We start from the raw sequence: 54,854 nt of genomic DNA, 5'->3' as shown, positions 1-54,854 counted from the left end.
GGAAGCCGCACTTGGTGCCTGGTCGCTAGTGCATGGCCTGTCCCACCTGGTCGTCGACAATCAACTTAGCCGAGACCTGCAGGAGGACGCATTGAGCGGCCGCCTTCTTGAGCGGATCTCAAAGGTATTCGGCCTTCTCGACGTGCCCGGCCATCCTCCCAGATAAGCCATGTGCTGAGCGCAGTGACGGCACCACTGCAGCAGGACGGTAGCAATACAGCATTGAGCATCAGATTCATCCGATCCACGGCTTCAAGGCTCGGGCTTCTCCTCTACTCGCTCCTTCCACCTGATCTCGAACGCACGCCGCGCTCCAGCCTCTTCGCCCATGTAGCCGCACTGGTCTGGAGCTACTATGATGGCGCAGTGTCCCAAGGTCGCTGGACCGCCTCCCTGATCGAGGGAGCTGTACTGTTCGTGCTCGGATTTCAGTTCTGTGGGCTTCTGATCAGGCTCTTCAGCCCGCTGGCTACTGTCTAAGCCCCCTTTTAGGGGTAGCGAGGTGGATAACAGGCCCCTTGCGTCCGATGCTCCCGCCGGACGCAAGCGTCACTAGCGCTCCGAGCGCCCCGCCCCGGAGACGAAGCCGGTCAGGACCGAAGGTGGCGCCTCGATCACGTCGGCCGGACCACCAGCCCGCCGTCCGGGCATGAAGAGCAGCAACCCGAGGGCAACGCCGCCGACGGCGGGGCGATGAGAATGATGGGCCAAGCAACGCTCTGCGCTGCGCCGACCACGCACTCCGACATGGTGCCGAGCCACAGGAGCTGAAACGCATTGATCGCAAGCCGGAAGGCAACCGCGGCGCAAGCGGACAGCAGACCGACTACATGCGCAAGGGCCTAGGTTCGCAGGTGCCCTTTGCCCACGAAGATCGAAAAGATCGGCCTGACGAGGTCGGCGAGAAGACTGGTAATTGCCGTGAGAAACGTTGTAGCAAGGCGGTGACCCATCGTGAGGGCTCTACCCGCGCCAAAACTGGGGCAGGAACAGGATCAGGACTGAGAAGAGCTCCAGCCGCCCCAGCAGCATGCCGAAGCAGAGAAGCCACTTCGAGGCATCCGGGAGCGTGGCGAAGTTGCCGGCCGGCCCGATAGTCGGCCCCAGGCCCGGTCCCACATTCGACAACACGGCCACCGCGGCACTGGCGCTGGTCAGAAAATCCAGATTGAACGCCATCATGGCAACTGTCAGGGCGCTGTAGCAGATGAAATACAGCGAGAAGAACACCACCACGGAGCCGATCACATCGTCCGGCAGTACGCGGCCCGCATAGACGCGGGGAAATACGCCCCGGGGATAGAGCAGACGCAAGAAGTGGCTGTGGAGCATGCGGATCATCACTTGAAAGCGGAAGATCTTCATCCCGCCGGTGGTCGATCCCGTGCAGCCGCCGACGAACATCAGGCCGAAGAACAAGCCGACCATGACGTTGCCCCACAACGTGTAGTCCGCCGTGGCGTAGCCGGTAGTGGTCACCACCGACACCACGTTGAAGGCGGCCAGGCGGAGTGCGTCAGCAACCCCGTGGCCTCCCGCCAGGGTCAGCCATGTTGCGACAGCCACGATCACCACGGCCAGCAGGCCCGCCAGAAACCAGACCTGGCTGTCACGCAGGGCATCATGTTGCCCCTGGGTTAGGCGGAGATAAAGAACGAACGGCACAGCCCCCGAGAGCATGAACAGGGTCGCAATCCAGTGGAGGGCGGCACTGTCCCAATGCCCCAGCGAGGCGTCAGAGGTGGAGAACCCGGCGGTCGAGACGGTCGTCAGCGCATGTGCGAGGGCTTCGAATGGCGTCATCGCGACCAGCCAGTAGGCCAGCCCGCACAGCACCGTCAGCCCCAGGTAGATCAGGAAGATGCCGGCAGCGATCTCGCGCACGCGCGGCATGACCTTTTCCGAACGGTCGGACGACTCCGTCCGGAACAGCTGCATGCCACCAACCCCAAGGGCCGGCAGGATGGCAATGGCCACCCCGATGATGCCGATACCGCCCAGCCATTGCAGCAGCGCCCGCCAGAGAAGGATGCCCTGCGGCGCGGTATCCAGCCCGACGATCACCGTCGCACCGGTTGTCGTCAGACCTGACATGGCTTCGAAGAAGGCGTTGGTGAAGCTGTCCCTCAGCTGGGCATAATCCGAAATGTAGAGCGGGATCGCGCCGAACAGAGCGACGGTCGTCCACGCCACTGGCGTCAGTAGAAAGGCCTGGCGCACCGTCAGCCCTCCGGACAGCCGGCACCGGGTGGTGCGCATCAGCACTGCCCCGCAGGCGAAGGTGATGATACTGGCGATGAGAAAGGCCTTCCAGTCCGGATCGCCATCGATCAGATCGACAGCCACGGGCAGGAGCATGGCGGCCGAGAGGGCAATGAGCATACCGCCGGTGATGTAGAACACCGGACGGGCATAGGGCGGTGCCCACGAGCCTGGAAAGGGAGTCTCACGCATCGGTTCGCCTAGCCTGTCGCCTCGCGCGATTGGCCGGCCAGGATCGCCTCGGCCTTGCGCAGGGCCCGATAGGCGACCACCGCGATGACGTTGTCTCCCGGATGGACCGAGGTCGAGCTGGTTGGAATGATCACCTCCCCGTTACGGACGATGGCGCCAACCAGCATCCCGTCGGGCAGCCCGGCGTCGCGGAGGGTGCCCCTGACCAGCCGTGAGCCCTCCTGAGCGGTCGCCTGGATCACCTCGCCGAAATCCTCCCGGAGGGTGTAGAGAGCCGAGATCGAGCGGTGGCGCACATGGCGCAGAATGGTCGAGATCGTAATCGCGCTCGGGCTGACAACCGCGTCGATGCCCAGGGCCGGCAGCACATGCTCGTAGGAGGTCTTATTCACCAAGGTGATGGCCCGGGAACAGCCCTCGCGCTTTGCCAGAACCGAGGCGAAGATATTCGTCTCGTCGTCGTTAGTAACGGCGATGATTGTCTCGGCGCTTTGGACATTGGCCTCAAGCAGGACGTCCTTGTCGAGCGCGTCGCCCTGGATCACCACGGCGGCACCCCGAAGCTCGCGGGAGATGAACTCGGCCCGCTCGCGGGAATGCTCGACCACCTTGAGCGAAACATAAGGCGCATTGCGGGCAATCCGGCTGGCAAGGTTTAGGCCGACATTGCCGCCGCCCACAATCACGATGCGGCGGGCAATCTGCTCTTCATGACCTAGAAAGGTCATGACGCGGTCCACGTGAGCCGTTTCGGTGATGACGTACACGTCGTCACCTCGCTGGACCCGATCCTCTCCTCGGGGGACGAAGGCCTGCCCGTTGCGCACGATGGCCCCGATCACGATGCCGGAGCCCCCTGAGGATGCCAGCTCCCTCATCTTCCGCCCGACCAGGGAGCAGCCTCCGGTATTGCAGTGAACGCCAAGAAGTTGAACCCGCCCATTAGCCAGAGCGACGGTATCGAAGGCGCCGGGGGTCCGCAGGCGGCGCACAATGCCGTTCGCGACCTCGACCTCCGGGGAGATGATCACGTCGATGGGCAGCTGGTCGGAGGCGTAGAGGCCGCGCCAGATCGGCGCCAGATAGCCGTGGTGCCGGACACGGGCGATGCGGCGGGAAACATTGAATAGGGAATAGGCCACCTGGCAGGCGACCATGTTGACCTCGTCCGAGCGGGTCACCGCGATGAGCATGTCGGCATCCCGCGCACCGGCGCGCTCCAGGACCTCGGGGTGGGAGGCGTGACCAATCATGCCGCGGACGTCATAGCTCTCGTCGGCCCTGCGCGCGTGTTCCGGAGAGATGTCGACAACCGTGACATGAATTCCCTCGGTCGCGAGATGGCGGGCAATGGTCGTGCCGACCTGTCCCGCACCGCACACAATCACTCTCATGCTGGCCTCGCCCTTCGAGAAAACTTGGCTCCGATGTTATGTAGGGCAGCCTCCGCAAGGACGCGCAGATCTATCCCACAACACGAGGATCTTCCTCACTCACCCGGATGAGCATGTAGCCCCATCCTGCGACTGCTCGCTCTTAACGCTCAATCTCCACGACGACCCTGCGGCCGTACGGCTGAGCTCTATCAGCTCGGATGAGCGGCCGTAGAACACGAGGGTGTCGCCGACCCGGATCACCGTATGCCCCGGGTGCCTCCTTATAGATGCGAGGAGCCATACAGCCGTAGCACCGGCTATCAGGACCAGCAGCCGGCCCCACCCCTCGCCCTTTCGTCAACACTAACGAAGGACAGAATCAGGGTCGAAGAGGCCGTTAGAAGGGCGGCACTGCGCAGGAACGTCAGGGTGCTGATGATCTGCCGTCGAACGGGATGGCTGAACGGGAAAATGGCAGATATGCGCAGCAAGGTTCCCAGACAAGTCTCAGGTAAGCGGCTGGGCCAGCTAATTAGGCGTGGCCGCACAGCCTGGGTCGTCCAGAATGCCACGTAGCTGATTGATCGGGAACAAACCCGAACAAGCGACAGCTTGAGGCAACCGTCACATTGGAATGTCTTCTGTGGGTCATGCAATGACGATCCCCTGCCCTCCGGGAACGTCCGCTGTTCCTTGCTAGAGCAGACCCTCGGCCTACTTCCGAGAAGTGCCAGGAGCCGACCTTAAGCCATCGTCTACCCTTCGAGAGCTGCCGAAGACCTCGCAGGGAGCAAAAGCGGTGCCACCTCCCAGCCAGAACGACAAAGCCAATTGCGAATGCTTCTTCGTGTTCCATCCGTGTTGCATGGAGCCAAATGGGCCTGATTGTAACCCATTGAAAAATAACGGCTCTCGTTGCAGACCGTTGCAACACGCCGCCGCGGGTTTTCGGGCAATGAAAAACCCGCCAAGCCTTTGACCTAGCGAGCTTTTTTGATGGTAGCGGAGGAGGGATTTGAACCCCTGACACAAGGATTATGATTTGATGCCTTACAAGGCTAAGCTACTGTACAAGTTGGTATTTTATTTAGTTGTACTAGCTCTACGCTAGGTTTTAACCGTAACAGTAATGTCAGTTCTCCGGTGCATTGCAGAAATTCAGCGGCACCATTCGGGTCGGACTGCATCAGGATGACGACTTGGTCCTCTTCATCGAAGACAACGGCGTTGGACTTGCGGCCACGCGGCGGAAAGGATCAATGGGTACAGCCTGATCGAGGGCATGGCCCGAAGCGTTAACGGTGCCCTCACGGTAGAGGGCCAACGCTGAACCGTTCGATTTCCACGCTGCATCTAGGAGCTTCGCATTGTAGGACCGTTGGACATCGGTGGGATGCGCAACTCCCCGCTGAGCTGCCTTATGAATAGTGTTACAAGGCCTGCAAGGAACTGTACCCAGAGGAATAGCCTTGTTGCCGTCCCTAGTTTTGTCCATTAGTGGAAGATAGAGGCATGTTTAACCTCAGCAGATTGATGCCCTTTCCAGCATGGGCGTTCCCTGCCGCCGCGCTCCTCTTCTTCGCACTTGCCTCTGCCTTCAGCTTCAGCACTGACACCATCAAATCACCATTAGGCATCCTTCTCGCCACAGCGCTGTTTCCTATCCTGGTTGGCACTGTATTCGCGGCAGTCCATCATGCCGAGGTGATCGCGCGCCGCACGGGAGAGCCCTATGGCACCCTCATTCTCACCATCGCCGTGACGGTAATCGAGGTTGCGCTCATCACCTCCGTGATGCTGGATGGCGAGAGCAACCCGGCGCTTGCCCGTGACACAGTATTCTCAATTATCATGATTGTCGGCAACGGGCTCGTCGGACTGTGTATCCTGCTCGGCGGAATGCGCTACCGCGAGCAAGGCTTTCGCGTGACGGGCGCAAATGCATACCTCGTCGTTCTCATCGTGCTCGCAACCCTCACCCTCATTCTGCCGAACTACACTCAGGCCCGCCTCGGGCCGTTCTATTCGCCGAGCCAGCTCGTCTTCGTGACACTAATCACCCTGGCTCTCTATGGGGTGTTCCTCTACATCCAGACGGTCCGCAATAGGGATTACTTCCTTGTCCTTGAGACAGAGGGCAGCGATGAATACTCGGACATACCGCAAAACCGCGCCGTTACGGTCAGCGCGGCTCTTCTCACTCTGTCGCTCAGCGCCGTCATCCTGCTCTCGAAACTGTTTGCTGCTGTCGTTGCGGTTGGCACGACGCTCGTAGGCGCTCCTGAGGCCGTCATAGGGGTCGTAGTGGCCTTGCTGGTCCTGTTACCGGAAAGCGTGGCGGCGGTTCGGGCGGCCCGAGGAAATCAGCTGCAGAAGAGCCTCAATCTGGCGCTCGGTTCCTCGCTTGCCACGATCAGCCTGACTATTCCTGCGGTTGCAGCGGTCAACCTCATGCTCAAGAGGGACCTCGTGTTGGGGCTCGATGGCGAAGACACCGTCATGCTCATGCTCACGGCAGTCGCGAGCCTCCTCACATTCGGCACTGGGCGAACCAACATTCTCTACGGTTTTGTCCACCTCGTGCTTTTTGCAACATTCCTGTTTCTCGTGTTTGTCCCTTGAAGATGTCTCTTCTGACCACTGCTGGTCGGGCGAGGGAAACCCGTCGTCTCCATAGCCCCGTCGTCCCTTGAGCTTTGCCTTCGGTGCTACCGCAGGCTGCCCTTCCAAAGCTCTTTGCTGCTTTCCAGAACGCGTCGAGAGCCTCCTGCTGGTCCCTGCTGCTTGGAGGAAACCTTTGCTCATCAGGCTCACTCTGCTGCGCGGTGGCCGCGAGGCCATTCAGCTTGATGGTCCGTTTTGGGTTGAAGCGCTTCCGAAAACATGACGGTCAGGACAGGTTGATTGGCCCGGTCCATGATCTCGACGCGCCAGCTTCGCCGGTCCTCGCCCTTCTGATCGCCTTCCGCAATCATGTCACCGGCTTGGGCGAGTGCCGCCTTGCGCGCAGTCTGGAGGTCAGGATAGGTCTCGCCCTCCGGGTCTTCCACAAGGCCGCTCCCGGTCTGGATATTGAAGTAATAGAGCGTCGTTCCCGTTCCGCGCTCTGGCGCAAATGGGGGCTCGCGGGAAGGGTGGCCTGAACGGGGCGCACCCCCCTCATCATCCCACCGTTTGAGATCCTGACGCTGACTCGGCTTCTTCGGACTCGGCTTCTTAGGATCGTTCCTCATTTGGAAAACATAGGACAGCCATCCGGCTTTTTGATGTCTGCGGCACATTCCACTTTGTGCCGGATCCGACCAGCGCCTGAGCTCGACCTGAGCGGACTACCCTCCTAAATCGGCCACTATTCCGGCCGACATTGGCGCTGGGCTCCAACTCAGAGACAGGTTTCGCGATGCGATCAATGGCTATCGTCCTTCTCGCCACGTGCGGCTTGTTCGGTGTGGCTCATGCCCAGAGTACCCCGGCAGCCTCCAGTGCGCCCAAGTTCATCACGATCAGCAACAATGCCATCCTGAGTTCAAGGCTCATGGGATTGAACGTCCAAAGCGCCAGTGGCAAGAGCATGGGCAAGATTGAGGATGTTGTCTTCGAGGGCGGTCAGATCATTGGAGTCGTTCTGTCTGTTGGGGAAGTCCTGGGCAGCGGTCAGCGCTACGTGGCTGTCGATCCATCGGCGATCTCGATCCGGTACGCAGAGCGCGAGGACAAGTGGCAGGCGACCATGAACGCTGACCTTGAACAACTGAAATCGGCCCCGGAGTTCCGTTACGAGGGCAAATGGAAGCGTTGATCCCTCTCACAGGGCTCCGGGCGGTCCTCTTGTCTGGATCACTAAGCTCCGAGGAAGAAGCGGTGAGGCTCTCCACCTCTCACCAAGTCACAGAAGACGCCGCGGTCGTGCCGACGGCCTGCTCCCCTCGACCCAGCTTCCACTCAACCGCATCGTCCCCTCGCACCGAGATCCTCCTGTAGTTGGGATTCCCCAACAACTCGGTCATAGGTCTGATCCGCGCTACGGATCTGATACTGAGGCTCCCGGTCGCCGGCAGGCAGCAGAAAGACGATCTCGTAACCGCCTCTCCAGACATCATTGGGTGAGCTGGCCTCGGCGTAGCTCACGGGTTGCCCCACAGAATAGCGATGCGTTCTCATGGTCGGATCCTCTCTTGTATTCTGCCGACGCCTTCATGCTGCTCACTCACCAATAGGACCAGCCATGCGCGACGACGAAGTACACGACGATGGATGCTCCGATCAGAGCCGCGATCAGTGTTAGGACCAGTGGATCATTGCTCCAGGGCAGGCGGGATTTGTTGAACATCTCTTTGTCCTCATTTCGCTCAGTGGGGCCGCTTTCCTGGCCCTCTCCAAATGCCCACCTCATACACAACGAGGCAGCCGGCGATCAGCAACACAGCGACAAGTGCTTGGCTTAACATTTCGGATCTCCTCCGAAGGGACGGGCAAAACCAGCCTGCCTATCAATAGAGTAGCATACTCCTCCCACATCAAATTAGATATTATTTTTCTGGAATGTTTATTTTATTTAGACCACCTGATGTAAATCACCAACTCGTCCCCATATCTATTTCGGAATGCTTTGAAATTTACTCCAGCTTAACATCTGGAAGAGGATGTGGCACCGTCAGGAGGCTCTCCATGTGTCTGAGCAAAAGCTCCATGTTTGATCTTGAGCACTATCAGGATCATGACCGACCCGGACTTAAGCCTCACGCGACACAGGTTGCACACGCGACTTGGCTGCGGCTGACCACGGCGGAGTTGTCGGGCGTGCGGACCACGTCAGAACTGATCGCGCGGGTTGAGGAGAGATACAGCCTCTTCCGCGAGCAGGCCACCAGGGATGTTGAGTTCTGGGCCTTGGGCAAGCAGCTTTGAGCCGGTCGCTGCACGACGAGACCAGCCCTAACCATGGAGGCGACGATGTTTGGCTATCAAGGCGGCGAAAGCAACGAGACGGTAGCCCGTAAGACCGGATATCGCAGCGATGCAAAGCGTCAGTGGAATTGTCTGACGCCCTTGGATCTGTCGCAGATCAAGAACGAAGAGCAATTGGTTGCGCTGGTAAAGGTTCGCTACAGCCTGCCATACGAGACCGCCAGGGCTGATGTTCAAAGCTGGATGGCGGGCAAACAGTTCTAAACCTGACCGAGACGGATTGGGGGGCTGTACCTCCCAATCCAGCAGGGTAACCAACGGGGATCAGGTGATGGCAACCGAGTTTTACGTCGTTCGACATCATGGCGCCTGGCGTATCCGGGTGAATGGCAAACATCATGGGGTTTATCCGTCCCGTGTTTCGGCCATCAACGCCGCCGTGACGGAGGCCCGGTCTGCCGGGCCAGGAGCCAAGGTTTTCAGCACCGGGATTGTCAGTCAATTCAGTGACGAGTGGCCGTCGGGAGATGGTTCAGACCCACGCTGGCCTTGACCATGCCAGCACAATCCCCACGGGAGACGTGAATAAGCGAGCGGATGAGCCGGCTCTGTGACGAGCTGCGCATTAAGCTGCACGGGATTGACCGCCGGCTTGAGGCGCTCAAATCGAATGGCGCGGCGACCTTTAGCCGATCGCAGGATGTGCTTGAAAGCCAGCTCGACCGGGTCGAGCAGCGTATCTACAATAATCGCGTGGCCGTTGAAGCAGCCAACGTCAGGGTCAAGACATGGTTGGCCGAGAAAAGGGCCGGCTCTACTGCGGGTGGGGCCCTTTGGACAGAACGCCACGAGACCCCTCTGCTGGAGGCTCGTGCCGATGATGCCGAGGCCTATGCCATTGCCGTCTTCGAGCTTGCGGCTGCGGCAGCAGATGAAGCGACATTGGCAGTCCTCCAAGCCATTCTCGCGCGCAATGATGCTGATATTGCGGCTTTGTCGGAGACGGGCCCGGCCAATCGATGAGCTCTAAGCTCCAGGAATGAAGTTATACAGGTTCACTCAACCAAGCGGAGCTTCCGTGATGTTTACTATCGAGTTCTTTCGGGTCCGCGGCACAGACGATGCTCATGCCACTCTGGGCCGGGTTGAGCATGACACAACAGATCTGGAGGACGCAAAGGTAAGAGCCTGGTCACTCTTCGAGACCTTGGACCTGCCGCAAAAGCCGGATGCGTTGCGCATCGTGGATCACACCGGAGATGAGGTGTTCGTCTGGAGTCCAGAGCACAACAGCACCTGAATGCGGATCTATCTCTCCTGGTGTAGTATTTGGCTCTGATGAAGCCCTATAGGAGAATGATTACGGCCCCGGTTCATCACAGGGTCGTCGAGCACGAAAGTGGATGGGCTTGCAAGGTCGGAGATGTCCTCTCAGAACGCTACGACAGGAATAATGAAGCACGAGCCGCTGCTGGACGGAGGCTGCCGGGCGCGACTGAGGATATCGAGTACCAAGACGAAGCGGGCGACTGGCACGAGGAAGTCTCTCAAGGGAAGGACCGGCCAGAGACAGACGTCACGGGGTAGGCAACTGAATAGTTCTCCCAACGTGTTCTTTCTCGACCCAACCGACCACAGGGCCAAGATGCACAACCTGTCGCTCTGGTCAGAAGCATGCTTGAAAGTCCGTGTCACCTGGAGGGTGAACGATGACCAACAGACCTTTTGAGCCTAGCACGGAGCGAAAGTATGACAAAGGCGCGAAAGCTATACAGCAGTCCAAACGGCGACCGGTGGTACTTGATCCGGGATGCGTCTGGAGCGGTTTTTGTGCGGCATGAAGCCAATTCGGCCTCCGGAGGCAATATTGCGCATGTTGAGATCGGTACCTTCCTGAGTTCCAGACGCGGCCCAGGGCAAGAGGAGTTGCTCCGCTTGATTGGATCATTGCTCGACAACGATATTGCCCACCCCTGAAGGATCAGGATCTAATGGATACGCGGATAAACGACCTCGTCTGGTTTTGGCGGCCGGCTGCGTGCTGAGCCATATACTCTGAGCGCAAGAACTCACGGCTGCTTGATCGAGGATTATAATAGCGTGATTTTCTCGTAGCGATGAGCGTCGAAGGCGTCAGGAGACCGTGAGCAACGGTATTGATCTGTGGAGGCAGCGCATCGAAATGCTTGTTGGCCACCGGTTTACCGGCAGCCTTGCTTATCTAGCTGACGCTCGCGAAATCGAGAGCCAGCCTCAATGCGGCAGAGGATGAATACGGTGCCGCCCGTTCCCTGAAGATACTCAGATAAGGACAATCAGGGCCAGGCCGAAAAGGCCAGTGGCAGCAATGGCGATGGCGGAAAACCAAGGCCATCTACGGATGAGCTTCATATCGCCGATCATGGTCACCTCCCCTGAAGCGGGCCGCGTTTCTTGCCGATCACTCGTAGACGGCGGAGGCTCCAGTGATACTCGGGCTATTCGAGTAGCTGGGCGCGTTCACGGTGTTGTTGATAGCCCATAAACACAAAGCAACACCTAGGAAGAGTGCGGTCCAGTTCAAGGTTCTGGTGAGCCAGAGTGCAGGGGATACAGCAGGCGGATGTCCGGAATTCTTGCTCGGTGGCATTCCTGTTGGCATGGCAACCTCCAAAGCCCGGTGAGCTTCGAGACGCGCAATACGCCAGGAAGGGCAGCAGCCGACTAAGGAGCCACTGATCGGGACAACATGGGCCACTAATGAGGCTTTTGAAGGGCTGTGGCCAAGAGCGTGCGCAAAATAGATCCGCGTTACGCGGAGCGAGTTTGGGCGGGGCATGAGAATGCTCGCGAGCCTGTTTAAGCAGCCCTTCCTAGGGACGTGTCCACCATCTAGTGAACATTCGTGACCACGGTCATAGCCCTGCGGAATGCCATCCGGCAGACACTCGCTGTGTTGCACTCTCCATTGCAGGCGTCGCCCATCCTCCAGAATGACCGGGTCAACGCGGGCATCTGGAGCCCTTTCAGGAACGACCGCTGCTCCCTGCAAGAGCTGACATTAGCCAACTTCCGCATTGTTGGATCGCAGTGATGTCATATTGCTAAGCGGGCGCCATCCAGACATGACGACACTCTTGAGTGCATTGGTTCTCAGCTCATACAAGGCCATTGCCAGATCGAGTGCCATACGGGGCGATAGCCGCACCCCCGACCCGTGCACATGAAAGCGCTCGTGCCCTGGCTCGCGGAACGGCGCTAGCGCTGGACCTCCGAGGGGTTTGCGATAGGATGCTCGCATGACGCACCATCACCACTATCAAGATGATCACGACCACAGTCATCTCTCGGACATCGAGCTGCGCGTGCGCGCGCTGGAGTCGATCCTGATCGAGAAGGGCTATGTCGATCCGGCCGCGATAGACGCACTCGTGGAGACCTACGAGGTCAAGGTCGGACCGCGCAACGGAGCCAGGGTGGTGGCCAAAGCCTGGGCGGATCCGGCCTATCGCGAATGGCTCCGGCAGGATGCGACCGCAGCTATTGCCTCCTTAGGCTTCATAGGCCGCCAGGGCGAGCACATGGTGGCGGTGGAGAACACACCGGACGAGCACAACATGGTCGTTTGCACCCTGTGTTCCTGCTATCCCTGGCCGGTGCTCGGCCTGCCGCCCGTCTGGTATAAATCGGCCCCTTACCGCTCTCGGGCGGTGCTGGATCCCCGCGGGGTCTTGGCAGAGTTCGGTGTCAGCCTGCCGGAGACGACTCGGATCCGGGTCTGGGACTCGACAGCCGAGATCCGGTACCTGGTCGTGCCGATGCGCCCTAAGGGAACCGAGGGCATGAGCGAGGAAGCTCTGGCTGATCTTGTGACTCGTGACTCCATGATCGGCACCGGACTCGCCCGGCGGCCCGAGGAGGTGGCGCGGTGAACGGAGCCCAGGACCTCGGCGGCATGATGGGCTTTGGGCCGATCGCAATCGAGCAGGACGAGCCCTGGTTCCATGCCGAGTGGGAGCGGCGGGCCTTTGGCCTGACCCTGGCCATGGGAGCAACCGGCAGCTGGAATATCGATATGAGCCGGCATGCCCGCGAAAGCCTGCCGCCAGCCGAGTATCTCGCCTCGAGCTATTACGAGATCTGGACCAAAGGCGTCGAAAAGCTGGTGGTTCAAGCGGGGCTCGTGTCCGAGGACGAACTGCGGCTCGGACAGGCTCTTCGGGATCCGGCGCCAATCAGGCGCGTGCTCAGGGCGCAGGACGTGCCGGCAGTGCTGGCCCGCGGCGGTCCGGCTGATCGAGCCGTGGAGCAGCCGGCGCGCTTTGCGGTCGGAGATCGAGTCGTCACCCGCAACATAAACCCCAAGGGCCACACCCGCCTGCCACGCTATGCCCGCGGCAAGCAGGGCATAATCGAACTGATCCACGGCGGTCACGTGTTTCCGGACACCAACGCTCATGGCCTGGGCGAGACCCCGCAGTGGCTCTACACGGTCCGCTTCACCGGGACTGAGCTTTGGGGCGAGGACGCCGATCCGAGCCTCACCGTGTCGATCGATGCCTGGGAGAGCTATCTTGAGCCGGCATGAGGAGATTGCCCGCGCAGCGGCGGAGATTGCCCCGATCCCACGCGGCGAGGATGGTGAACCCGTTTTCCGCGAGCCTTGGGAAGCGCAGGCCTTCGCGATGACACTTGCCTTGTACGAGCGGAGTCTTTTTACCTGGTCGGAATGGGCTCAGGCGCTGTCTGGCGCAATCAAGCGCGCCCAGGCTGCTGGCGATTGCGATGACGGCTCGACCTACTACCGGCACTGGCTTGCCGCGATCGAGGCTCTAGTGAGCGAGAAGGGCATCGCCAGCGAGCAGGCGTTGGCCGAGCGACGGGGCGCATGGGATCGTGCCGCCCACGCGACGCCGCATGGCCAGCCGATCCTGCTCAAGAACGATCCGCTCCGCTGAGCCGAGACGCGACTGCTCCCTCTTGCCGTCGCAGTGATATGCGATCCCAGCTTGACCCGTCGTGTGACATTCTGGAAATCGCACCACGTCTTTGGGTGACTTGGAGCCTTGATCATCATGAGGCGACCAGCTCAAAGCCAGTCCCGATCAGCAGGTTTCCCTCACCGATCCACGCGGGGGTCGTGGGCTACAACGTCCAAGCCGCCCTCGACACCCAGCACCATCTCATTGTGGCGCACAGCTGACCAACAGGGGTGCAGCGGGATGACCGACACCGAGATGAGAGGACAGCTCTCTCGGCGGCCGCTGTCGGCTCGATCCGTCGAAGCCGTCATTAAAGGTCCATCTAGCGTCAGATCAATCTAAGCCACCGCCTGGCGGAGCACCACAGTCTCCACCAAGGGCGAAGTTGGGTCGGGAGCGGATCAGGTCAAGCGGCCCCGCGCCGCGACTGGCAGTTCGCCGATGATCTGGTCTCCGCGCACCGTGATCAACCGGTCCACCATGTTGACCACCACACAGACGTGGTTGGGCACGATCCGAACAACATCTCCAATTTGCGGACGGTCGTTGCAAGCCGAGAGTTCCAGGAAGCCGTGTTCCTCCGCGAAGCGAGCGATCTTCGCGTGCGGATGCTCAATGATAAGCCCATGACCTTCGAGCCCACCCGTATCGCTCGTCAGTGTTTTCGAGCCGGAATCGAGAATTCCCCGCTCGGGGCCTGCCCGGCTGACGACTGTTGCGAAGACCGTGAGTGCACAATCCTCCAGTCCCGCCATACCGGCCGCCAGCATCATGCGGTCGTTGAACACGGATGTTCCGGCCCGGTGCTCGGTTACGGCCCGGACCTTGCCCAAATTGCGCAGATTCGGCGTTCCGCCCGACGAGACTATGCGCGGATCGAGGCCAAGCTCCCGGACCCCGGCCGTGGCCGCATCCAGAAAGGCCTGCGTCTCCGCCATGGCGTCTTCCGGCGGATACAGCATGAACCCTGCGAACGAGAGTCCGGGGCGGGATGCAATGTCCTTGGCCAGGGCAATCGCTTCAGCCACCGTTTCGACCCCTGCCCGCTTGCGGCCGGTGTCGCACTCGACAACCACGTCCAGGTCGTGGCCGGCCACGGCGGTGGCCTGCGGCAGGCCTGCCACGACGACCGGATTGTCGGCCGCCACCGTGACCTTCGCCTGCGACATCAATCGACCGAGGCGGTGAAGCTTCTCCTCTCCCAGTATGTTGTAGGAGATCAGGATATCGTCATGGCCCGCTTCGGCCATGACCTCGGCCTCGCCAATCTTCTGGCAGGTGATGCCACGCGCCCCCGCCTCGCGCTGCATGGTCGCAATCATGGGGCTCTTGTGCGTCTTGATGTGGGGCCGATTGGCGACGCCCGCCGCGTTGCACAGGGCCTGCACGCGGGCGATGTTACGTTCGACCACGTCGAGATCGATCACCACGGCGGGCGTCCCGAACTGGCGCGCAACTTCGGTCTTAAGGCTTTCAATGCTCATGATCGTCCCTTTCAGTCTCGGACGAGAAGAATGGCCTCAATCTCGACAGTCATGCGATTGGGCAGTGAGCCCATTCCGACGGCCGAGCGGGCATGACGCCCGGCCTCGCCCAGCACGTCCACGAGGAGATCCGAGCAGCCGTTGATGACCTTGGGGTGATCGGAGAAATCCGGCTCGGCATTGACCATGCCGAGCAGCTTCACCACGGCTTCGATGCGGCTCAACTCGCCGAGAGCCGATTTCGCGATCGCGAGCAGGTTAAGCCCCGTCAGGCGGGCATCCTCATAGGCCTCCTCGACGGTCGCATCACGGCCGAGGCGACCCGGCCGGTAGGTGCCGTCTGCGCGCTTGGGGCCTTGGCCGGAGAGATAAAGGAAACGTCCGGCGAAGCGGTACGGCACATAATTGGCCACCGGCACCGGAGCCTCGGGCAGCACAAAACCCAGAGCGACGATTCTCTCTTCGGGCGTCATATTCCATCTCCTCTCAGGCTTCGTGCCACATCTGACCGTTGATGACCACGCCCTTCGCGGCGAGGCAGGTTTCTCCAGAGAGGCGCTCGCCGGTCGAGTCCACGTAATCGAAGGTGCCGTTCTGCAACTCCAAAATCGACGCATCGCCGGCGCTGTCAGGACGGAGCGTGCCCAGTTCCGGCCGCTTGAGAGCCTTGGCGGGATTCTCGGTTGCGGCCCTGATCACCTCGACCAGCGGCATCCCCAGGCAGAGGAATTTCGACATGGTGGTCAGAAGGTCGAAGGCAGGTCCGTCAATGCAGAGGGCATGCACATCGCTCGAGATGCAGTCGGGCATGAAATCATTGTCCAGCATGACCCTCGCGGTATCGAACGCAAAGGATCCCATCCCGTGTCCGATATCGAAGATCACGCCCCTTTGGCGTGCCTCAATCACCGCCGGGTGGACCTTACGATCCGCGGTTGTGGGCGAATTGGGGAATGGCCTAAAGCAGTGGGTCAACACATCGCCTTCGCGCAGGCGCTCAAGAACTTCCGGCAGGGTCGGCGGCGGGTGGTCGATGTGGACCATCATTGGCATGCCGACGCGATCAGCCACCTGGCGGCCGATGTCCAGCGGAACGATGCCCGAATTTCCCGATGCGTGGAAACCGACGCGCACCTTGATGCCCGCCAGCGTATCACGATTGGCCTCGGCGACCTCGACGGCGTCGATGGGCGCCATGAGGCGCAGATCCCCGCTCTCTCCGACCATCACGCGCTTGGAGAAGCCGTAGATTCCCGCAAAGGAGACGTTGAGATAGGCGACGATGCGCACGGGCGACGGCTTGATGACGTGCTCAAGAAAACCCGGATAGTTGCCGGGGCCGGCGCTTCCCGTATCGACCAGCGTCGTGCATCCTCCTCGCGCCAGCACGAGGGGATCCACGCCGAGCGAGGTTCCGCCCCAGTAGACGTGCGTATGAAGGTCGATCAACCCTGGTGTGACGATCTTGCCGGCGACATCCTTTACGGTGCGTGCGCCCTCCGAGAGATTGTTGCCGATCGCAGCAACCTTCCCGCCCGAAAAGGCGACATCGGTCACCCGGTCGATGGACTGGGATGGATCGATGACGCGCCCACCCCGCAGAACGAGATCAAAACTCATGTCAAATAGACCCTCTTGATACGGCCCCACGCACACGAAAGAAAATTACATAGATCCGAAGCGATCCGCTTCCCCTGATCGATGCTGTCTGCTCTATTGGCGTAAGACTGGCAGCAAATTGGGTCAAGGCAATTGACAGCCGACGAAGCAGATTAATAAACTTTCACCGCTGCCTGCTCGAAGCATGCGGGAACACTCTTGCAGGCATAGGCATCAACGGAGGACAGCATGAAGATTCAGAGGGATCGCACTGGCGGATGGACGCGCCGTGGGCTGGGGCTCGCCGCAGCTGGAGTAGCCGTAGCCGCTCTTCTCGGACCCGGCGCCGCATGGGCGCAGGGAAAGACAAGCGCTAACCTCGCCATGATCGGCGAGCCGCAGTCGCTCGACCCGATGGCATCCACGGCCGACCTCGTCAGCATCATCATGCAGCATGTCTACGAGCCGCTGTTCACCTTCGACAGCCACTCGGCGGTTCAGCCCATGCTGGCAGCCAAGATGCCGGAGATCTCTGCCGACGGTAAGAAGTACACCATCGAACTTCGCAAGGGCGTGAAATTCCATAATGGCCGCGAGCTTGACGCCGAAGACGTCGTCGCTTCGCTCAAGCGCTGGGTGGATATGACGCCGCGCGGCAAGGCACTCGCGAAGAGCATTACGTCGATCTCCGCAAAAGGTCCTTCGACGGTCGAAATCGAGCTCTCCGAACCTCAGCCCGCGCTGCTTGCGCATCTTGCACTCCCGTCGGGGTTCGCCGTCATTATGGCGAAGGAGTCGATCGCCAATCCGCTCGTCGAGTTCATAGGGACCGGGCCTTACAAGTTCCGTGAGCGCAAGCCGGACCAGTACGTCGTTCTGGTGAAGAACGATGCGTACTCCTCGCGCGGTGAACCTGCGGATGGTTATGCGGGCAAGCGCGAGGCGAAAATCGACGAACTGCGCTTCATTCCCGTCCCGAACGCCAATACCAGGGTCGAAGGCATCATCGCCGGACAGTACCAGTTCGCCGATCAGCTGCCCGTAGAGAGCTATAAGAAGGTTTCGAACGCTTCGGGCGTCAACGCTGTCCTGACGATGCCTTACGGTTTCCCGTATATTCCGACCAATACCAAGCAGGGACCGATGGTTGATCCGAAGATCCGCCAGGCCTTTCAGATGGCGCTGAATACGGAAGAGCTCCTGCTCGCGGGTTTCGGCGAGCCGAAGTTCTTCACCGTAACCGGCGAGCATTTCCCAAAAGGATCCCCGTTCAGTTCAACCGCCGGTGCCGACAAGTACAACAAGGCGGATCCGGAAGGGGCCAAGAAGCTGCTCGCGGAGGCCAAGTACGATGGAACCCCGATCCGCATCCTCAATTCCAAGCAGTATGACTTCCATCACCGCATGGCGCTCATGATGGCGGAGCAACTGAAAGCGGCAGGGTTCAAGGTTGCGCTCGACGTGGTCGACTGGTCCACGCTGGTCCAGCGCCGTGGCGATCCGGCCCTGTGGGACGTGTACATCACCCACTCGGCCTTCATGCCGGACCCCATGCTCTCCCCGCCGCAACTCGGCGATGGCGCCCCGGGCTGGTGGAAGACGCCCGCAAAGGATGCGGCCCTCGCCGCCTTCAACGGCGAGTCGGACTCCGCAAAGCGCGGTCCTCTGTGGGGCAAGGTCCAGCAGGTCATCTACGACGAGGTGCCTTACATCCGCGTCGGCAACTTCGCTGCGCTGAGTGGCCTCTCCGACAACATGAAGGGCTATACGCCCATGATGATGCCCGCTTTCTGGAACGTCGAACTCGCCAAGTAACACTCCGGGCGGCGGCATCCCGGGCGAAAGTGCAGGACGCTGCCGCACTCGTCCATCTCTGACGTCATAGCATCCGAGACGGGATAAAAGCTCATCGGTCTCATCTAACATCCGCAGAGGTGGGCTCTTCACCTCTGCCCTTTTGGAGCCTAGAGCAATGTGGCTTAAGCTCGGTCAGCGCCTCGTCAGCCTCATGATCGTCATGTTTCTCGTTGCTACAATGGTCTTCTTCCTGACGCGACTCGCGCCGGGCGATCCGGCAGCGCTCATGCTCGGCGATCAGGCAACGGCCGAAGACATCGCCCAGCTGCGGCAGGTTTACGGTCTCGACAAGCCGATCATTGTCCAGTTCGTGCTGTGGCTGAAGGAAATCGCCCGCGGCAATCTTGGTCACTCAATCTTCCTGCAGCGCCCCGTCATCCAGGCGATCGCAGAAAGAGCCGAACCGACCTTCTTTCTCGCGCTCTTTTCCGTGTCCATCGCGGCTCTGGTGGGTATCCCGGCTGGCATCGTGTCGGCGGTATGGCGCGGGCGCCTCCTGGACCAGATCGTCAGCGGCCTCGCGATGCTGGCGGCGAACATTCCGAGCTTCTGGCTCGGCCTCATCTTCATCCAGCTCTTTGCTGTCCGCCTCGGCTGGTTCCCCGTGGCTGGTTACGGCGAGCCGGGAGCACCTTTCTTGGAGCGCCTCGCGCACCTCGCCTTGCCTGCAACCGTTCTCGGGATCGTCAACTCGGCCCTGATAGTCCGCTTTACACGAGCCAGCATGCTCGACGTGCTGAGTGACGATTATGTCCGAACGGCGCGCTCGAAAGGCATCTCCGAGGCACGTGTGGTGCTTCGGCACGCCTTCGGCAACGCGCTAGTGCCCATCGTCACAGTGGTAGCCCTCACGGCAGCCCTGCTGGTCGGCGGTGCTATTGTGACCGAGACTGTTTTCGGGCTTCCCGGCATCGGCAATCTCGTCGTCTCTGCCGTGCTGCGACGAGACTATCCGGTCATTCAGGGCGCGCTCATCGTCGTCGCAGCAGTCTACGTGCTCATCAACCTGTTGACCGACATCATTTATACCTTCGTCGATCCTCGCGTCCGATACTGATCATGGTCCACTCACCTGCAATCCTGTTCTTCCGCCGCATGTTTCGACGGAAGCTCGTGTTCGCGGCATTCGTCATCCTGTCCGTCATCATGCTGATGGCGCTGGTGGCGCCGTGGGTCGCGCCGTATGAGCCAACCTCTATCAAAATCATCCGCCGCCTGAGGCCTCCTGGCGAACTTAACTGGCTGGGCACAGATGAGTTCGGACGCGACATTCTTTCGCGCATCATTTACGGGGCCCGCGCATCGCTCGGCATCGGCTTCGCCGTGGTCCTCGTGTCGATGACCGTCGGAACTCTGTTCGGGCTGCTGGCCGGCTACTTCCGGTCGCTCGATGGCCTCGTCATGCGGGTCGTGGATGCCACGATGGCGCTTCCCGATATCCTGCTGGCCATCTTCTTGGTGGCCGTCCTCGGCGCTTCCGCTTTCAATGTCGTTCTGGCCCTCTCAATCGTTTATACGCCGCGGGTGATCAGGGTGGTTCGCGCCTCCACTCTTGTCCTTCGCGAGTTGCCGTTCGTCGAGGCGGCGCGTGCATTGGGAGTCTCGACGCGCCGGATCCTGTCCGTGCACATCCTCTTGAATGTCGCCTCGCCGGTGCTGGTCCAGGCGACGTTCATCTTCGCCTACGCGGTCCTGGCCGAGGCCGGCCTTTCCTTTCTGGGTGCCGGGGTTCCGCCGGAGGTGCCGACGTGGGGAACCATGATCGCCTCCGGCCAGCAATATGCCGACAGTGCCTTCTGGGTAGTGCTATTCCCTGGGCTCGCCATTGTTCTCGCGGCTCTTTCGCTGCAGGTCGTCGGCGACGGCTTGCGAGATATGCTCGATCCCAAACTGCGGAAGACGCTGTGACGATGGACACCTCGCACCTTCTCTCGATCAGGGACCTCGAGGCTCGCTTTCGCACCGAGGACAGCGAAGTGACCCCGGTACGAGGGGTCACGCTTTCCGTCGGTGCCGGCGAGACGGTTGCTCTCGTGGGCGAATCGGGTTCCGGGAAATCTGTGACGAGTCTCGCCGTCATGGGGCTGCTGCCGCGCCCGGCCGGCCGCGTCTCGGGAGGGCAGATCCTGTTCCGCAGGAGGTCGGGAGAGATGGTCGATCTCGTAAGCTTGCCTCTGCCGGAACTGCGCAAGCTGCGGGGCTCCGAGATCGCGATGATCTTCCAAGAGCCCATGACCAGCCTCAACCCGGTCATGACCGTCGGCGAACAGATCGCCGAATCTGTGCGCCTGCACATGGGGCTCAGCCAGGGGGCGGCCATGCGGCGGGCGGAAGAAATGCTCGATCTGGTGGAGATCCCGAACGCACGGCACCGTGTTTATGAGTATCCGCACCAGATGTCGGGCGGCATGCGTCAAAGGGTGATGATCGCGCTGGCGATGTCCTGTAATCCTTCCCTGCTGATCGCCGACGAACCGACCACGGCTCTCGACGTGACCATCCAAGCCCAGATCCTGGCGTTGATCGGGCGCCTGCAGAGAGACCTCGGCATGGGGGTGCTGTTCATCACGCACAATCTCGGCGTCGTTGCCGAGATCGCCGACCGGGTGACTGTGATGTATGCGGGTCAGGTGGTGGAAACCGGCTCCGTCAGGGACATCTTCCGGGCGCCGCGGCATCCATACACGGGCGCGTTGCTGAACTGTCTGCCGGCTCGCGCACGGCATCGGGAGGATGGCCGCCGAGTGGTGCAGTCTATCCCCGGATCCGTCGAGTTCGTCAACGGAGGGTGCAGTTTTGCTCCGCGCTGCACGCGGGCGGCGGATATCTGCCGTACAGACGCAATCGCGCTGGAAAATGAAAAGGAACGCAGCGTCCGCTGCCTGAGATGGAGGGAGACCTTCGCATGAGCGCTGCACCGCTTCTGGCCGTCGAAGGCCTGACAAAGCATTTCGGACGGACACCGCATATTGTTCGCGCCGTCGAAGATGTGAGCTTCGACATCGCGCCAGGCGAGGTTTTGGGCCTAGTCGGAGAGTCTGGTTCGGGGAAGAGCACAATCGGCCGTCTCATTCTGCGGCTGATCGATTCGACGGCGGGCGCCATCCGCTTCGACGGCCAGGACATCTCGCGACTTCCCGAGCGGCAGCTGAAGGTCCTGCGCCGCAACGCGCAGATGATCTTTCAGGATCCTTATGCCAGCCTGAATCCCCGGCTGCGGGTGCGCGAGATCATCGGCGAGGCGCTTGATGCCCACCGGCTCGCAAGTGGAGCCCGTCGGAATGAGCGGATCGGAGAACTCCTGGAAACGGTCGGATTGCAGGCCACTCACATGTCCCGCTTTCCGCACGAATTTTCCGGGGGACAGCGCCAGCGCATCGGAATAGCCCGCGCTCTTGCGGTCGAACCGAAGCTGATCGTCGCAGACGAGCCAGTCTCGGCCCTGGACGTGTCCGTCCAGGCGCAGGTGATTAACCTGATGCAGGACCTGCGGCAGCGCTTCGGGCTTGCGATGCTCTTCATCTCCCACGACCTGGATGTGGTCGAGTTGATGTGCGACCGCATCGCGGTGCTCTATCTCGGTCGGGTCATGGAAATTGGTTCGTCGGATGATATTTCGCAGAGGCCGCGCCATCCTTACACGCGAGCCCTGCTTGCGGCCTCCCCGAAGGCCGATCCTGATGCACCGAAGATCCGCCGGATGCTCACGGGCGACATCCCGTCTCCCATGGCGCCTCCTTCGGGCTGCGTGTTCCGCACCCGGTGCCCGGCGGCGACGGACGAATGCGCTCGTGTCGTTCCAAAGTTGCGCTCGGCCAGCGGAGGCCATAGGTTCGCTTGTCACTATGACACGGCACACGACGAAGAACCTGCTGCGGCATGATCCAGGACGCCCCCCTCTCGAACCTGTCACCGGACCCCGGTTCGGATATTCTGCGGTCGATCAGCGCCGGCCTCGTGTCCATGTCGGCGGGACAGCAGCGCATCGCCGCAATGATTCTAGAAAACCCGCATTGGGCCATGCAGGCCAATGTCGAGGAACTGGCCTCGAAGGCTGGTGTGAGCGCCCCAACTATCGTTCGCTTCGCCCGCACGGTCGGGTGTGACGGCCTGCGCGACCTGAAACTCAAGCTGGCTGCGGCTCTCGCTGTCGGCGCACCCTACCTGCACCGCAGCGTGACGCCGGGCGACAGCACTGCGGAAGTCATTCGCAGCATCGTCGGCAGCACGACCTCGGTTCTATCCGACTGGCAGCATCAGCTGGTGCCTGCAGACATCGAACGGGCCGCCGAGATTATGCACCGCGCCCGGCGTGTCGACTGCTTCGGGACCGGGGCGACCTCGAACTTTCTCGCCATGGACATGCAGGCCCGCCTGTTCCGGCTCGGCATCACCACGAATGCATTTTCCGACGCTCATCTCCAACTCGTCGCAGCGGCTACGCAGACGGAGGAAGACGTGCTGTTTGCGATCTCCTATGTCGGCCGCATGCCCGCTCTTCTCGAAGCCGCGGCGGTCGGCAAGGAGCACGGCGCCACGGTGATCGCTCTGACTCAAACGAATACACCGTTGGCCGCAATGGCCGACATCGTGCTCAGCATCGACGTCCCTCACGACGCGACTATGCGGGTGGGCACCGACGCCTATGTGGTCCAACTGCTCATGCTCGAAATTCTGATGGTGATCATCGGCCTCAAGCGCGGCCCCGCCACGATCAGTCGCCTCGAAGAAATTCACGACATCCTGCTCACCCGCGGCGTCGACAGCGACGACCCGTCACTCCTGCATTGGGGCTGGAACCAAGTCCTGCGCAGCGACAAAGACGAGGCGGGCGCACCCTGACAGACGTGCAAGCTGCTGAGACCAATGGGGAGTGCCGGGAGGAGATCGTCTTGCTTCGGAAAGATGGAGAGCACTCTAATGACCCAGGAGGATCTCCACGCCCCACACCCGCTTTACGAAAGAGTTTCAGGATGAGGCCGTGCGGCTTGCTCTGACGAGCGGCCGCAGCCGACGGGCGAATGCTGAGGATCTCGGGGTTGGTCTGTCCACCCTGCGCCATCGGATTGACCGCCGCCGTGAACGCGAGATCGACGCTCCACCCGAGAACCGCCAGGAGGATATGGCGGCCGAGCTACGGCGCGAGAACGAGATCCTGCGACAGGAACGGGAGATCCTGGAGAAGGCCACGGCTAATGGCATGGACCGGCCGCGCTCCCAGGTGGAGCATGGGAGGACGGGATTATCCCGGAAGGAGCCATGCCATGTCACACCAGATCACAACTGAGACCATCACCACGATCGGGATCGACCTAGGAAAAAACACCTTCCACCTCATCGGCATGGGTGCACGCGGTAGGATTGTGCTGCGCAGGAAGATCGCGCGCGGACGACTGCAGTGCTGTCTGGCCAATCTGCCGGTCTGTCTGATCGGGATGGAGGTCTCGCCGGAGCCCATCACGTCGGGCGCCAGCTTGCCGCTTTCGGAATGAAGTGCGCCTTCTGCCAGCCCAGTACGTCAAGCCGTTTCTCAAAGGCCACAAGAATGACTACCGCAATGCCGAGGCTATCGCCGAGGCGGTGCAGCGGCCCACGATGCGCCCCGTGCCGCTGAAGTCAGCCGAGCAACTCGACCTGCAAGCTCTGCACCGGGTGCGAAGCCGTCTAATCGGGCAGCGTACGGCGGTGATCAACCAGATTCGCGGTTTCCTGCTCGAGTGTGACCTTCCGGTGCGGCAGGAACTTGCCGGTTCACGAGAGCTTACGCTACCCGCTGCTTAAGTAGTACCTGAGCTTCTCGCCCGCCGGGCGGCGATAGGCTTCTTCCTTGGACAGGTAGACGAAGGCCTGCTTGCCAAAGGGGCGTCGAATTTGGCACTCGTGGTCATGGGCCTGGGTAAGGTGACGGTGACGCCAGCCTGGTCGCAGGCCAGGGCTTTCTCGCCGTCCCAGCAACAGCGGTCAGCTGCCGCTTCGAGTTCCTCCACCTCCAGAACAGCCTCAGCCTTCTTTTGCCCATGGTGGAAGGCTGGGCCCGATTGAAGTGAGAAGTGAAGTTCGGTCCAAGTGACCGAATGTTGCCGCAGCCGACCCAATGGAGGCCGCCCAATCGGGCGGCCTTCGTTTTGCGAGCACGACTGATCTTCGTCTGCTCCTGCCTCATAATCGGACTTTCAGCCTACTTCCGGAATGTGCCGCCAATAGGAGACGTTTCGGTTCATCAACTTCGCGGAAGGCGAGTTGTGGAATCCGCTGGCTTTTCGTTCAGCTTGCCGTCGCAACCCTTTCACCACCGCAACGTTCGCCTATTCATTGAAAGGAGTTTCCGATGACGGCGCATCAACTGACAGCTGTGTTAAGCATATTCTTGTTTGGGTCGGTGGGGAGTGCCTCACAAGGACGAGAGCGGAAAAGGTCGCTGGGGCGGCGGCTATGACCGAGCCTATGAGCCTCGCCCCTACTATGGCCATGGCGTTCCCGGCCTCAGCTACGACCGGTATGCCGAACCGGATTATGGCTGTGGCCCCCGCGCATACGGCTACCGGGAGGACCGTCCGCGCCGTGCCCGCGGGAATGCCGTCAGGATCCCGCCGGGGCATCTTCCGCCTCCCGGGGAGTGCCGCACCTGGTACCCGGATCGGCCTCCTGGACATCAGCCGCCGCCGCATCGGTGCTAAGGGCTGTCCGGTGCGAAATTCGCGCCTCCCTATCCAAGGCATGGCCCACCCTTAGCGTCCCTTTGCCAGCATGACCTGAACCAAGCCACCGGATAGTGGTTCAACATGTCTCAGATCACACCAACCAGGGCCTCATTGAAGACGACATTGCGAGCGCGTCCGATGCGCCGGACGGCAGGCCACTAATTAACCCTCTTCACCAGGACGTCGCACCTGGCCTCGCCCAGGGCCCTCGCAGCCGTGGTGCCGAGGAACAACTCGGTGAGCGGGCTGCGCCCATGGGTTCCCATGACGAGCAGATCCGGCTCCCAGCGGTCACACGCAGCGGAGATGACCGGATATGTATCGCCCTCCTCGGTGAAGGTCGGCACAAGGGATCGGTCCAGGCCCAGCGCATGCAGCTCCGTGACGGCCTCCGTCAAAGCCTCATTCCCTATCCCTTGCGCGTAGGCCTTGGGAACCTGTGGCGGGGCATCGCCAAAGCCAACGACGCTCTGCATCGGCGAGAAGGCATGAACCACCGCGCACTCATCGAACGGCACTCGGCAGGATAAGCTCTGCGGGAACTCACAATCCCCGCTCTGTCGCAGAGGGCTTGATCCAAAGTCGCCAACCTGCGCCAGCGGCTCCCAATCCAGCCGCGTCCGTCGCCTGCTCTCGTATCGCTCCATGATCGACCGCACGCGTTACTGCCAGCAATGCGAGGAGCATCTCCAGATCCTTGACCTGCTGGAGCGCGGGAGGAACGCAGAGGCCTCGCAGGCGCAGCGCTGCCACCTGGAGCACACCATCGAGAATCTTCAGGAAATCAGGCCGATCCTGGAACACTGAGAGCTGCGGCGCGGACACGGGGAAGAGGCAGTCATGACGGTCGAGAATAGCGGGGTACGCGAAGCCGTCATTCGGACCGTTGCGATGCCTTCGGACACGAACCCTACCGGGCACATCTTCGGGTTGGCTAATGTCGCAGATGGTTCTTGCGACAGGCAATGCAGCCGCCCGGCGGGCCCGCGGTCGCTGCGTGACCGTGGCGGTGGACGGGATGGCGTTTCACAGCCCAGTTCACGTCGGCGATGAGGTCTCGGTCTATGCGGATCTGATTTCGACCGGGCGGACCTCCATGAAGTTCCAGGTCGAGGCCTGGCGCCGCTCCCGGGATGGAGACGAGCAGGTCAAGGTGACGGAAGCGGTCTTCACGTTCGTCGCCATCGATAGCGGCTCTCGCCCTCGCCCGGTGCCACCGGGATGAATTGGCCTCTCGCGATCAGCCGCCAAGCTCGAAAGTCTTTGCCTTGCGCAGGTCTGGTTTGGGTGGTCAAACCGGGAAGTTCCCGATTGGTATATTGAAGGTCCGCTGATCACCTGGAACCTGCCCTTCTGCGGCCGAGAGGGCGTGCGTGGTCCGGTCACTCTCGTGCCGCCTGTACCTTAACCGAGACGAGCCAGGGCTGGAGGAGCCGATGCCCTGGTTCTCGCCGGAGAGCCAGGTGGCTCATAGCAGGACGGCGCTCATGGCTTGATCGAAATCGACGCCCGTCCACTGGTGACGTCGGTGATCATCCGAACGATGTGCGGGGCGGTCGCTTCGGGGAGATCGGCCGTGATCGTCACGCCCGTTTCAGTAAAATTCTCATGGCGGAGATGAACGCCCGCAATGCTTGCAAGCCGCGCCCTCACTAGCGCAGAGTCGGAGAACGGGACGAAGATGGTGGCCTCCTGAACGGCCACGATCTGCACGAGAGTGGCTTCGCGCAAGCACGCCGCGGCCGTTCCGCCATAGGCCCAGACCAGACCGCCGCTGCCGAGTAGGACACCTCCAAACCAACGCGTTACGACAATAGCGATGCTGTCGAGTTGAAGCCGATCGGTGGCCTGCAAGATCGGCTTGCCGGCGGTACCACTGGGTTCGCCATCGTCGCTGAACCGATAGATCTGACCGATCCGCCACGCCCAGCAATTGTGGTTGGCGTGCGGATCGGAATGGGCGGCGATAAAGTCCTTGGCCGCCTGCTCATTCGCCACCGGGCCTGCAAGGGCAATGAACCGGCTCTTCTTGATCACCTGCTCGAGGGATGTGGTTCGGTCTAATGTAAACATAGGTTTCGCATTACACCCCCTATGCCAGCCAGTCAGCTGCTGGCCCGGTCGGCGGTCCATGCTGATCGGACCGTCGCTAGACAATGCCCCAGGTGTCGGCTTCATCGGGGGCGGCGCCATTATCAGCAAACCGGAGCTGTGCAGTGAACCGCTACAGCCGCAGGCTGGACGATGTTGGCGCTGGCAACTCTAACGGGGCGAGGACCTGCCGTGCAGGCCCTGCCTTACTTCGCGCAAGTCACACCCTGTCAGAGTTCCAGCACCAGACACGGCACTGCCTCTTTCCGCAGTTGCTCGCAGGCATCCTGGGCTGCCTTTCGGTCGGAGAAACCAGCAAAACGAGCCCGGACAAAGTTCTTGTAGGGTTCCGTTACCGGCTTGAGCCCGGCCAGAATCTCACCATGCGCCGACTGGGCGTCCTTGAGAGCCTTTTCGGCCGCCGCGCTGCTCGGAAGAGCGCCGATCTGGATCACAGGCCCGGCGCGCACGCCATCGGGCTGTGCCGCAACTGTTGCATCCGTCGCCACAGGCGGCAGCGCGGTGGCCGCAAGGGACGGATCGGCAGAAGCCACGACCACCGGCTTCTTCCCGACCATGGCCAGAACTTCGGCGGCATAGCCCTTGCCGACTTTCGCCTTCGGAAGGTAGCGGCTGATGAGAGAGGCCATGTGGTTGTCGCGGCGCTTGGCGGTGCGTCCGCCCAGAACAACGGCGACGATCTTGCGTCCCCCGCGCCGCACCGAGGTCACGAGATTGAAGCCCGAGGCCCGGATATAGCCTGTCTTAATACCGTCGACGCCATTGACGCGACCGACCAGCCGGTTGTGGCTCCGATAGGTGCGACCCCTGTAAGTGAAGGAGCGCGTCTTGAAGTAGGAATAGTGGCGCGGAAACCGGACCTGGAGCGCAGTGCCGAGCAGCATCATGTCGCGCGCAGTGGTGACCTGATCCGGGTTGGGTAGTCCCGAGGCGTTGCGGAACTGGGTGCTGGTCATACCGAGGTCGTGAGCCGTGCGGGTCATGCGCTCGGCAAAGGCCGGTTCGCTCCCGGCCAGGTTCTCTGCAATCACGACCGCGGCATCATTGGCAGAACGGGTCACAAGCCCCTTGATGGCAGCCTCGACCGAGATTGTCTCCCCCGCTTTTAGCCCGAGCTTTGTCGGCACCTGAGCCGCCGCATGAGCGGAGACCGTGAGCGGAGTGTCCAGCTTCACCTGCCCCTTCTCCAGGTCCTCGAACAGGACGTAGAGCGTCATCATCTTGGTCAGGGATGCGGGATAGCGGCGCTTGTCGGCATCGTCGGAATAGAGCACCTTGCCCGAGGTGATATCCCACACGATCCCGGCGTAGCGTTCGTTCGCCAGGCCTTGGGCGGGGATAAGAAGCATTGAAAGCAGGATGAGGGGAACCTGTACCAGCCGGGATTGAGATACAGCGGCGGCGAAACGGAAAAGCAGTCGTTCCAGCAATGATGAACCCTGACAAAACTTGGATGGAGAAAGCAGTGTGTGCTTGGGGAAGGCTCAACCGGGGCGGTTAACATGCGGTAAAAGCCAAGGACGCTTTCGACAACTGCAAGGCTGCAGCCAGCCGATCACAAGGATGTGTTCGGGGGCAGTTTCGACCAGGTGCTCTGTTGGAATTGGTTCGCTCTGGGACCAAGCGGCTGCTGGCATTCCGCTTGGGCCACTGCTGCACTCTCGCAGATCTGCGCCCCGTCAAGCAGCAGGCCCCAGGTGCAGGAAGGCGGGGGATCTGCAGGAGAGGCAGATCTTCGTTAAGGCCGCGTGATGTAGCCCGGCCAGAGCTGACGCTGGATTAGGCACAGGCCGGTCTACCGGTTCGCGGTCATCACCGGCGAGCTCTGGCGACCGAGTGAGGCCCAGGTTGTGCCATCATCGCCTTCGCGCTTGATGTAGGTGTAGCCCGTCTGGTGCCAGGGCAGGATGGCATCCTTCTTGTTGTCGAGGATGAAGTCGCCCCGGCTGGTGCGCACCATCAGGACGGCATGGCCCTCGCCCAGCTCGTCGATCACCACGGTCATGCGCAGTGCCCGGCGCGGAAAGCCGGCCTCGACGAGCAGCTTGCGTTCGACGAGCTGGTAGTCCGCGAAATTACCATAGCCGTCCTCGGCAAAGTCCCAGCGGTCCTCCACGCCCCCGTGATCCTCATCCGTCTTCGCCTTGATCGCGGCGTTCACCTGGCGGTTGATCCAGTTGACCGTCTGCCACTCGGCCGCGGTGAGCGGATGGTGGCGGGCCGGGCGAGATCAATGGCGCACTCGGCCGGGCACTGCTCGCAAAAGCGGACCCATGCAGTGATAGGCTTGGCAGCACCGATCTGCGCCACCGGCTGAGAGGCGGCCGGAAGAGCGGCCGTCGTCTGGGCTTCAACGCCGCTGAGCATGCCGAGCAACAGCCCAGCTGGTGCCAGCGTGTGGATGATCGTTCGCGAGAATCGAGAGGCGCCTGTGTGCCTGAAGGAAAGTGGCTGCATACCCGCACCGCCGTATCGTCAACGGCCTGTTTCCCGTCCGTCCACTGACCCGGCAGGAGATGAACACCCAAGATAATAGTTAAGCTCTGGTTAAGATGTCGCACCCGGCAGGCGTTCGAGGCCGCCTGTGCCACAACGCGACCACCACCATCTCATCTCCTCGGATTCGTTATTCGGCACGAAAGCGACAATGCTTCCCTTTTAGATCCTCGAGGTTCTCACGATCCTGTCCGTCCTCGTCTGGGTGGCGCTGTGGTGGCAGGCCAGCAGCCGCAGCGTGCGACGGGTGAGCCGGCACGAGATCCTGGATGCGGCCGACATCAACCGCATGATGGTCGCGATCAACCGTACCAGGTGCTGAACCGGCGTGCCGCTCTAGCGACCGCGGTCTCGGTCTCGCTGGCAGCCCTGCAGTTCGCGATCAGCGCTCTTGCCCAGTGAGCCGGCATGTTCCTGCACGAGCCGGAGATTAAGTCCCCGGCGGCAACCGTATACGTCCGCAAGGGGAGCAAGCCTCGCCCGCGGTGCAGACGCATCCACGGCCCCCGGATCATGAACCGTTCGTCATGCTCCGACCACCTCCGTGTCATGCGGGAACGGCCAAGCTGACAATGCCGGGCTGCGGTGGCGCAGAACCGGTCGGAAAGGAAACGACGATGTGGGCAACTCTGGGCGATCTCAGGCAAACTATGGGCTCGCGGCCGTTCTGGATAACAGCGGTCCGGCTGGCGGTGCTGGTTTCGCTGGGCTTGACCGTGCTCCTGCTCGCCTTCACGATCCTGCTCGTGCTCCTACCAGTGGCCCTGGTCGGCGGGCTGGCCCTGCACCTCTATCTCCGGCGGAAGCTGCGCCAGGCGAACCGACGCCCGCACCCGAACCGTGTGATTGACGGGGAGTACTCCGTCCTCGGCTGTCGGTAAGGCGGAACGGGCTCCTGGGTTCCGTTCCGGACACCGGAAATCTGCGCCTCGAACTGCGTCTGGGTTCGGGCGAGGATGTCAGATCCCTGCCCTTCCGTTTACGGCCTTCGCATCTTAACTGATTCTTATTCCGAGGATCCGGGCCCCTCTGGCGGGCGGGTCGCCGCTCGCGATGTCGGACTCCTTCTTTTGCCCTTGCGCCCACGAGCGCGGCCGCAACGGGAGGATCCGTTCATGGATTCCACGCTATTCCAAGCCGCCTCTCCCACCATTCTCATCGTCGAGGACGATGCCGAACTGCGGGACCTGATTGCGGTCACTCTCAGGCAGGCCGGCTACGACGTTGTTCTCGCGCCCGACGGATCGGCGGAGGCCGCTCTCGATCTCATCTCCGCCCTCGAGTTCGATGGTTTGTGTTGCGAGGCTCGTCTCCCCGGCCCGGTCGATGGCTGGGAGGTCGGCACCACCTTCAGCTTCGTCTCGCCCCACAAGCTCACTGTCTATGCCTCTGCCGCCCTCTCAGAGCCGCCGGGCCGGCTGCGGAACGGCATCTTCCTGCGCAAGCCCTTCGCGCTGGAACGGCTCGTCCGGATCTTCGATGCCGGCACGGCAGCCGCCCGGGCAAGGCGGCTTTGGGCATGAGCGCACCGGAGCCAGGAATTTCGGCATTCGTCCGGATTAAGGCGGCGAGCCGCTCCGTATACCGGTCATGAACAACCCCAAGCGCATGGATGTCATCGGTTTGCTGGGCCCGCTGCGGCGCTACGCCCGCGCCCTGACGCGCGACGAGAGCCGGGCCGAGGACCTGGTGCAGGACGCCCTTGTCCGCGCATACGAACGCCGCGGCTCGTTCCGCTCGGGCGGCAACCTGCGCGGCTGGCTGCTTTCCATTTTGCACAACGTCTTCATCGATGACCGCCGCCGTCACGCCGCAGAAACCCGCCGTGCCGCGCATACAGCCATTCTTGCCGAAACTGCCACTGCTCCCGAGCAGGAGAGCCGTGTTAGGCTCCAGCAGGTTCAAGCTGCCTTCATGAGCCTGCCGGACGAGCAGCGAGCCGCGCTGCATCTCGTCGCCATCGAGGGACTGTCCTACCAGGAAGCCGCCACGGCTCTGGGCATTCCAGTCGGAACCCTGATGTCCCGCCTCGGGCGCGCCCGAGCCGCCCTGCGGGCTTTCGAGGCGGGCAGTGACCTTCCGCAGCCTGCCGAGGGCCAGTCCCGGCCTACCCTGCGCATCGTCGGAGGATCCGATGTCTGATCCAATCACCGAGACCGACCTGCTTGCCTATGTCGACGATCAACTCGAAGCCGCCCGCCGGATCGAGGTCGAGGAATATCTCGCTCGTCATCCTGCCGCCGCCGCCCAGGTGATGGCCGACCTTAAGGATCGCGATGCCCTGCGTCTCGCCTCTGCGGGCAACCTGGCCCGCCCTCCGGAAGCGACGCTGAAGCTCGCTTCGCAGCTTGAGCGAGGTCTAGCCTGGCGTGACCTGGGCCTGCGTCTTCGCCGGCTGGCAGCCGTGGTGTCGCTCATCGGGTTCGGCTGGTTTGCCCACGGGCAGGTCGGACTTGGAAGCACCGACAGCGAGGCCTCCCCCAAGCCCCCAGCCTTTGTCGAGGATGCTCTGCATTCGCACGAGACTGCCTTGCTGCGCGCCCGCATGATCTCGCAGCCCGAAGTCGCCGGCTATGATACGGCCGAGATCCTGGCCGAGACCGGCATCCGCCTGCCAGTCCTGCCGGAAGACTGGCAGGTGCGGGACGCTCAGGTCTTCCCGTCCCGAGACGGCCACAGCATCGAGATCGCCATTGATGCCGGCGATCTCGGCCGGGTGTCGCTCTTCGCCGCGCGCGTGTCGGGCTTCGACGTCATTGCCCCGACCCTGTCCCGGTTCGAGACCGCTAAGGCGGCGTACTGGCAGACAGGCTCGCTGGCCTATGCCCTGACCGGAACCGGCAGTGCCAAGGCAATTGAGCGGGCAGCCAACCGCCTCTCCAGCAAGCTTCAGTAACCCTTAGGAGAAACACTCGATGAATTCACCTTATGCCTGGCAGACCACCACGGCCCACCCGCACGGCGCCCTCTTCGACGAGGGCCTGCGCCAGCACATGCTGCGGGTCTACAACTACATGGGTATCGGCCTGGTTGTGACGGGCCTAGTCGCCTTTTTCGTCGCCTCGACCCCTGCCCTCTACGTGCCGATCTTCCAGACGCCGCTCAAGTGGGTGGTGATGCTGGCGCCCCTCGCCTTCATCTTCTTCTTCTCGTTCCGCATGGACAGGATGACGGCAGCATCAGCGCGCACCGCCTTCTTCGCCTTCTCGGCCGTGATGGGCCTGTCGCTCGCCTCGGTGTTCCTGGTGTTCACCGGCACGAGCATTGCGCGCACTTTCTTCATCACCGCGACCATGTTCGGTGCGACCAGCCTCTACGGCTACACGACCAAGCGGGATCTGTCGAAGTTCGGCTCATTCCTGTTCATGGGCCTGATTGGTGTCATCATCGCATCGCTGGTGAACATCTTCCTTGCATCAAGCGCCTTGCAGTTCGCGATCTCGATCATTGGCGTGCTCGTGTTCACGGGTCTGACCGCCTATGACACGCAGGCGATCAAGGAGCAGTATGCCGAAGGCTTTGGGCACGAGGCCAACAACAAGATGGCCGTATTCGGCGCACTCTCGCTCTACCTGAACTTCGTCAACATCTTCCAGCTCTTGCTCAGCCTCACCGGGCAACGGGAAGAGTAACTACCGTTTATTGCCAGAAAGGATCAATTTACATGGACCATCAGGACCGTCAGGCCATTGAGCAGCTCTTCGGCAAGATCGCCCAGGTTGAGCGCCAGTCGGCCGCCCCGGATGCGGAAGCGGCCAGCCTCATCCGTTCCCAGATCAATCACCAGCCGAATGCGCCCTACTACATGGCCCAGACCATAGTGGTGCAGGAGCAGGCCCTGAGCGCCGCCCATGGCCGCATCCAGCAGCTGGAGCAGGAGCTCGCCAGCCGCCCGGCTGGTGGAGGCGGTTTCCTGTCCGGACTCTTCGGCGGCGGGCAGACCCGTCCTCAGCCACATCAGCCCTATCAGCTGCACCCCGGGCAGGGCATGCCGCCCCACACAACGCCCGGCATGGCTCCCCGCGGTGGTGGCGGCTTTCTGGCCGGAGCGGTGCAGACCGCCATGGGCGTTGCCGGCGGCGTGCTCCTCGGCAACATGATCGCCGGGGCCTTCTCGGGTGGAGGCGAGGCCAATGCGGCGGAGGCGGGCCAGCCGGAGCCGCAGCAGACGGCAGCTGAGGACATGGGAGATGCAGGTGAGGATTTCGGGTTCGAAGAGGATATCTAACCCCTGATTGAGCAACCGGGGCGGCTGATCTCGCATCCGTTGATCGGCCGCCCCGCCGCTTGTTCAGGCCTTGGAGCACCACGGCTTCGGCGCCTTCGTCTTGAGAAGTGCTCCCGACCTCGGTTAAAGAAGATCATGACCAAGCCTCTTCTTGCCCTGGCCTCAGTCCTGATGGCCGCCATGGTTGCGCGCGCCATGGCGCAAACAGCCCCGTCTGGACCAGTCCCCGCCTCTCCGCCCTCGTCCGTCACGGCTACAGGCTCCACCACACCCAGAGCGACCCTGAAGCCCGCCCAGCGACTGCTGAAGGTGGAAGAGCTATGGGACATGGACCTGGTGGGCCCGAAGGGACGCACCATCGGGGAGATCATGGACGCGGTGGAGAGCACCGCCGACCTCAGGCAGTTCGTGGTGATCAAGTATGGAAGCTTTCTCGGTATCGGCGGCAAGGAGGTGGCCGTTCCGACGGCAAACCTTGCGGTTGACGGTGGAAAGGTGGTCCTGCGCAACATGGATGTGGCGCAGCTCGCTACGCTGGCCGAATACAACAACGATCAACACATGTACCGGGAGCTTGATGAGACCCAGCGGGTCAGTCTGGCACAACAATAGTCTCGTGCCCCATCTTCCGGAACAGCCCCTTGCCTCTGGGCGAGCCTATAGACAGGATCCATGCCCGACCCTTCCAGTCGTCTCAAAGCCGTCGTAACACCTGATGAGGATACCGAGCCGCGACAACGGTTTTCTGAGATCCTGAGCGGGCTCGCCAGCCGGCCTGCCTCGGACATCAGCATCGGCGAGGTGCTGAACGCCTTCGGCGACCGGGCCTTCGGCGCCCTGATGCTCCTGTTTGCTGCCCCCAACATTCTGCCGCTGCCGCCCGGCATGTCGGCCGTCCTGGGAGCGCCGCTTCTCTTCGTCACAGCCCAGCTGATGCTGGGGCGCTCCACCCTGTGGATGCCGCGCCTCATCCGTGAGCGATCCATCTCCCGCGAGTTCTTCACGTATCTGACGACAAAGCTCACCCCGGTTCTCCACAAGGCAGAGCGCTTCCTGCGGCCCCGGCTGACCATGTTGCTCCATCCTATCCCGGAGCGGATCGTCGGCGCGGCCTGCCTCCTCCTGGCTGTCATCCTCTTCCTGCCGATCCCCTTCGGCAACATGCCTCCGGCTTTTGCAATTGCGGCCTTTGCGCTGGGCATCATGGAGCGGGATGGCGTGGCCACGATCATCGGCTGGCTTGCCGCGCTGGGCAGCATCCTGACCCTAGCCGCCATTTCCTCGGCGATCATCGCCGGGATCTGTGCTTTCCTCGATCAGCTGTGGGTTCTCATCGGATGACGGCCCTCAACCCGTCCCCTGCAGCCCCAATCTCGACAACGCTGGAGCAGTGTCTCGCGCACTGGAGGAATCCGTGCTGGAACTTGGCATAGCCCTCCTTTTGATCCTCTTGAATGGCCTGTTCGCGCTGTCCGAGCTTGCTATCGTCTCAGCCCGGAAAGCCCGTCTGAAGATGATGGCCGACAATGGACGCACCGGGGCCAGCATCGCCCTCAAGCTGGCGGAGGAGCCGGGCCGTTTCCTCTCCACGGTCCAGATCGGCATCACCCTCGTCGGCATTCTGGCCGGAGCCTTCTCGGGCGCGGCGCTCGGCGCCAAGCTTACCGGGATCCTAGAGGGCTGGGGCGTGCCGGACAGGGCCGCCGAGCCTCTCGGTTATGGTCTTGTGATCGGCACGATCACCTACCTCTCCGTCGTGGTGGGCGAACTCGTGCCCAAGCACCTGGCGCTCAAGAACCCGGAGGGGATCGCCTGTGCGGACGCGCCCCTGATGGCCTTCATCTCCCGCATCGCAGCCCCGGTGGTCTGGCTGCTCGATGCCTCGACCCAGCTGATCTTCCGTCTGCTCGGCCAGAGCACGGAATCGGAAAGCGCTGTCACGGAAGAGGAGATCAAGACGATTATGGCCGAGGCCGAAACCGCCGGCGTGATCGAGACCGGTGAGCGCAAGATGATCGCGGGTGTCATGCGCTTGGGCGACCGGGCGGTGCGCGGGGCCATGACGCGCACGGATGTCGACTGGATCGACATGGAGGACACCGCGTTCGAAGTCCGCGAGACGCTGATCAACACGCCCCATTCGCGGCTGCCGGTGGCCGCAGGACACCCCGACAACATTCTCGGCGTCGTGCAGGCCCGGGAACTCCTGGCCGCAGCGTTAAGGCGCAGCGTTAAGGGAGGAGCCTCTCGACGTCCGCGGCCATATCCGCCAGGCGCCGATCATCCCAGACACTCTCGATGCTCTCGATGCCCTTGAGGTGCTGCGACAGGCGGAGGTCCCGATGGCGCTCGTGCATGACGAGTATGGCCATTTCGACGGCGTCATCACGCCGGCCGACATCCTCGACGCGATTGCGGGCGCCTTCCGCTCGGACGAGGGCGAGGCCGAGCCGGAGGCGGTGCAGCGGGAGGACGGCTCCTGGCTTCTGGCCGGCTGGATGCCGGCGGATGAGATGGCCGATCAGCTTGGGATCGCCCTGCCGGAGCGGCGCGACTACGAGACCGTCGCGGGCTTGGTGATCGGCGAACTCCAGCACCTGCCTGACACAGGCGAGACGGTCGAGGCGATGGGCTGGCGCTTCGAGGTCGTCGACCTGGACAGCCGCCGGATCGACAAGGTTCTCGCCACTCGCATCACGGACCAGGAGGCCGCCTGACCATGCACACACGCATCGCTCTTTTCATCGCCGGGCTGACCCTCCTCCCGGTCACGGCTGAGGCCGCCGCCTGCAGGCTGGACCAGGCCACCTTCCGGCCGAAGTTCTCCTCACATGCCTACGTCTTGCGGGGAGGCCAGGACGGCGACATTCAGATTTTCGATCTCACGATCCAAAAGACCAACGAGACGTTTCGGTTCAAGGTCACTGCCGATGAGCGCACCGGCGAGGGCGTGCTGACCTCCGTTCTGGACGGCGCCGGCCGCACCCCCGAGATCACGACAGGCTTCAGGCTGCTGGATGAGACAGGCGTCAGGACGGCGTCACCTGGCAAGGTCGGCCATCTCTCGTTTCTGGATCTTGGGCGGGCATTCATCAAGTTCCGCCTGCGCGAGCGCCCGCAGCCGGAGCCCTACACCTCCCCACCCTCGGGCGTGTGGGAAATGACGGAGTGCCGGGCGGGCAGAGGCATTTTGTTCGCTTTTACACCAACTTACTGACCAAGGACGCAAAAGGAATCCTAATGGACTTTGCCTGGATTTCCGACCCGACCGCCCTGGTGGCGCTGGCGACCCTGATCGTGATGGAGGTGGTGCTCGGGATCGACAACCTGATCTTCATCTCGATCCTGACGAACAAGCTGCCCGAGCACCAGCGCTCGAAAGCCCGCCGCATCGGCATTGGACTGGCGCTGTTCCTGCGGCTTGCACTTCTTGGCACCATCGCCATCATCGTCACTCTCACCGAGCCGCTCTTCACCCTTTTTGAGCATGCTTTCTCCTGGCGTGACCTGATCCTGATCGGTGGCGGCCTGTTTCTGGTCTGGAAGGCCACAAAGGAGATCCACCACAACGTCGATCCTCGACCGACGGACGATGTGTTCGACACCACCAAGGCAGCAGGCATGACCTTTGGCGCCGCGATCTTCCAGATCCTGCTGCTCGACCTCGTCTTCTCGCTCGACAGCATCATCACGGCGGTCGGCATGACGGATCATGTCGCGATCATGGTGATTGCGGTGGTTGTCGCCGTGACCGTGATGCTCGTGGCCGCCAACCCGCTCGCCCAGTTCATGCACAACAACCCGACGGTGGTGATGCTGACGCTGGGCTTCCTCTTGATGATCGGCATGACACTGATCGCGGAGGGCTTTGGGGCGCATGTGCCGAAGGGCTACATCTACGCTGCCATGGCCTTCTCAGCCTTGGTCGAAGGCCTGAACATGCTCACCAGGCGGGCTGGCCGGCGTAAGGCCGCCGGCGCCCCCGCAGATCCCAAGCATTGATGTCCTGCAGGGAGGCTGTCCTGCTACAGCCTCCCTGCCCTTAAGCGTTACTCTCTCATGAGGAAACAGCACATGCACCGTTTCAGACGCCCCGCAGCGGCGCTCTCCGCCCTCGCCTGCATTCTTGCCCTGTCCGGAACCGCTGCCCTGTCCCAGACCAACAGCGCCTACCGGAGCGCTGAGGTGGTCGCTGGCAAATCAAACCGCCTGGGCGTCTACGGCAATGTGCAGAAAGACTGTACCTCGGGTCCGCTGCCGACGGTCCGGGTGCTGACCCCGCCCAAGCACGGCGAACTGAACGTGCGGAGCGGAAAGCTCAAGGCCGGCCGGATCACCCGATGCCCAAGCCTGGAGGCGACGGCGCAAGGGGTCTTCTATAAGGCCAACCCCACCTACAAGGGGACTGACGAGGTCAGCTACGAGGTCAAGTCGGCCAGCGGCAAGGTGGAAACCCACACCGTCCGGATCACCGTGAAGGAAGCCCGACCCTTGGACAACAAGCCCAGTCCGGACATTGAGCTGTGATGTTTGGCACATCCGGGCTGATATGAGCGAGCTGTTCTCACCGGATGTTCTGGTTGCGCTCGGCGTCAGCGCCAGTGCCGGGCTGGCCACGGTGCTCGGCGGCCTATTTGTTCTGAGGACGGAGAAGACGAACTCGCACCACCTCGCGATTGCGCTCGCCTTCGCGGGTGGTGCGATGGTCTATGTCTCGCTCGTTGAGATCTTCGCAAAATCGACCATCTCGCTCAGCGAGGTCTTTGGCGACAGAGCCGGTTACACCTGGGCTACCGTTGCATTCTTTGCCGGCATCGGGCTGCTTGCCCTGCTTGACTGGCTGCTCCCTAATCCCCATCCGGACGTGGCCGCCAAGACCAACCGGGACAAAGTGGCCATTGCCCGCATGAGCCTGCTCACGGCGCTGGCGATCACGGCGCATAATCTGCCCGAGGGGCTGGTGACCTTCTTTGCCACGCTGGACGACCCGGCCGTTGGTGCGCCGCTGGCTATCGCGATAGCGCTTCACAACATCCCGGAGGGTGTCTCGATTGCCGTTCCGGTTTTCTACGCTACCGGAAGCCGCCTCATAGCCGTTCTGGCGGCGCTGCTCTCAGGTCTCGCTGAGCCGCTCGGGGCCATTCTGGGCTATCTTGCCCTGGCGCCCCTCATGTCCCCGGCCACCCTTGGGGTGGTGTTCGGGATTCTGTCCGGCACGATGGTGTTCTTGGCGCTTGAGGAGCTCCTGCCGGCGGCCAAGCGCTATGCGCAAGGGCGCGAGACCGCCTATGGCATGGTGGCGGGCATGGCGGTCGTGGCCCTCAGCCTCGTCCTGCTACGTTGAACGACGGGCCCGGCCGCGAGCATTGTCCTAGACAGGCTGGCTACTGGTGCTCTGGTTCCGCTGTCTCGTCCGGCTGACCTCAGGCCGTTTCGACGCCTGCTATTCTTTTTTCGCTGCACCAGCACTGTCCCTCTTGGCACAGCCGGACCGGCACATTCCCTCAGGTCGTTAGACTTACTGGAACCGCGATGGCAAACAGGACAAACCCACCGAGTCGTGAGGATGGCGGACTTCGGATGCGGCGTCTCGCTCATGCCTCCGAGTCTCGACATGGTCTGTCACCGCAATTCAGAGGCCAACGTTCCGGGTTTGCGGTGGTTCTAGTTCTGGAGGGCATCCGAGGCTGTTAAGTACGGCACCGGACCTGAAACAAGATCTTGGCCGATTTGCTAAAAGCGCCCTGTCTTTCTTCGAGATGACCACTCCCCAGCGTCGTTGCGGCCTTGGATTGGCCAGTTGGCCCAGGATTCGCCAATCAGCGGTGCTTCAGCAGCCGGCGCAGGACGGCATCAATGATATGGCCCTTCAGACCGTGCGGACGATAATGACTGGGGTGCCCAGGGTGGGGTCCGTAATGCGGGTACCCGCCATAGCCGTGGTATCTGCTATGTTTGTACCCCTTCCGCTTCTTCAGTTTCCATGGCTTGCCATAGCCATAGCCAGCTTGGCGGCTCTGCCAGACGGCAAAGATGAGCTTGGCGACTTTCTTGATCATCAGAACCCCACTTGAGTAGGGATAAGACAGTCTCGCACGCTTGCTCCCGTGCATGGTGCACCGTTGGCGCCGCTTTGGTGCGGGCGGCTCCCCATGAGTTCACGCTGCTGAGGCGAGTCATGAGGCCGCGCGGCACGATGCGAGGGTCCCGGCGGCATGATCGGTGACAGAAGTCCGGCCTCAGAAGGCGCATGCATGGACATCTCCCAAGTTCAGAGATCGTCACTCGTGCTCGTCAGGTGAGAAAGTCCGACATCGCAATCCCAAAGGGAGACTGGAGGGGCCCGGACCCCGATGTACTCTAGCTTGGTTGCGGGATCCCAATTTGCAAGACCTGCCCGGCATCAGGGCGATCAATGTTCTCAATGCCGGCGATTGGCAATCCGCATCTTGACCGTGCGACAGTCCCATACCCATATGCGCCTTAGCCCGTGGCCCGGGTCCCTCTGGCGAGCGCTGCCGGCGCGCTTGCGATGTCGGGCCAATCCGACATCGTGTGCCGGTACAAGGAACTGCTGTCATGCAGGAGATCTTCGCCGCCCTGGCCTCGTTTCTCCTCATTGAGCCGCTTCAGGCCGAAATTACCGAACGTTTGGCAAAAGCTGGCGCCCCCCAGGCGGTCGTGTCCGAGGTGACGGCCTGTGCCAAGGCGGCCACTCCCATCATCATCGAGCGTACCGCAAGCGACCCGGGATGGGCCAGCTCGACGGCAGTTCGGCTGTGGATGGGATCGGCGGAGCCCGGCGCCATTCTGACCGAGATCGCCCCGGCCTGCGCGCCGGCGGTTAGAGCTGCGCATCCCTCCCTGAGGGAGCAGGAAGTGTAAGGATTTGGTCGGGTTCAACAAACCAAGCGGCTTGAGCGAGCTGATGATTTCGCTGCAGCTCGGGAGCAACTCATTCCTGAGCTGGGCAGCATCATCACTGGGGCGTGCAGCGCCGAGCACACCCTTGGGCTCGCCGGTGTTGATGTCTTGCACAGTGAAGCGAAGTTTTCTCTCCTGAGCCAGCTTTTTTGCACACTGCACAAGAACTGAGCTTGTGTGCCGCAGTTCGAAGGCTGCACGACGATCACATGTGGATGACAGTCTCACCCCAAGCAGCAGTAATCACTGGAAAACTGTAGAGTCTTATGAACGAACCCCTTTGCCCGGACTGTTCCTGCAATGCAGCATCGGCACTCAGCTTCAAGACCAATGACGGGCGCTTTGCCGCTGCTGTCCAATGCCACGTTTGCGGCTACGAGAAGCCCACCAAAGTAGCCTTTGATGACGAGCAGACTGCCCGCGAAGCCGCAACGCGGGAGTGGTTCGAGGCAACCTCAAAGGTTCTTTAGTTCTCTTTACAGGAAGCAGTCATGTTGTCATTGCGAGGTCGGTCGCTTCAACGCTGACCAGTCGGTAGTCCGCCTGGTCCTGACATGTTCCCGTGCCCGTAGGCGATCATCACAAACAGCAGCCCCGCCAGGGCAAAAACCAGCCCCATAAAGATGATGATCAAAACAATGTTGGTCGTGCGACTGTCGTTTTGCATACGTTGTCTCCTAGGCTGAGCCGATAACGCTCAAAGGCTGCCGGAAGTAGCGGCCGCCTCATTTCCCGCGGCTTTGCCACGCCGGGTACCGGTCTAGGGGAGTAGGTCTGCGCCATTTCAAGCCGATAAGCCCAGGTTTGGATTATCCCATTTCACGAGAGCCTTTCGTTTCCCACCGTTTACCCGACTCGAAGGCTCCGGAGCGCCGCTTCCGAGGCTTGTATCCTGTGAACCGGCGCAGTACGTGACCCTCTATAGGCGTGCAAGCATGACCACGCGAGTACGAGGAGCGGTGCGACGTCTCAGAAGCGATGATTGGCGTGGCCATGAGCAGCCTCATGCTCCGCCGCATCGCTCACCCGTAGCATTTCTCAAGCGGACTCTAAGCATCGCGATCGCCCACTATCTGTCCAGCACTAATCCTGAGGATGAGCTGTGAGCTTTTGGACAATAATTCGGCGCTCAGTCGCGAGGACACGGATGGTGAAGTGATCGGCTTGAACGATATCAAGAATGTTGGTTGGTCGATACGCAACTATATTGATACCGTCTCGTCGGCGGACGCTGTTGTAGACGATCCCTGCGCTGTCTGAATCACGTACAGATTCGCCCAATCGCTGCGATGCATCATACCGATCGGAAGCATAGATGTCTGGGCGCTCTGCCTGCTGGCCACGGATATCCAAGTAGATACCATCCAATCGGGCTGAATAGCTCCGATATACCCGTGATATTTCCGGAATGCTTCGTGCTACTGCTTGCCGTCGAAGGTGATGTGCGACTTCAGCTGCTGCAGTTTCGATCTCTGCCGCCGCATACCATGCCCCAAGTTCGCATGAGTTGAAGCGCGTTCCCGCTGGGCCAACGTGCAGGAATGCCGCCATCACAATGTTGGCGTTTGATCGGCCATAGACCCATTCCTGTTGCGGAAGGCGGGCAATGCGACTGGCCACCAGTCAGTCATTGGTCCACCCAACCAGGTCCATAACGGCCATCAGATCGGCTGCCGTAGCGACCGTGTCGAACAGACCGATGGGAGGAAATTGGGAGGAAATGAGGCGATAGGTCGGGTAGGGCGCTGCGGAGTACACGTCGTTCACGAAAACTGAATCTCCGTGTCGTCGTATGGTGCGAAGTCGTTATCTACCGCATTCGGCTCCATGTAGAGACCACCACGTGCGGCATCGAGGAAGCGCCGAACCGTCAGGAGGCTATCCTGTGCTCGAAGCGAGCCGGAGCGCGGGCATCCCGCACCCTTCTGTCTGTGGCGGGCGAGGCCGGTGCTCAACCTGCCGGATCCGTGTGCTGCATGGCCTCGACGGCCAGCCCGAACCGGCGCCCTATGAACGAGCGACCCTGGCCCGGATCAAGGCCAGTGGCGATGTCAGGCTGGCGTGCCAGTTCAGACCCCTGCATGACATATCCGTGGTGCCGGTTCTCTCTGCAGGCCGCACCCGGATCTCCGAACCGGGCAGCAGCCGGGCCGCGCGGGGACAGGAGCGCGAAATTGCCGTTCTGTTTTGCGATCTCCGGGGCTTCACCAGCCTGACCGAGCGGCGCCTTCCGTTCGACACTGTGTTCATCCTCAACCGTTACTTCGAGGTGGTCGGGCATGCTGTCGAGGAGGCCGGAGTACATCTCGACAAATTCATCGGCGACGGGGCTTTGGCCCTGTTCGGCCTCTCGGCCAGTCCGGACCTAGGTTGCAGGCAGGCCGTCGAAGCGGCTCTGCGCATTCGCCAGGGAGTGGCCGATCTCAACAAGGCCTATGGAAGCGAGCTTGAGCGCCCCCTCCAACTCGCCATGAGCCTGCATGTCGGCCCCGCCGTCGTCAGCGAGATGGGCTACGGGCAGGCAACGAGCCTCACGGCTGTCGGCGATACGCTCAATGCTGCAAGCCGGCTGGAGGATCTGGCCAAGGAACTCGACGCGGAACTCGTGATTTCTGATGATCTTGCCAGACGGACCGTACTCGACCTGAACGCGCACGAGCGTCGGACCATCACGATGCGCGGCCTGACCGCCCCCGTCGATGCGTGGGTTGTCCGTGATGCGTGGACGCTTATGGGACAGGGAATCGTCTCCGAAGGATCGGAGAAATGACAGACACAGCGCTCGGGCACGGGCATCCTGGGGGCTTTCTCCAGCCCTGGCTGAGGGTGTCCTTATCCACTACCCCACACGATTGCGATTTGTGGTCCATTGCAGGCGCCCCATATGCTCGAGGTGAACAGTCAACTCCGTGCATTAGTGCACAGCGCATGGAACCACCGATCCCCTGGGGGCCTGATGAGTCTTACTGAAGCCATTGTCGTCCTCGAGAGGGCCGAACTGTCCTATCCCTCCCCAGAGGGTGAAGTTTCTGTCCTGAATGGCATCGACCTCAAGGTTCGCGCAGGCGAGATTCTTGCCGTAACGGGGCCGTCCGGTTCGGGGAAGTCCTCTCTGATCGCGATCATGGGCGGCCTCGAACAGGTCACCGGAGGCCGCGCAGCCGTGCTGGGGACCGACCTGGGAACAGCCAGTGAGGCCGCGCGCACCCGCCTGCGGCGGGACTCCATCGGTGTGGTGTTCCAAGCCTATCACCTCGTTCCCGCAATGACGGCGCTCGAGAATGTGGCGCTGCCGCTGGTCCTCGCCCGCGCGCCCGACGCGCACGAGCGGTCGGCGGCCATGCTGGAGGCAATGGGTCTTCGCCACCGGGTCGGCCATCGCCCGGCCGCCCTCTCGGGCGGCGAGCAGCAGCGTGTTGCGATCGCCCGTGCCTTCGTGTCCCGCCCGCGCCTCATCCTGGCCGATGAGCCGACCGGCAACTTGGATCAGAGAACCGGCGAGGGCATCGTCTCGGCCATGTTCGAAATGGCGCGCACCGCCGGGACGGCTCTCGTCCTCGTCACGCATGACGCGAAATTGGCGGGAGCATGCGACCGCAGGATCGAGATCGAAGCCGGCAGCATCCGCAGGGACAGCGGAATTCCCAAGGAAGAGGGAGCCCTTCATGCTGGCGTTCCGGCTCGCGCGAACTGAATTCCTGGCCGGCATGGCCGGCCTTCGCCTGTTCATCGCCTGCATCGCCATCGGCACTTTGATGCTGAGCGCAGTCTGGATGCTGGGGAGCGCCCTGTCCGGAGCCTTCGAGGTAAACGGTCGACAGATCATGGGCGGGGACACGGAAATCGCGGACCTTTCCACTCCCCTGCCACAGGAAACCATCAGCGCCCTGGCTCAGTTCGGAGCCATCTCGCATGTGACGGACATGCGCTCCGCCGCACGGGCCGGCGACCAAGCCACACCCATTGAGCTTCGAGCCGTCGACGGGGCCCATCCTCTCTATGGACAGCTTCGGATCGAGGGAGCGTCGATGCCGGATGCCTTGGCCCTTTCCGGTGGCACTTATGGAGCCGTGGTTCAGGCGACGCTGCTTGGCCGGACGGGGGCCTCTATCGGCGATAGGCTTGAGGTCGGGAGTATCCAGGTCGAAATCAGAGGCACCATCGCAGCCGAGCCCGACCGCCTGGGCGCGGGCGGCTTCATGATCGGCCCCAGGGTCATCGTCTCCCGCGAGGCGCTCGAGGCTGCGGACCTCCTCACCTTGGGCTCTCTCGCTGAGCACCGTTACCGCATCCGCCTCGACGAGAGCATTACCCCCGACGAGTTCCGCTCAGCGGTCCAGCGGCTGGTGCCCGGCGGAGGAAACCTGCGCTTTCCCGAAGACGCGGCCGGACGGATCCGCCGCATCGTCGAGCGGACCTCGACTTTCCTCGGCATCACCGGCGCGGTGGCCCTTGCCATAGCCCTGTCGGGCGCCTGGGCAGCGGCGTCAGCCTGGATCAGGAAGCGATCCCGCACGATCGCTCTGTACCGCCTTTCCGGCGCCGAGCCCCACCTGGTTGCGGCGCAGCATGGACTGATCCTGGGTACAGCGGCTCTCGTGGGTGTCGCCACCGGCACGATAACGGCAGCCGTATTGGTTGTGTACGCGACGGGCTTCATGACAGAGATGCTTCCGATCCCCGTGACCGTCGCCGTCCTGACCCCGCCCGCTCTGATGGCAGCGGGAACGATGCTCCTCGGGGTTGCGGGCGCCGCTTTCCCGGCTGTCACAGGCTCCTCACGCATTTCCGCCGGAGCAGCGATGCGGTCGGGCGAAACGGTGCCGAGGCCTGGATCGGCGCCTGTGGCTGCAGGGACTGTTTTGATAGCCCTCGCGGCGGCGCTGGCTATTCTTCGCCTGCCTGCAACAGGCATTGCACTGAAAGCGGCCCTTTGGCTGACCGTCTCCGCGGTGTTGCTGGCCTTGGGAGGTTGGGCGCTTGCATGGATTCTGGGCCGGCTCCGGCCGAAGGGGTTCGCGGCAGCAAGCGTCGTGCGCTCTCTGTCCAGTCCTCGGGCCTCGGCGGCTAAGGCGCTCTCAATCGGGATCGGAATTGCCGGGATCACGGTCGTGGCGTCCCTGCAGGCTTCGGTCGGCGGCGTCATGCGCTCGGAGCTGGCACGGGAACTCCCCGATCTTGCGCTTCTCGACATCCGTGCTGCGCAACTACCGCAAATCCGTCAGGCCGTGCAGGCCTCACCGGGATTGAGCAGCCTTGATGCCTACCCTCACCTCCGGACGATCATCAAGAGCATCAACGGCACGCCTGCTCCGGAAGCGCTGGTCAATCCTCGTCGTTCAAGGATGGTGAGGGGCGACATCGGCCTGTCGTGGACGCAGGATCCGATCGAGGGAAATCTTCTCGCCGGCGAATGGTGGGCACCCGACTATAGCGGGCCCATGCTCCTCTCCATCGAGGAGGATGTGGCGGATGCCTTCGGCATCGGCCCCGGGGACAGAATGGCGCTGTCCGTCATGGGACGGGAGATCGAGGGAGAGGTGGCAAACATTCGTGAGGAAAAGGACAGGGACTTCGGCATCAGCTTCCTCCTCGTAGCCTCGCCCAATCCTTTGCGGCACGCCCCACACACCTGGGTCGGCATGCTCCAGGGAGAAGACGGCGCCCTGACCTCCTTCATTCGTGACCTTGGCGCATCGGCCCCGAACGTCACGATCATCGACGTCCGTCAGATCGTGCGTGAGGTCTCGACCGCCATTGAAGGTGCGATGCTTGGTATTCTTGCCGTTGCCGGCATCCTGCTGACGGCAGGAGCACTGTCTCTGTCGGCGGTCGTCGCGGCGGACACGGATGCACGGGCACGCGAGGCACTCGTATTCTCCCTCGTTGGCGCCTCGCGTCGGGAGATAGCAGTCGCGCGCCTGTTGGAGATTGCATCTGTGGGTGCTCTTGCTGCTACAATCGGAGGGACGGCCGGCCTCATCGGCGGCTGGTGGCTGGCCACCGAGGCGATGCACATTCCTTGGGAGCCGGGGCTGCTTTCCTTTGCTCTCCCACTGGCTCTCGGCATTCTCGCGGCAGGAGCGGCGGGACTCTTCGCCGGAATGGGCTCCATGCCCTGCGGGTGTGGAGAGATCGCGCGGCGGTTGAGCGCCTGATCCTCAATGATCCAAGCTCAGTGCCGATGGGGTTGCGGGTGCTGCTGATAGTGCTGGCGGAGCAGGTCCTTGCCGTAGTCGTTCCCGTTCGGGGTCCGCACAACGCTGTGAATGTGCTCCCGCGTGGGTTTCCCCCGCTGCGCTCTCGGCACGTTGACGGGGGGCTGGTGATCAAACTCGACCAGAACGACCGGGCTGTGAACCCGATAGTAGAAGACGCTGTCTGGTTTCGTCTCCCCAATCCAGGCAAAATGCGTCTTATCGAGATGCTGGCGCACTTCGTCCATCTTCACACGGGCGTGGCCGTCTCGCAGGTTCCCGACATGTTCTTGGATGAGGTCCAGCAGACTGTCCCTCTGGGACGGCGACAGATCCGTGGCGCGGATGCCGGCGTAGTCGAGAACGATATTATCCTTGAACGCCTCAGCGATGTTATTCGAGCCCTGTTTCGATGACCGGATGATCGCCTTCTCTCGCTGGGCCTTATCGAGAGCGTTGATCAGCGCGAGCCCTTTGCTCTGCTCACGCTGGAGCACGGCCGTTCCCTTGTACTTCCCGGCTGTCGCAGTGACTGGCTCCGAGCCCATGAAGGTCGGCGTCATGACCACTTGGTCGCCCAAGACAAAGTAGTTGATAATCAGGTGATGACCATCGAGCTGCCAGCCCCACGGCTCTGACGGGTGCGGCTCACCCATCATCGTGATCCAGTACTTCCCTTCGCCATACTCATCAAAGTCGTTGCCGTTGAGCTCCCCAAGGGTGTGGTTCAGACGCATGATGTCCTGCGTCTGCTGGAGTCCCTTGGCGCTGAGGGATGTCCGCAGGAGATCGATGGCGGCTCCGCGCTGGCTCTCGCTCATCTCGGCAAGGCTGACGCCCTGGCGAATGTAGAAGTGCTGGTTCATCCACTTGCGCCATTCATTATCGGCCACCGAAAACAAAGTCTTGGCGCGCTGGTCGGAGGAGAGGGACGCCAGAAAGGCGCCTGCCGCCTGCCGCACTGGCTCAGTGGAAACGCCAGTCGAGCGGATGGCGAACAAGCCCGGGATGATCTGGCCGTTGGTGGTGATGCCCTTGAACGGTTCCGCCAACCCCTGCGCCTCCGCCTCCTGGGACATCCGTCGGAATTGCTCATCGCGCCCGGCCGGTCCCCCTTGGATTTGAGCGAATGAGCTCCCACAGCAAGCAAGTGTCATGAGAAGCCCAAGCAGAGCAGGCTTGGCAGAAAGGTGAGATGCAAGCACGGTTTTCATAATCTCTCAAACCTCTGGCATATGCATAAAGGTTAAGTCATCCTAGGAGATCCCGAAAATGAACATTCAGTGATGTTCGATGATCCGCCAGGCCACAAAACGCCTAGTCCGTGTGGACGGATTTAGTCGAGCATTGGGTGAGTGGATTCCCAACTCAGTCTGACGGTGATTCATGGCGGGTCGGCTTCAGGAGGCGCGCCCATGCTGACGGGAATAACGGAAGACGGTCGGGCGATGGTGCTGCGGGTGTTTGCGGCTTTATGCTCCCGTCGAGGCGTTAAGGGCCGCAAAGTCCGCGCTTCCTTTAAGCGCTGCACTACCTCACTGTCCACAATGTCACCTGGCGGGCGCTGCCCGAATGTTTCGGCAACTGGAATTTGGTCTGGAAGCGATTCTGGCGCTTGAGCCGGGCGGGCGTGTTCGAGGCCTTCTTCGAGGCGCTGGCGGCGCTGACCGAGACTGCTCATCTGCGGACCGACCAAGCGTCGGCCGAAGCCAGTCCACTTATATACCTCGTCCGAATGGACCCGGCCAGCTTAGATCAGTGCTCCCTCTTCAGTGCCGGTGGTGTGCCATGCGTGTGAAACGTTTCAATCGTCTTCAATCCCCAAGCCTGACCCTTTTTGCGGTCGGCCTCCGTCCAAACGACGGGCTCCCAGTCGGGTGCAAGGATCAACGCCACCGCCTCAACCTCAGGCACTCCTGTTAGCGCTGCGGTCACGGCGTCAGCCGCCAAGCGAAACTGCGCCTGCCGTTCCAGCATTCTGCAGTCCTGTGCGACAATCTCCTGGCGTGTGGTTTGTTTTATGGTCAAACCCGTGTCATTGGCAGTCAACAAGCTTGGTCAGGGCGGACAACCTGAGGGTGCCCATGGAGGATCGATGCGGCCAAGAGCCTGCGCTAAGCGCCTAGTCACACGTTCGACACCAGCTCGCTCAGCAGAATCTGAGCTGCCTTGAGATCGGGCGTGTCGAAGCCCTCCGTGAACCAGCCGCTGACCGGGGTGTATCTCGTATTATGGACGGTGAGGACCACGGCAGTGACCGCTGGATCCTGTATTTGCTATGGGAGAGAACTATCCCGTTGACGGTGGAAGCCACCTGGCTCAATCTATTTGCAGCGCCGATCCGGCAAATCGGCGTGCTGAGATCTGCTGACCCAGCGCCGCTGCTGCTTCCCCACATAGGACGTTGTACACCCGCAGGCTCTTGGGCCGGCTGCGGATCCTGGCGATCTCGTCAAGGGCTTCCACCACGTGATAAGCCCGGAAACTCGCTCGCGGCACAATCGCCAGCGACTCTCGCGTGTGGCAGTCCACCACCGTCAGGATCCGGAATGGACGCCCGTCGAAAAGCTGGTCGGCCATGAAGTCCATCGCCCACACTTCGTTGGGGCCACCGACCTCAGGCCGACCCTGCCGGTAGTGCCAGGCTCGCTTGCGCTTGGGCGCTTTGGGCCGGATCGACAGCCCTTCCTCACGATAGAGGCGGTAGGTGCGCTTGTGGTTCACCGGCCGGCCCTCCCGGCGCAAGAGGATGTGCAGCCTACGGTAGCCGTAGCGCACCCGGGCGGCGGCCAGTTCCTTGAGCCGCATGCGCAACTCGATCTGCGGATCGGACCGCTTGCGGTAGCGCTGCGAGGAGCGCTGGAAATCCGTCGCGGAGCATGCCCGCCGTTCGGTGATGCCCATCTTGCGGATCACCTCGGCCACCGGCGTGCCGCTCTCGGCTTGGCGCAGCGCAAAGGCGATCTGCTCTTCCGTTTAGCGCGTCTTCTTCATGGCACTGACCCTCCTCAAGGATCAAAATGCCCGAAAAAGTTATCCTCCAGATGGACCAGTTTGACGGGTCAGGACCACCAGCCGGTATTCCGCGCGGCAGTGGGACGTGAAATGCGCCGAACGAAAGCGGGTGGGATCGGCCTCATTTCGAAGGTAGCTGTGTTTGGTTGATAATGCCGGAGCCCAATCAGGAACACATCTTGCGCTGCCCCTATCTTGCAATACCTATTACACTTTATGACATGATATATCGAGTATTTCACGTTAGAGCCGCACCGGAATACATCTGTCGCACGCTCCTGGCAGGCCAAGGAACAGAAAGTTGCCATTTGGCATTAGAACGACTATACAGTGCCATGTAGGAGAGACAATCATGGCCGCGTTGCTGCCCATTGATACTGCGCCCAAGGATTTCAGGCCTTCACCCATCACCGATGATGAGGCCGCTGCAATGTTTCGCGCGGCGCTCAATCTGTTCCGCCTGTGGGATATCACCGATGAAGAGGCGGCTACCCTGCTCGATTTGCCGGTACGAACCTACCGGCGGTGGAAGGCCGGTGATATCGGGCGCATCGATCGCGACACCAAGGCTCGGCTGTCCAATCTCATGGGCATCCATAAGGCCATCCGGATCATCTTCCGGGAGCCGCAACGCGGTTACGCCTGGATCAAGGCGCCCAATTCCGCGTTCGCCAACAGGTCGGCCCTTGAGGTGATGCTCGGCGGCGAGCTCACCGACCTGATGCGCGTTCGCCGCTATCTCGATGCGGAGCGGGGCATCTGGTGACCGACATCGGCGCGATCCCCGTCTCCGAAATCAGGTGGCGCGGAGCGATTCGGATCATACGAAACATTTTTCCGCCCATCGACCTCTTTGAAGATATTGCAGATCCGGCCGACTGGCCCCTCATCATCTCGGCGGAGCAAAAGACCAATCCGCGCTTGATGGAGACCATCGGCAATCTTGATCTCGTGCCCGAGGAGCGGCGTGTTGCCGGTCCAGGGGCGAGCTATCTCATGGCGCCCTTTACCCATGTCAGCACCGATCGGTCTAGCCGGTTCAGCAATGGCACATTCGGCGTCCTCTACGCGGGCAACTCCTTTGAAGTCGCCCTGTTCGAGACGATTCACCACCACGGGCGGTTCATGGCGCGCACGAACGAACCGGCTGGGTGGACCTCCCAGTTTCGAGAGATCGTGCTCGACGTCAGCGGCCAATTGCATGATCTGAGGAGAGATAAGGCTGATCAATGGGGGCTTCTCGTGCCGGACGTATATAAGACTAGCCAGGCATTAGGCTCTCAGCTGCGCGCCACAGGCTCGGATGGTGTCGTTTACCCGAGCGTTCGGTATCCAGGTGGTGAGTGCGTGGGTCTGTTTTATCCCGACTGCGCCGAAAACCCCATTCAGGGTCGGCACCTCGACTATCACTGGAACGGTACGACCGTTGATCTCTATCGTGATGCGACCACCGGCCAAGTCTATCGGATCGTGTGAACCGCTACCAAGGCTGATTTGAAGCACTTCGCTGGTCTTGAGATCTCGCTCCTTGGACCAGGCAAACTAATTCCGATCCGGATCATTGTAGGGACTGAGGCAGAGTGCCTCTGCCTGCCAGTGACAGTCCAAGCGAGAGGAACGAGTGCAATGGCTGCAAGCAAGAAGGATCAGACGACGCAATCCCGGAAAAGCCGAAAGGCTTCGAAGCAATCCGCGGCTCGGTCTCAAGGCGGATCCAAGGCGACGTCCGCCAATACCAAGCGAGTTCAGCCCAAGGCGGCTCCCAGCTCCAGAGCGACCACGAAGACCACGCGCCAGCCCAGCAAGACGCGTGCTGCGGCCCGATCGAACACGACCGCGGCGGCCCGGAAATCAGGCGCTGCGACCGGCAGGACGATCCCGCGTCGGACCCGCTCCGGAAGCGGCAATGCGGGGGCGCAGAACTGGCTGAGCTCTATCGAGACGATGATCATGACACGTGAGGGACGCGAGATCATCGCGGAGGCGCTCAGGGCCGTTGCTGCCGTCCTGGAGAACCACAATCGGCGTGAGCAGGACCGGAAGAGCGGACCCGGCGGCGCTCGCCGCTCCGAAGAGGGCATGGGTCAGGACCTGCGCGGCAATGATCCGGTCACCAGTCCCGCAGTTGAGATGGTGACGGGGGCGCTCGGGGTGGCTCAGGCCGCAACCGATGTGGTGACGGATGCGGCGACAGGCATGATGCTCAGCGGGATCGGGACCTCCGAGACCGAAGGCCTCGGGGACGAAGATCGGGACGGCGGCCGCGCAGCCGGCAAGCGCCAGTCCTCCGGGAGGCGCACTTCATCGGAGAAGGAGTAGGATGGTACTGGAGGGCGGGAGGGCTAACTCCCGCCCTACCTGCCTCAGCACCAGAATCAGCCGCCAAATGAATGCCTGACCGGCTTCAGGATACTGGGCCGATCCGAGCTCCTGGTCGTCCATTTCAGGCCGCTGACGTCTATCGATTGGCGGTTACAACAGGTGCGGTCTGATCGCCCAGCCAGACCCATTCTCGACCATGGGCCCCTTCCTGATTGACAAACCGGTAGCCGGTCTCCTGCCACGCGAGCACCGTGTTTCGCTTGTTGTCAAGAATGAAGTCGCCGCGATCGGTGCGGACCATCAGCACGGCATGGCCCTCACTCTGCTCGTCAACCACCACGGTCATCCGTAGCACGCGCCGCGGCAGGCCGGCTTCGATCAGACGCTTGCGTTTGAGCAGCTGAATGTCCTCGCAGTCGCCCATGCCATCGTCTGGATAATCCCAGCGGTCGAGAACACCCCAGTGCTCCTGATCCGTCACCGGCAGGATCGTGCGATTGACCTGCTCGTTCACGCGCGTGATGAGATCCCAGCTGTCCTGGCTCAGCGTGATCACCTCCGGCTCGGAGGCATCAGTCGTGCACTCGTGAGGTGTCTGCTGGCAGAACGCAATCCAGGCCGGCGTCGGACCTGCCTGCCCCGCAGACTGGATGGCTGAGCTGATGGCGGCCTGCAGAGATCGGGATTGTGCAACCGCTGCTTCGGTCGAAGCCAAACCGAGCAGGGTCGCAATTGTAAGACCGGTCAATTTGGACGAGATGATTGGTCGGCCACCCGGCCGAGGACCAAGGGTCCGTGAAATATTTCGTTGCATGCCCCGCTCGCTCTGTTTTGTTCTTTTCGAGCCAGGCTGTCAGGCGCATGAATGTTGCGCAAGGTCGATCTTGCTAAGCGGACTGGATCAGGGCGGGCCTGTTGAGATCAGGCCACACCACATTGCAAAGTCCCTGCCGGGGTTCTCGTTGACTGCACAGGAAGGCGACAGCATCAGTCCGTGAGCCCCTCCCCTACTATTCAGCGTCCCCTGCTCGGTAGCTGCGGCTACCAACACTCTGCTCAACACGAGAATGCTGTGGACGGAGATGTGATCTTGGATTTGCAGCTCTGAGCGACTACATGTGTCCGCAATCCAGACTCACTGCTTTCCAGACGATGGCTGAGATCGAAACCTCTGCTTCGGTCTGACCTTCTGAAAGCAACACCAATCATCACAGAGACATTCATGCCGGGCGCCGCACGCCAGTTCGAGCCCCAGATCACCCGTACGGGGGGCGTTCCCTCCAGCTTCCCGTTTACCGCCCGTTGCTCCGAATGCCACAAGACCGACAACTATGAAGCCAGCAAGCCTGTCGCCGACGAAGTGGTCGCACGACATTTTAACAAAACCGGGTGGATTCTTGGCCGCGACCGGTCGTTTGATCTCTGTCCGGCCTGTCTTCGCACTCCTCGTGCGGCTCAGCCGGCTTATCAGAAACGAGAGGCAAGGGATCGGATGACGACCAGCCAGTCGGACAGGAGCGCTCTCTCGGCCGGTCAGCGCCCCAAGAAAATTGACGACATTCTGGCACGGCACCTGGGCAGGCCCGCGGCCTTGGCTGAAGAGGTTTTCGGCCCCAAGGACGTCCAGCACTCGAGTTCATCGCCTTGGGAGCCTGCCCGAGAGGCCGCCTCCACCTCCGGAGCTTGCCGGAGGCGTAGACTGAACTCAGTTACTGAACGGTTTGCGACGGAACCGGTCAGGGTGGCCATTCTGAAATCCACGGCATCGGCCCGTTCTTCGGCTCGGCAACCAGTCTCTGCCCGGACAGCGGCGGGGCGGCAGACCGTGGTCGTTGAGCGCAGGGCTGTCCGCATTCTGAACCGGTGAGTGGCGCTGACAGATTTCGCCAGGGGGAAGGACAGCTCCAATCGGCCTCGTCCGATTACAGGAGAGAGGGTGCCATCGCCCAGAAAACCTTGATAGGCTCGACACAAATCGCCCACTCCTCCCGGTTTTTCCGTCAAAGCGCTCATGACCAGATTCAATCGTTATCCCCAGGTTTGTTCCGCTGTCCCGGGAAAACAGCGCATGGCTTGGATGTGGGATTGAGCTATCAGGATGAGGGCTTCAGAAAAACACAGCTATTTCAGATAAACGTCGACTGCTCCAGTTCAGCCACCTGCGCCTCCACCACCGCAATTGCCGTGAGGTTGACGATGCCGCGCGCGGTCACGGACGGC

The 54,854-nt window shown here is 61.8% G+C and carries 57 protein-coding genes and 8 pseudogenes (1 of these 65 running past the window's edge); 43 read left to right on the top strand and 22 right to left on the bottom strand.

Annotated features, from left to right (window positions below):
- On the top strand, positions 1-166 hold the 3' portion of the coding sequence (locus LG661_RS11670) for a TetR-like C-terminal domain-containing protein (RefSeq protein ID WP_230532079.1). It extends 260 nt beyond the left edge of the window; only the last 166 of its 426 coding nucleotides appear in the window; its start codon lies off the left edge, out of view; the stop codon is at positions 164-166.
- A 56-nt stretch (positions 167-222) separates the two neighbouring features.
- Complete coding sequence (locus LG661_RS11665) at positions 223-480, top strand: hypothetical protein (RefSeq protein ID WP_230532078.1); 258 nt, start codon at positions 223-225, stop codon at positions 478-480.
- 72 nt (positions 481-552) lie between these two features.
- Here the strand turns inward: LG661_RS11665 and LG661_RS11660 are convergent, their stop codons facing one another.
- From LG661_RS11660 to trkA, 3 genes are all read right to left on the bottom strand, one after another.
- Positions 553-711, bottom strand: coding sequence for a hypothetical protein (locus LG661_RS11660; RefSeq protein WP_230532077.1), 159 nt, complete (start codon positions 709-711; stop codon positions 553-555).
- A 252-nt stretch (positions 712-963) separates the two neighbouring features.
- Positions 964-2,454, bottom strand: a complete 1,491-nt coding sequence (locus LG661_RS11655) for a TrkH family potassium uptake protein (RefSeq protein ID WP_230532076.1) — start codon at positions 2,452-2,454, stop codon at positions 964-966.
- An 8-nt stretch (positions 2,455-2,462) separates the two neighbouring features.
- Positions 2,463-3,848: a Trk system potassium transporter TrkA gene (gene trkA / locus LG661_RS11650; RefSeq protein WP_230532075.1), complete on the bottom strand. Its 1,386-nt coding sequence runs from the start codon at positions 3,846-3,848 to the stop codon at positions 2,463-2,465.
- Between the two features lie 1,515 nt (positions 3,849-5,363).
- Between trkA and LG661_RS11645 the strand changes: the two genes are divergently transcribed.
- Positions 5,364-6,452, top strand: coding sequence for a calcium:proton antiporter (locus tag LG661_RS11645; RefSeq protein ID WP_230532074.1), 1,089 nt, complete (start codon positions 5,364-5,366; stop codon positions 6,450-6,452).
- Positions 6,453-6,640: 188 nt separating this feature from the next.
- Here the strand turns inward: LG661_RS11645 and LG661_RS11640 are convergent, their stop codons facing one another.
- A complete protein-coding gene (locus tag LG661_RS11640; protein ID WP_230532073.1) occupies positions 6,641-7,063 on the bottom strand; it encodes a DUF6894 family protein in 423 nt (140 codons plus the stop codon).
- A gap of 176 nt (positions 7,064-7,239) precedes the next feature.
- Here LG661_RS11640 and LG661_RS11635 point away from each other — a divergent pair, with 176 nt between their 5' ends.
- Complete coding sequence (locus tag LG661_RS11635; protein ID WP_230532072.1) at positions 7,240-7,629, top strand: PRC-barrel domain-containing protein; 390 nt, start codon at positions 7,240-7,242, stop codon at positions 7,627-7,629.
- 408 nt (positions 7,630-8,037) lie between these two features.
- Here the strand turns inward: LG661_RS11635 and LG661_RS25080 are convergent, their stop codons facing one another.
- Positions 8,038-8,160, bottom strand: coding sequence for a hypothetical protein (locus LG661_RS25080; protein ID WP_268995452.1), 123 nt, complete (start codon positions 8,158-8,160; stop codon positions 8,038-8,040).
- Positions 8,161-8,519: 359 nt separating this feature from the next.
- On the opposite strand from LG661_RS25080, the gene LG661_RS11630 reads away from it, so the two are divergent.
- The 7 genes from LG661_RS11630 (at position 8,520) to LG661_RS11595 (ending at position 13,675) form a co-directional block, all read left to right on the top strand.
- Positions 8,520-8,738 carry a hypothetical protein gene (locus tag LG661_RS11630; RefSeq protein WP_230532071.1) on the top strand — a complete coding sequence of 73 codons (219 nt, stop codon included), beginning with the start codon at positions 8,520-8,522 and terminating at the stop codon, positions 8,736-8,738.
- Positions 8,739-8,783: 45 nt separating this feature from the next.
- A complete protein-coding gene (locus tag LG661_RS11625; RefSeq protein WP_230532070.1) occupies positions 8,784-9,002 on the top strand; it encodes a hypothetical protein in 219 nt (72 codons plus the stop codon).
- A gap of 333 nt (positions 9,003-9,335) precedes the next feature.
- Positions 9,336-9,761, top strand: a complete 426-nt coding sequence (locus tag LG661_RS11620; RefSeq protein ID WP_230532069.1) for a hypothetical protein — start codon at positions 9,336-9,338, stop codon at positions 9,759-9,761.
- 58 nt (positions 9,762-9,819) lie between these two features.
- Positions 9,820-10,038, top strand: a complete 219-nt coding sequence (locus LG661_RS11615; protein ID WP_230532068.1) for a hypothetical protein — start codon at positions 9,820-9,822, stop codon at positions 10,036-10,038.
- A 1,978-nt stretch (positions 10,039-12,016) separates the two neighbouring features.
- Complete coding sequence (nthA, locus tag LG661_RS11605) at positions 12,017-12,649, top strand: nitrile hydratase subunit alpha (RefSeq protein ID WP_230532067.1); 633 nt, start codon at positions 12,017-12,019, stop codon at positions 12,647-12,649.
- The gene (gene nthB / locus LG661_RS11600) at positions 12,646-13,305 is read left to right on the top strand and encodes a nitrile hydratase subunit beta (protein ID WP_230532066.1); all 660 of its coding nucleotides are present in this window, start codon (positions 12,646-12,648) and stop codon (positions 13,303-13,305) included. Before nthA ends, nthB begins: the two co-directional genes overlap by 4 nt.
- Entirely contained in the window at positions 13,292-13,675 is a 384-nt protein-coding gene (locus LG661_RS11595) for a nitrile hydratase accessory protein (protein ID WP_230532065.1), read from the top strand. Before nthB ends, LG661_RS11595 begins: the two co-directional genes overlap by 14 nt.
- A gap of 425 nt (positions 13,676-14,100) precedes the next feature.
- On the opposite strand, the gene LG661_RS11590 is transcribed toward LG661_RS11595, so the two are convergent.
- The 3 genes from LG661_RS11590 to LG661_RS11580 are packed head-to-tail and all read right to left on the bottom strand — an operon-like array spanning position 14,101 to position 16,803.
- Positions 14,101-15,183: a D-TA family PLP-dependent enzyme gene (locus LG661_RS11590; RefSeq protein WP_230532064.1), complete on the bottom strand. Its 1,083-nt coding sequence runs from the start codon at positions 15,181-15,183 to the stop codon at positions 14,101-14,103.
- Positions 15,184-15,194: 11 nt separating this feature from the next.
- Positions 15,195-15,656, bottom strand: coding sequence for a RidA family protein (locus tag LG661_RS11585; RefSeq protein WP_230532063.1), 462 nt, complete (start codon positions 15,654-15,656; stop codon positions 15,195-15,197).
- A gap of 13 nt (positions 15,657-15,669) precedes the next feature.
- Positions 15,670-16,803, bottom strand: coding sequence for an amidohydrolase/deacetylase family metallohydrolase (locus tag LG661_RS11580; protein WP_230532062.1), 1,134 nt, complete (start codon positions 16,801-16,803; stop codon positions 15,670-15,672).
- Positions 16,804-17,031: 228 nt separating this feature from the next.
- On the opposite strand from LG661_RS11580, the gene LG661_RS11575 reads away from it, so the two are divergent.
- From LG661_RS11575 to LG661_RS11540, 8 genes and pseudogenes are all read left to right on the top strand, one after another.
- Positions 17,032-18,597 (top strand): ABC transporter substrate-binding protein, encoded by a 1,566-nt coding sequence (locus LG661_RS11575; protein WP_230532061.1) that lies wholly within the window; start codon positions 17,032-17,034, stop codon positions 18,595-18,597.
- Positions 18,598-18,754: 157 nt separating this feature from the next.
- Complete coding sequence (locus tag LG661_RS11570) at positions 18,755-19,696, top strand: ABC transporter permease (protein WP_230532060.1); 942 nt, start codon at positions 18,755-18,757, stop codon at positions 19,694-19,696.
- Positions 19,697-19,698: 2 nt separating this feature from the next.
- On the top strand, positions 19,699-20,547 hold the full coding sequence (locus LG661_RS11565) for an ABC transporter permease (protein WP_230532059.1): 849 nt from the start codon (positions 19,699-19,701) through the stop codon (positions 20,545-20,547).
- A gap of 2 nt (positions 20,548-20,549) precedes the next feature.
- Positions 20,550-21,548 carry an ABC transporter ATP-binding protein gene (locus LG661_RS11560; protein ID WP_230532058.1) on the top strand — a complete coding sequence of 333 codons (999 nt, stop codon included), beginning with the start codon at positions 20,550-20,552 and terminating at the stop codon, positions 21,546-21,548.
- Positions 21,545-22,522, top strand: coding sequence for an ABC transporter ATP-binding protein (locus LG661_RS11555; protein WP_230532057.1), 978 nt, complete (start codon positions 21,545-21,547; stop codon positions 22,520-22,522). The genes LG661_RS11560 and LG661_RS11555 overlap by 4 nt, the downstream gene beginning before the upstream one ends.
- Complete coding sequence (locus LG661_RS11550; RefSeq protein ID WP_230532056.1) at positions 22,519-23,481, top strand: MurR/RpiR family transcriptional regulator; 963 nt, start codon at positions 22,519-22,521, stop codon at positions 23,479-23,481. The genes LG661_RS11555 and LG661_RS11550 overlap by 4 nt, the downstream gene beginning before the upstream one ends.
- Positions 23,482-23,572: 91 nt before the next feature.
- Positions 23,573-23,833 (top strand): annotated as a pseudogene (locus LG661_RS11545) (transposase); the annotation flags it as partial.
- Positions 23,834-23,903: 70 nt separating this feature from the next.
- A pseudogene (locus tag LG661_RS11540) lies at positions 23,904-24,378 on the top strand (IS110 family transposase); the annotation flags it as partial.
- A gap of 1,120 nt (positions 24,379-25,498) precedes the next feature.
- Here LG661_RS11540 and LG661_RS11535 read toward each other — a convergent pair.
- On the bottom strand, positions 25,499-25,837 hold the full coding sequence (locus LG661_RS11535) for a universal stress protein (protein WP_230532055.1): 339 nt from the start codon (positions 25,835-25,837) through the stop codon (positions 25,499-25,501).
- Between the two features lie 148 nt (positions 25,838-25,985).
- On the opposite strand from LG661_RS11535, the gene LG661_RS11530 reads away from it, so the two are divergent.
- Together LG661_RS11530 and LG661_RS11525 are read left to right on the top strand one after the other, a co-directional pair.
- Entirely contained in the window at positions 25,986-26,147 is a 162-nt protein-coding gene (locus tag LG661_RS11530; protein WP_230532054.1) for a GntR family transcriptional regulator, read from the top strand.
- Positions 26,148-26,180: 33 nt separating this feature from the next.
- Positions 26,181-26,565 (top strand): annotated as a pseudogene (locus tag LG661_RS11525) (acyl-CoA thioesterase).
- 260 nt (positions 26,566-26,825) lie between these two features.
- Here LG661_RS11525 and LG661_RS11520 read toward each other — a convergent pair.
- From LG661_RS11520 to LG661_RS11510, 3 genes and pseudogenes are all read right to left on the bottom strand, one after another.
- On the bottom strand, positions 26,826-27,413 hold the full coding sequence (locus LG661_RS11520; protein ID WP_230532053.1) for an IMPACT family protein: 588 nt from the start codon (positions 27,411-27,413) through the stop codon (positions 26,826-26,828).
- A gap of 248 nt (positions 27,414-27,661) precedes the next feature.
- Positions 27,662-28,801 (bottom strand): D-alanyl-D-alanine carboxypeptidase, encoded by a 1,140-nt coding sequence (locus tag LG661_RS11515; RefSeq protein WP_230532052.1) that lies wholly within the window; start codon positions 28,799-28,801, stop codon positions 27,662-27,664.
- Positions 28,802-29,247: 446 nt separating this feature from the next.
- Positions 29,248-29,909, bottom strand: a pseudogene (locus tag LG661_RS11510) (transglutaminase-like cysteine peptidase).
- Between the two features lie 656 nt (positions 29,910-30,565).
- Here LG661_RS11510 and LG661_RS11505 point away from each other — a divergent pair.
- From LG661_RS11505 to zupT, 13 genes and pseudogenes are all read left to right on the top strand, one after another.
- Positions 30,566-30,829 (top strand): hypothetical protein, encoded by a 264-nt coding sequence (locus LG661_RS11505; protein WP_230532051.1) that lies wholly within the window; start codon positions 30,566-30,568, stop codon positions 30,827-30,829.
- Positions 30,830-31,063: 234 nt separating this feature from the next.
- On the top strand, positions 31,064-31,471 hold the full coding sequence (locus tag LG661_RS11500) for a response regulator transcription factor (RefSeq protein WP_230532050.1): 408 nt from the start codon (positions 31,064-31,066) through the stop codon (positions 31,469-31,471).
- A gap of 67 nt (positions 31,472-31,538) precedes the next feature.
- On the top strand, positions 31,539-32,090 hold the full coding sequence (locus tag LG661_RS11495) for a sigma-70 family RNA polymerase sigma factor (protein ID WP_230532049.1): 552 nt from the start codon (positions 31,539-31,541) through the stop codon (positions 32,088-32,090).
- Positions 32,083-32,844, top strand: a complete 762-nt coding sequence (locus LG661_RS11490) for an anti-sigma factor family protein (RefSeq protein WP_230532048.1) — start codon at positions 32,083-32,085, stop codon at positions 32,842-32,844. The genes LG661_RS11495 and LG661_RS11490 overlap by 8 nt, the downstream gene beginning before the upstream one ends.
- A gap of 19 nt (positions 32,845-32,863) precedes the next feature.
- Positions 32,864-33,580 carry a Bax inhibitor-1/YccA family protein gene (locus LG661_RS11485; RefSeq protein ID WP_230532047.1) on the top strand — a complete coding sequence of 239 codons (717 nt, stop codon included), beginning with the start codon at positions 32,864-32,866 and terminating at the stop codon, positions 33,578-33,580.
- Positions 33,581-33,612: 32 nt separating this feature from the next.
- Positions 33,613-34,176, top strand: a complete 564-nt coding sequence (locus tag LG661_RS11480) for a DUF2076 domain-containing protein (RefSeq protein ID WP_230532046.1) — start codon at positions 33,613-33,615, stop codon at positions 34,174-34,176.
- Between the two features lie 135 nt (positions 34,177-34,311).
- Positions 34,312-34,788: a PRC-barrel domain-containing protein gene (locus tag LG661_RS11475; RefSeq protein WP_230532045.1), complete on the top strand. Its 477-nt coding sequence runs from the start codon at positions 34,312-34,314 to the stop codon at positions 34,786-34,788.
- A gap of 60 nt (positions 34,789-34,848) precedes the next feature.
- The gene (locus LG661_RS11470; protein ID WP_230532044.1) at positions 34,849-35,517 is read left to right on the top strand and encodes an exopolysaccharide biosynthesis protein; all 669 of its coding nucleotides are present in this window, start codon (positions 34,849-34,851) and stop codon (positions 35,515-35,517) included.
- Between the two features lie 73 nt (positions 35,518-35,590).
- Positions 35,591-36,893 (top strand): annotated as a pseudogene (locus tag LG661_RS11465) (hemolysin family protein).
- A gap of 2 nt (positions 36,894-36,895) precedes the next feature.
- Positions 36,896-37,393, top strand: coding sequence for a hypothetical protein (locus LG661_RS11460; RefSeq protein WP_230532043.1), 498 nt, complete (start codon positions 36,896-36,898; stop codon positions 37,391-37,393).
- Between the two features lie 23 nt (positions 37,394-37,416).
- Positions 37,417-38,178: a TerC family protein gene (locus tag LG661_RS11455; protein WP_230532042.1), complete on the top strand. Its 762-nt coding sequence runs from the start codon at positions 37,417-37,419 to the stop codon at positions 38,176-38,178.
- A 72-nt stretch (positions 38,179-38,250) separates the two neighbouring features.
- A complete protein-coding gene (locus LG661_RS11450) occupies positions 38,251-38,703 on the top strand; it encodes a 4-aminobutyrate aminotransferase (protein WP_230532041.1) in 453 nt (150 codons plus the stop codon).
- A 22-nt stretch (positions 38,704-38,725) separates the two neighbouring features.
- Positions 38,726-39,520, top strand: a complete 795-nt coding sequence (gene zupT, locus LG661_RS11445; RefSeq protein ID WP_230532040.1) for a zinc transporter ZupT — start codon at positions 38,726-38,728, stop codon at positions 39,518-39,520.
- 475 nt (positions 39,521-39,995) lie between these two features.
- Here the strand turns inward: zupT and LG661_RS11440 are convergent, their stop codons facing one another.
- The gene (locus LG661_RS11440) at positions 39,996-40,235 is read right to left on the bottom strand and encodes a hypothetical protein (protein WP_230532039.1); all 240 of its coding nucleotides are present in this window, start codon (positions 40,233-40,235) and stop codon (positions 39,996-39,998) included.
- Positions 40,236-40,755: 520 nt separating this feature from the next.
- Here LG661_RS11440 and LG661_RS11435 point away from each other — a divergent pair.
- Positions 40,756-41,061, top strand: coding sequence for a hypothetical protein (locus LG661_RS11435; protein WP_230532038.1), 306 nt, complete (start codon positions 40,756-40,758; stop codon positions 41,059-41,061).
- Positions 41,062-41,617: 556 nt separating this feature from the next.
- On the opposite strand, the gene LG661_RS11430 is transcribed toward LG661_RS11435, so the two are convergent.
- The gene (locus LG661_RS11430) at positions 41,618-41,767 is read right to left on the bottom strand and encodes a hypothetical protein (RefSeq protein ID WP_230532037.1); all 150 of its coding nucleotides are present in this window, start codon (positions 41,765-41,767) and stop codon (positions 41,618-41,620) included.
- A gap of 275 nt (positions 41,768-42,042) precedes the next feature.
- Between LG661_RS11430 and LG661_RS11425 the strand changes: the two are divergent.
- A pseudogene (locus tag LG661_RS11425) lies at positions 42,043-42,132 on the top strand (IS5-like element ISRso1 family transposase); the annotation flags it as partial.
- A gap of 51 nt (positions 42,133-42,183) precedes the next feature.
- Here LG661_RS11425 and LG661_RS11420 read toward each other — a convergent pair.
- Both LG661_RS11420 and LG661_RS11415 read right to left on the bottom strand, forming a co-directional pair.
- Positions 42,184-42,720, bottom strand: coding sequence for an RES family NAD+ phosphorylase (locus LG661_RS11420; RefSeq protein ID WP_230532036.1), 537 nt, complete (start codon positions 42,718-42,720; stop codon positions 42,184-42,186).
- Between the two features lie 3 nt (positions 42,721-42,723).
- On the bottom strand, positions 42,724-42,867 hold the full coding sequence (locus LG661_RS11415; protein ID WP_230532035.1) for a hypothetical protein: 144 nt from the start codon (positions 42,865-42,867) through the stop codon (positions 42,724-42,726).
- A gap of 76 nt (positions 42,868-42,943) precedes the next feature.
- Here LG661_RS11415 and LG661_RS11410 point away from each other — a divergent pair, with 76 nt between their 5' ends.
- From LG661_RS11410 to LG661_RS11400, 3 genes are all read left to right on the top strand, one after another.
- Positions 42,944-43,870 (top strand): adenylate/guanylate cyclase domain-containing protein, encoded by a 927-nt coding sequence (locus LG661_RS11410; RefSeq protein WP_407666698.1) that lies wholly within the window; start codon positions 42,944-42,946, stop codon positions 43,868-43,870.
- A 186-nt stretch (positions 43,871-44,056) separates the two neighbouring features.
- Entirely contained in the window at positions 44,057-44,794 is a 738-nt protein-coding gene (locus tag LG661_RS11405) for an ABC transporter ATP-binding protein (RefSeq protein WP_230532034.1), read from the top strand.
- Positions 44,766-47,258 (top strand): ABC transporter permease, encoded by a 2,493-nt coding sequence (locus LG661_RS11400; protein ID WP_230532033.1) that lies wholly within the window; start codon positions 44,766-44,768, stop codon positions 47,256-47,258. The genes LG661_RS11405 and LG661_RS11400 overlap by 29 nt, the downstream gene beginning before the upstream one ends.
- 17 nt (positions 47,259-47,275) lie before the next feature.
- Here the strand turns inward: LG661_RS11400 and LG661_RS11395 are convergent, their stop codons facing one another.
- Positions 47,276-48,376 carry a DUF3500 domain-containing protein gene (locus LG661_RS11395; RefSeq protein ID WP_230532032.1) on the bottom strand — a complete coding sequence of 367 codons (1,101 nt, stop codon included), beginning with the start codon at positions 48,374-48,376 and terminating at the stop codon, positions 47,276-47,278.
- Positions 48,377-48,822: 446 nt separating this feature from the next.
- Between LG661_RS11395 and LG661_RS25380 the strand changes: the two genes are divergently transcribed.
- A complete protein-coding gene (locus tag LG661_RS25380) occupies positions 48,823-49,095 on the top strand; it encodes a transposase (RefSeq protein WP_407666699.1) in 273 nt (90 codons plus the stop codon).
- On the opposite strand, the pseudogene LG661_RS11390 reads toward LG661_RS25380, so the two are convergent.
- The 3 genes and pseudogenes from LG661_RS11390 to LG661_RS11385 form a co-directional block, all read right to left on the bottom strand.
- Positions 49,053-49,187: pseudogene (locus tag LG661_RS11390) on the bottom strand (catechol 2,3-dioxygenase); the annotation flags it as partial. The gene LG661_RS25380 and the pseudogene LG661_RS11390 overlap by 43 nt on opposite strands.
- Positions 49,188-49,423: 236 nt before the next feature.
- Positions 49,424-49,546 (bottom strand): hypothetical protein, encoded by a 123-nt coding sequence (locus tag LG661_RS25075; RefSeq protein ID WP_268995451.1) that lies wholly within the window; start codon positions 49,544-49,546, stop codon positions 49,424-49,426.
- Between the two features lie 154 nt (positions 49,547-49,700).
- A pseudogene (locus LG661_RS11385) lies at positions 49,701-50,261 on the bottom strand (IS3 family transposase); the annotation flags it as partial.
- A gap of 403 nt (positions 50,262-50,664) precedes the next feature.
- Here LG661_RS11385 and LG661_RS11380 point away from each other — a divergent pair.
- Positions 50,665-51,078: an MbcA/ParS/Xre antitoxin family protein gene (locus tag LG661_RS11380; protein WP_230532031.1), complete on the top strand. Its 414-nt coding sequence runs from the start codon at positions 50,665-50,667 to the stop codon at positions 51,076-51,078.
- The gene (locus tag LG661_RS11375) at positions 51,072-51,788 is read left to right on the top strand and encodes an RES family NAD+ phosphorylase (protein ID WP_230532102.1); all 717 of its coding nucleotides are present in this window, start codon (positions 51,072-51,074) and stop codon (positions 51,786-51,788) included. The genes LG661_RS11380 and LG661_RS11375 overlap by 7 nt, the downstream gene beginning before the upstream one ends.
- 269 nt (positions 51,789-52,057) lie before the next feature.
- Here LG661_RS11375 and LG661_RS11370 read toward each other — a convergent pair whose 3' ends face one another.
- The gene (locus LG661_RS11370) at positions 52,058-52,264 is read right to left on the bottom strand and encodes a hypothetical protein (protein WP_230532030.1); all 207 of its coding nucleotides are present in this window, start codon (positions 52,262-52,264) and stop codon (positions 52,058-52,060) included.
- On the opposite strand from LG661_RS11370, the gene LG661_RS11365 reads away from it, so the two are divergent.
- Positions 52,263-52,631 (top strand): hypothetical protein, encoded by a 369-nt coding sequence (locus LG661_RS11365; RefSeq protein WP_230532029.1) that lies wholly within the window; start codon positions 52,263-52,265, stop codon positions 52,629-52,631. The genes LG661_RS11370 and LG661_RS11365 overlap by 2 nt on opposite strands.
- 139 nt (positions 52,632-52,770) lie before the next feature.
- Here the strand turns inward: LG661_RS11365 and LG661_RS11360 are convergent, their stop codons facing one another.
- A complete protein-coding gene (locus tag LG661_RS11360) occupies positions 52,771-53,448 on the bottom strand; it encodes a transglutaminase-like cysteine peptidase (RefSeq protein ID WP_230532028.1) in 678 nt (225 codons plus the stop codon).
- Between the last annotated feature and the right edge of the window lie 1,406 nt (positions 53,449-54,854).

Source organism: Microvirga roseola, assembly GCF_020866965.1.
Lineage (GTDB): Bacteria > Pseudomonadota > Alphaproteobacteria > Rhizobiales > Beijerinckiaceae > Microvirga > Microvirga roseola.
The sequence above is the reverse complement of the archived record's forward strand: the minus strand, read 5'-3'. Positions and strand labels throughout refer to the sequence as shown.

What these genes read in the sequence shown, in the direction of transcription:
- LG661_RS11655 (WP_230532076.1), bottom strand. Translation starts at nt 2,454, where the DNA reads ATGCGTGAGACTCCCTTTCCAGGCTCGTGGGCACCGCCCTATGCCCGT.
- trkA (WP_230532075.1), bottom strand. Translation starts at nt 3,848, where the DNA reads ATGAGAGTGATTGTGTGCGGTGCGGGACAGGTCGGCACGACCATTGCC.
- LG661_RS11645 (WP_230532074.1), top strand. Translation starts at nt 5,364, where the DNA reads ATGCCCTTTCCAGCATGGGCGTTCCCTGCCGCCGCGCTCCTCTTCTTC.
- LG661_RS11640 (WP_230532073.1), bottom strand. Translation starts at nt 7,063, where the DNA reads ATGAGGAACGATCCTAAGAAGCCGAGTCCGAAGAAGCCGAGTCAGCGT.
- LG661_RS11635 (WP_230532072.1), top strand. Translation starts at nt 7,240, where the DNA reads ATGGCTATCGTCCTTCTCGCCACGTGCGGCTTGTTCGGTGTGGCTCAT.
- LG661_RS25080 (WP_268995452.1), bottom strand. Translation starts at nt 8,160, where the DNA reads ATGTTCAACAAATCCCGCCTGCCCTGGAGCAATGATCCACTGGTCCTA.
- LG661_RS11630 (WP_230532071.1), top strand. Translation starts at nt 8,520, where the DNA reads ATGTTTGATCTTGAGCACTATCAGGATCATGACCGACCCGGACTTAAG.
- LG661_RS11625 (WP_230532070.1), top strand. Translation starts at nt 8,784, where the DNA reads ATGTTTGGCTATCAAGGCGGCGAAAGCAACGAGACGGTAGCCCGTAAG.
- LG661_RS11620 (WP_230532069.1), top strand. Translation starts at nt 9,336, where the DNA reads ATGAGCCGGCTCTGTGACGAGCTGCGCATTAAGCTGCACGGGATTGAC.
- LG661_RS11615 (WP_230532068.1), top strand. Translation starts at nt 9,820, where the DNA reads ATGTTTACTATCGAGTTCTTTCGGGTCCGCGGCACAGACGATGCTCAT.
- nthA (WP_230532067.1), top strand. Translation starts at nt 12,017, where the DNA reads ATGACGCACCATCACCACTATCAAGATGATCACGACCACAGTCATCTC.
- LG661_RS11590 (WP_230532064.1), bottom strand. Translation starts at nt 15,183, where the DNA reads ATGAGCATTGAAAGCCTTAAGACCGAAGTTGCGCGCCAGTTCGGGACG.
- LG661_RS11585 (WP_230532063.1), bottom strand. Translation starts at nt 15,656, where the DNA reads ATGACGCCCGAAGAGAGAATCGTCGCTCTGGGTTTTGTGCTGCCCGAG.
- LG661_RS11580 (WP_230532062.1), bottom strand. Translation starts at nt 16,803, where the DNA reads ATGAGTTTTGATCTCGTTCTGCGGGGTGGGCGCGTCATCGATCCATCC.
- LG661_RS11575 (WP_230532061.1), top strand. Translation starts at nt 17,032, where the DNA reads ATGAAGATTCAGAGGGATCGCACTGGCGGATGGACGCGCCGTGGGCTG.
- LG661_RS11570 (WP_230532060.1), top strand. Translation starts at nt 18,755, where the DNA reads ATGTGGCTTAAGCTCGGTCAGCGCCTCGTCAGCCTCATGATCGTCATG.
- LG661_RS11565 (WP_230532059.1), top strand. Translation starts at nt 19,699, where the DNA reads ATGGTCCACTCACCTGCAATCCTGTTCTTCCGCCGCATGTTTCGACGG.
- LG661_RS11560 (WP_230532058.1), top strand. Translation starts at nt 20,550, where the DNA reads ATGGACACCTCGCACCTTCTCTCGATCAGGGACCTCGAGGCTCGCTTT.
- LG661_RS11555 (WP_230532057.1), top strand. Translation starts at nt 21,545, where the DNA reads ATGAGCGCTGCACCGCTTCTGGCCGTCGAAGGCCTGACAAAGCATTTC.
- LG661_RS11550 (WP_230532056.1), top strand. Translation starts at nt 22,519, where the DNA reads ATGATCCAGGACGCCCCCCTCTCGAACCTGTCACCGGACCCCGGTTCG.
- LG661_RS11530 (WP_230532054.1), top strand. Translation starts at nt 25,986, where the DNA reads ATGATCGACCGCACGCGTTACTGCCAGCAATGCGAGGAGCATCTCCAG.
- LG661_RS11520 (WP_230532053.1), bottom strand. Translation starts at nt 27,413, where the DNA reads ATGTTTACATTAGACCGAACCACATCCCTCGAGCAGGTGATCAAGAAG.
- LG661_RS11515 (WP_230532052.1), bottom strand. Translation starts at nt 28,801, where the DNA reads ATGCTTCTTATCCCCGCCCAAGGCCTGGCGAACGAACGCTACGCCGGG.
- LG661_RS11505 (WP_230532051.1), top strand. Translation starts at nt 30,566, where the DNA reads ATGTGGGCAACTCTGGGCGATCTCAGGCAAACTATGGGCTCGCGGCCG.
- LG661_RS11500 (WP_230532050.1), top strand. Translation starts at nt 31,064, where the DNA reads ATGGATTCCACGCTATTCCAAGCCGCCTCTCCCACCATTCTCATCGTC.
- LG661_RS11495 (WP_230532049.1), top strand. Translation starts at nt 31,539, where the DNA reads ATGAACAACCCCAAGCGCATGGATGTCATCGGTTTGCTGGGCCCGCTG.
- LG661_RS11490 (WP_230532048.1), top strand. Translation starts at nt 32,083, where the DNA reads ATGTCTGATCCAATCACCGAGACCGACCTGCTTGCCTATGTCGACGAT.
- LG661_RS11485 (WP_230532047.1), top strand. Translation starts at nt 32,864, where the DNA reads ATGAATTCACCTTATGCCTGGCAGACCACCACGGCCCACCCGCACGGC.
- LG661_RS11480 (WP_230532046.1), top strand. Translation starts at nt 33,613, where the DNA reads ATGGACCATCAGGACCGTCAGGCCATTGAGCAGCTCTTCGGCAAGATC.
- LG661_RS11475 (WP_230532045.1), top strand. Translation starts at nt 34,312, where the DNA reads ATGACCAAGCCTCTTCTTGCCCTGGCCTCAGTCCTGATGGCCGCCATG.
- LG661_RS11470 (WP_230532044.1), top strand. Translation starts at nt 34,849, where the DNA reads ATGCCCGACCCTTCCAGTCGTCTCAAAGCCGTCGTAACACCTGATGAG.
- LG661_RS11460 (WP_230532043.1), top strand. Translation starts at nt 36,896, where the DNA reads ATGCACACACGCATCGCTCTTTTCATCGCCGGGCTGACCCTCCTCCCG.
- LG661_RS11455 (WP_230532042.1), top strand. Translation starts at nt 37,417, where the DNA reads ATGGACTTTGCCTGGATTTCCGACCCGACCGCCCTGGTGGCGCTGGCG.
- LG661_RS11450 (WP_230532041.1), top strand. Translation starts at nt 38,251, where the DNA reads ATGCACCGTTTCAGACGCCCCGCAGCGGCGCTCTCCGCCCTCGCCTGC.
- zupT (WP_230532040.1), top strand. Translation starts at nt 38,726, where the DNA reads ATGAGCGAGCTGTTCTCACCGGATGTTCTGGTTGCGCTCGGCGTCAGC.
- LG661_RS11440 (WP_230532039.1), bottom strand. Translation starts at nt 40,235, where the DNA reads ATGATCAAGAAAGTCGCCAAGCTCATCTTTGCCGTCTGGCAGAGCCGC.
- LG661_RS11435 (WP_230532038.1), top strand. Translation starts at nt 40,756, where the DNA reads ATGCAGGAGATCTTCGCCGCCCTGGCCTCGTTTCTCCTCATTGAGCCG.
- LG661_RS11430 (WP_230532037.1), bottom strand. Translation starts at nt 41,767, where the DNA reads ATGCAAAACGACAGTCGCACGACCAACATTGTTTTGATCATCATCTTT.
- LG661_RS11405 (WP_230532034.1), top strand. Translation starts at nt 44,057, where the DNA reads ATGAGTCTTACTGAAGCCATTGTCGTCCTCGAGAGGGCCGAACTGTCC.
- LG661_RS11400 (WP_230532033.1), top strand. Translation starts at nt 44,766, where the DNA reads ATGCTGGCGTTCCGGCTCGCGCGAACTGAATTCCTGGCCGGCATGGCC.
- LG661_RS11395 (WP_230532032.1), bottom strand. Translation starts at nt 48,376, where the DNA reads ATGTCCCAGGAGGCGGAGGCGCAGGGGTTGGCGGAACCGTTCAAGGGC.
- LG661_RS11380 (WP_230532031.1), top strand. Translation starts at nt 50,665, where the DNA reads ATGGCCGCGTTGCTGCCCATTGATACTGCGCCCAAGGATTTCAGGCCT.
- LG661_RS11365 (WP_230532029.1), top strand. Translation starts at nt 52,263, where the DNA reads ATGACACGTGAGGGACGCGAGATCATCGCGGAGGCGCTCAGGGCCGTT.
- LG661_RS11370 (WP_230532030.1), bottom strand. Translation starts at nt 52,264, where the DNA reads ATGATCATCGTCTCGATAGAGCTCAGCCAGTTCTGCGCCCCCGCATTG.
- LG661_RS11360 (WP_230532028.1), bottom strand. Translation starts at nt 53,448, where the DNA reads ATGCAACGAAATATTTCACGGACCCTTGGTCCTCGGCCGGGTGGCCGA.